The following is a 57,671-nucleotide window of genomic DNA, read 5'->3' as shown; positions in this document are numbered from 1 at the left end:
CAGTCTGCCGCCAGCGCCACCACCGCCAGCACGATCATCGCGGCGAACACGCCGCTGGCGTTGAATGCGCCTTGCGCAGTCGAGATCAGCAGACCGATGCCTTGCTTGGAGCCGAGGAATTCACCCACCACCGCGCCCACCAGCGCGAAACCGAAGCTCACGTGCAGGCTGGCCAGAATCCAGCTCAGCGCCGACGGAATCACCACCGCCATGGTCACCTGGCGACGCGAGGCGCCGAGGATCTGTGCATTGGCAATCATGTAACGGTCGGCTTCACGCACGCCCTGGAAGGCATTGGCGAACACCACGAAGAACACCATCACCACCGCCAGCGCCACCTTGGAGGCCATGCCCAGCCCCAGCGAAATGACGAAGATCGAACCCAGCACCACACGCGGAATCGAGTTGGCGATCTGGATGTAGAGGCTGAACACGTCCGACAGCAGCTTGTTGCGGCCGAGCACGATGCCGGCGATCACGCCTGCCACCGAACCGATCAGGAAGCCCAGCACGGTTTCTTCCAGCGTCACCAGCACCTGGGTCCAGAGCGGACCTTGCGAAGTGCCCTCGACCATCCAGTCGTAGATCTGGATCACGATCAGCGACGGCTGCGAGAAAAAGAAGGGATCAATCCAGCCCATGTTGGCCGAGACTTCCCAGCCGCCGAGGACCACCACCAGAATCGCCAGCCGCAGAAAGATCACCAGCATCCTGCGTTGCTTGATCTTGCGCTGGGCTTCGGCTTCGACTGCCGCGATGTCGGTCATCGGCGCTGCGGTTCTGCTTGCGGCCGTGCTTGCTGTTGCTTGTGTCATCTTGCTCACCTGTAAAGTCGGTTGATGTTGCGGGCGCTGCTGCGCCCTTTACTCATGCTTGCTGCGCGCCCAAGTTCAGACTCGGGCTCAGGCGATATGCACCTCTTCACGCAGATCGGCCCAGATCTTGCGCGAGATGTCGATGAAACGCTGTTCGTAGCGCACCTCTTCCATCACGCGCGGACGCGGCAGGTCGATCGGATAGGTGCTCTTCAAGGTGGCCGGACGCGCGGTCAGCACGTAGACCTTGTCGGCCAGCGCAATCGCTTCTTCCAGATCGTGGGTGACGAACACCACCGAGCCGGCATGCGCCGACCACAGTTGCAGCAGCTCGCCCTGCATCAGCGTGCGGGTCTGCATGTCGAGCGCGCTGAACGGCTCGTCCATCAGCAGGATTTCGGGACTGTTGATGAAGGTCTGCGCCAGCGCCACGCGCTTGCGCATGCCGCCCGAGAGTTGATGCGGATAGTGGTCGCCGAATTTGTCGAGGCCGACCCGGCGTATCCATTCGTTGGCCAGTTCATAGGCCTGATCCTTGGGCTTGCCGCGAAACAGCGGGCCGGCGGCGACGTTGTCGCGCACGCTGCGCCAGGGGAATACCGCGTCGTTCTGGAACACGAAACCGATGCGCGGGTCGATGCCGTCGACCGGCTGCCCCATCACGCGCACCTGCCCCATGGTCGGTTTCAGCAGGCCGGTGATCAGGCTCAGCGTGGTCGACTTGCCGCAACCGGTGGGGCCGACCACGGCCACGAATTCGCCGCGCGCCACGCTCATCGAAAAGTCGCGCAGCGCGACGGTGGCCTTGCCGTCGGCGGTGATGAATCGGCAGGTCACGTTATCCAGCTCGATGGCCGGGCTTTGCTGCGCATTGCCGGCGGGCTTGGCGAAAGCATTTTGATTGATGGCGTTCATCTGGTTCTCTTTCTTGAAGGCAAGCCGATCCCTGTCCGCCGGCGCGATATCGTCACAGGCGAAAACCAAAACCGGAAATGAAGGGTGAAGCGGAAAGCTGCTTACGATTGCACGAGAGCATCCGGCCGCGGCTCGCCCCTGTTCAGGCGAGCCGCAGTCGGCCGGTCTTACTTGATCTGATCCACAAACTCGTTGGTGAAGGTCTTGGACAGATCGATGTGCTTGCCCTTGACGTTAGGATTGAAACCGGACAGCACCGACAGCACGGTTTCAGGACCGCCGGGCGGCATCTTGCCGTCCGCCGTGAACATCGGCAGCGAATTCTGCAGCGCCTGCACGTACAGCTCCTTGTTCTTGCCGTAGTAGTCCTTGGGCATCTTGGCCGCGATCTCTTCTGCGCTGTGGGTCTTGATGAACTTCAGCGTCTTGACGAAGGCGCGCGCCAGCTTGGCGGCATCGTCCTTGTTCTTGTTCAGCCAGCTGCGTTGCACGTACAGGCTGGACGCCGGATACAGGCCTCCCAGCGCCTTGACCGTGCCTTCGACGGTGCGCATGTCGACCAGCACCTGCGCGTCGCCGGTCTTGAGCAGCTGCGATGCGGTCGGCTCGGTGGTCATGCCGGCATCGATGCGGCCCTGCTTCATGGCGGCGATAAAGGTGTTATCGGCGCCGACCGGCAGCAGCGAGTACTCCTTGGAAGTGATGCCGTGGCGCGAGGCCAGATATTGCGTCAGAAAGTTGGTGGAAGAACCGAGGCCGGTCACGCCCAGGGTCTTGCCCTTGGAGTCGGCCATGCTCTTGAAGTTGGCGGCGACCTTGGTCGACACCAGCTCGACTTCGCCCGGCACCTGGCCGAACACCACGATGGCGGTGATTTCCTTGCCCTTGGTCTGCAGATCGATGGAGTGATCGTAGAAGCCGACCACCGCCTGCACCGCACCGGCCAGCAATTCATTCTCGGCATCGACGCCGGCCGGCTGCGATTGCAGCTCGACGTCCAGACCTTCTTCCTTGAAGTAGCCGAGCTGCTCGGTCAGCTTGGCCGGCAGATAAACCATTTTGGTGATGCCGCCCACCATGATGGTGATCTTGCCGGCGGCATAAGCCTGGCCGGACAAGGCCATCACGGCGGTGCCGGCGATGGCCAGCGAAATCAGTGTGCGGCGCATATTTATTTTCATCTTGTCTCCTGTGTAAATTCTTTTGAATTTTGTTGGACGCGTGTGGCGACGGCCTGCTTACTTGATCTGATCCACGAATTCATTGGTGTAGGTCTTGCTCAGGTCGATTTTCTTGCCCTTGATGTTCGGGTTGAAACCGGCCATCACCTTCAGCACCTGCTCGGCGCCGTCCGGCGGCATTTTGCCATCAGTCGAGTACATCGGCAGCGAGGCTTTGAGCGCCTGCACATAGAGCACCTTGTTGCCGCCGTAATAATCGGCCGGCATTTTGGCGGCGATATCTTCCGCGCTATGGGTATGGATGTATTTGAGGGTACGCACGAACGCGCGCGCCAGCTTTTGCGCCTCCGGCTTGTGCGATTGCAGCCACTTGCCCTGCACATACACGCTGGAAGCGGGATACAGGCCGCCCAGCGCGGCCCGTGTGCCGTCGGCGCTGCTCATGTCGACCAGCACCTTGGCCTCGCCGCTGGAGAGCAGCAATGAAGTGGTCGGCTCGGTGGTCCACACCACATCCACCCGCTTCTGCTTGATGGCAGCGATCAGGGTATTGCCGGCGCCGACCGGCAGCATCGAATAGTCACTGACCTTGAGACCGTTGCGACTGGCCAGATACTGCGCCAGGAAGCTGGACGAGGAACCCAGACCGGTCACGCCGACGGTGCGGCCCTTGAGATCGGCCATGCTGCGGATATCGCGCGCCAGATCGGAGCGCACCAGTTCCATGCCGCCCGGCACCACCAGCAACTGGGTGATCGACAGCACTTCCTTGCCCTTGCTCTGCAGATCGATGGAGTGATCGTAGTAGCCGACCACGGCTTGCACCGCGCCGGCCAGCAGTTCATTCTCGGCATCCACGCCGGCCGGCTGCGACTGCAACTCGACCTCCAGACCTTCGTCCTTGAAGTAACCCAGGCTTTCCGCCAGCTTGGGCGGCAGATAGATCAGCTTGTTGATGCCGCCGACCATGATGGTGATCTTGCCCGACTCGGCTGCAGCTGCAAGCGGCGAAGCCAGCGCCAGCAGGGCTGACAGCGTGCCGGCGGCGGCGCAGGAAATCAATGAACCGAACACATGAGTGCCTTGACGCATTATGATGCCTCCTTGATGAAATGAAGGGCGGCGGATTATCCGGCACGCCTTCTATCACTTGTTATTTGTTATTTGTTTGTGGCGCCATTCTAGGCAAGTGAAACCTTCATCCAGCTTTCCAAATATGCGCTTTTTTATTTGCGCTGCAACAATTCCGCGGTGCGCGGCAGCAGCAAAAAGCGCGCTCCTGTAAGCTCTGCCGTTCGCGTCGGCAGCGCAAGACCGGCGCAAGAAAACACTATCAGTACGACCGGCACGACCACCACACCAAGAGACCTCTGCATGAAATTGCTGCTGATCGAAGACAATCCGCAACTGGCGCACTGGCTGACCCAGATCCTCAGGGAACACAAATTCAGCATCGACGTCGCCGCCGACGGCGAAGCCGCCGATCAGGTGCTAATGACCGAGAACTACGACGTGGTGCTGCTCGATCTGATGCTGCCCAAGATGAGCGGCAAGAATGTGCTGCGTCGTCTGCGCGAGCGCCACAACGGGGTGCCCGTGATGATCCTGACGGCCAGCGGCTCCATCGATGAAAAGGTCGAATGCCTGGGCGCCGGCGCCGACGACTATCTGGTCAAGCCCTTCGAAGTACGCGAACTGGTGGCGCGCATCAAAGTGCTGGTGCGCCGCCAGACACCCGACAAGGCGGCCGAAATTCATTGCGGCGACCTGGTCTACGACAGCAACACGCGTCAGTTTGCAGTAGCCGGCGTCACGCTGGCGCTACCGGCGCGCGAGCATGACGTGCTGGAAATCCTGATGCTCAAGCAAGGCAAGACCGTGTCCAAGACCGCGCTGATGAAAGGCGTGTTCAGCCTGTCCGACGAGCCCAGCGCCGACGCCATCGAAATCTATATTTCGCGGCTGCGCAAGAAACTGGAAAACTGCCAGGCCGCGATCATGACGCTGCGCGGCCTCGGCTATCTGCTCAAGCAAAAAGATGATTGACAGCCTGCGCCTGCGGCTGCTGCTGTGGCTGCTGATTCCCATGACCGCCTACGTCGGCATCAGCAGCAGCGACGCCTACGACAATGCGGTGGCGGGCGCCACGCTGATCCAGGATCGCGCCCTGCTGGCCTCGGCCCGCATGATCGCCGGCCAGGTGCAATGGGTGGATGGCGCCCCCGCGGTCAACGTGCCGCCGGCGGCACTGGAAATGTTTGCCTCGCCCAGCCACGACAACGTCTATTACCAAGTGCTGATGGACGACGAGACGCTGCTGGCCGGCCGTCTGGACTTCCCGCTCGACGTCGATTTCGCCGATGCCCAGCCGGTCTACGCCACCCCGATGTACGAAGGCCAGCCGCTGCGCGTGGTCAGCTACATCCGCCAGCTGTATGACAACGGCACCCTGCGGCTGGTCTCGGTATCGGTCGGCCAGACCCTGCACGGCCATCAGCAGATGCTGGACGAACTATGGCAACCGGCGCTGCGACGGCAACTGATACTGCTGCTGCTGGCGATTGCGCTGGTGGTGCTGGGACTGACCATAGAACTGCGCCCCATCCTGCGCATCAAGGATGAACTCGCCACGCGCGAACCCGACTCGCTGACGCCGCTGCGCGCCGGCCGCCTGCAGCTGGAACTGCGCCCCATCGTCGAAGCCATCAACCAATACATTCAGCGCCTGAATGCGCAGATCGTGGTGCAGAAACGTTTCGTCGCCGACGCCGCGCATCAGTTGCGCACACCGCTTACAGTGATCGATTCGCAGATCCAGTTCGCGCGCCAGCTGGATGATCCGGAGCGCATCGCGCAGGTGCTGCAGGCACTGCATGAAGGCAGCCGCAACATGACCGACCTGACCAACAAGCTGCTGCAACTGTCGCAGGCGGAGGCCTCCAACAGCGCCGCCTTTCCGCGCCAACCGCTGGATGTAGTGGAGATCGCCGCCACCGTGCTGGAAGAACTGGCGGGCCTGGCGCAACGCAAGCACATCGACCTCGGCATGGAACCGGACACCGAGCAGGCATGGGTGCTCGGCAACGAAGCGCAGCTGTCGGGCATGCTGATGAATCTGATCGACAATGCGCTGCGCTACACGCCCGCGTATGGCAAGGTCACCCTCGGCATTGCGCTGGCGCCGGCGCCGAAAGAAGGCAGCAAGACACAGACCGGCGATGCAGCCGCCATGCACGTCGTGATCACGGTCACCGACAACGGCCCCGGCATCCCCGCCGAAGTGCGGGAGCGCGTGTTCGAACGTTTCTACCGTAACGCTGCGCCTGATCAGCCGGGCTCAGGCCTGGGCCTGGCCATCGTGCGCGAGATCGTGCATGCCACGCAAGGCAGCATCACGCTCAGCGCGCCGGACGACGGCGGCGGTCTGATCGCCAGCGTGCGCCTGCCGATGACGACGGCGCCTGCCGGCTACGGCTGAACAGCGGGCTGCAACACGCAGTCCCTGCCGACAGCACGGCGTTCGAAAAACCGCCCGATGCTAAACTCTGCCACCCACTTAAAAAACATCAGCCTGCCGCCCCACATCCGGGCGTGCATGAGCAACATGCGGCGGCCAGCCGCGCATCGGGAGGAGACACATTGGACGTCAAACAATTGCGGGCCTTGCTGGCCATCGCCGAAACCGGCAGCGTCACGCGCGCCGCCGAATTGCTGCACATCGTGCAGCCGGCGGTGTCGCGACAACTGCGGCTGCTGGAAGAAGACATAGGCACGCCGCTGTTCGAACGCGGACGACGCGGCATGGATCTGACCGAAGCCGGACACATCCTCGCCAATCGCGCGCGGCGCGCGCTGCATGAACTGGATCAGGCCAAGGCCGATATCGCGCCGGCTCCCGGCATCGTCAGCGGCACCGTTACCATCGGTCTGCTGCCGAGCACCGGCGACCTGCTGGCGGCGGCGCTGGTAAGTCATCTGCGCCAGCAGTATCCGCAATTGACGGTGAACATTTCGGTTGGTTACGCTGGTTATCTGCAGCAATGGCTGGAGGACGGCGCGGTCGATCTGGCGCTGTTGTACGACCCCAAGCCCTCCGCGCTGCTGGAGGTGCAGGCGCTGCTGGACGAGACCCTGTATCTGGTCGGTCTGCCCGAAAAAAATCTCTCGATCACCGGCGACATGGCGCTGCACGATGTCGCCGAATTGCCGCTGGTGCTGCCCAGCCAGCCGCACGGCTTGCGTCTGCTGCTGGATCGCGCCTGTGCCTCGGCCGATATTCATCTCAACGTGGTGGCGGAAACCAATGCCATGAATATCCAGAAGAATCTGGTGTTCGGCGGCGTCGGTTACACCATCCTGCCGGGCGTGGCGGTGTTCGACGACGTCGCCGCCGGCCGCCTGACAGCGACCGCCATTTCGCAGCCGGCGCTGCGCCGCAAGATCGTGCTGGCGCTGCCGCTGACGCGGCGCTCCTCGATTGCGGTGCGCTGCGCGGTGACCGAACTGCGCGCCTTGATCAAGCAGAAACTGCAGCAAGGCGAATGGCCGGGCGCGACCTGGCTGGTGGAGTAAGCTCAGGCCGGCGAGATGCAAATGCGGAAGGCCATCCGCCATGTCGACGTCTCTGCAGCCGCCCTGCTGCTATGCCGAAAACTGATTGCCTGAACAGATTTCGGTATTGGACGCTCGCGCCGACTGCGTTCTACCATCCCTGCTCCAGCTCAATGATCGGGGATCACCATTTATGAACAGCTCTAGCGGCAACGTGAACGACTCGCAGCCGGCATGGCGCGAAGATATCTTTTCCATACTCAAGCACGGCGGCGTCAAACAGGTGGCCTATGTGCCTGACGCCGGCCACTCGCACGTCATCCAGCGCGTGCATGCCGATCCCGACATGCGCGGCGTGGTGCTCACCACCGAGGAAGAAGGCGTGGCCACGGTATGCGGCGCCTGGCTCGGCGGGCAACGCGCCGCGCTGCTGATGCAGAGCAGCGGCGTGGGCAACTGCATCAACATGTTTTCGCTGATTGCCAATTGCGGCTTCCCTTTCTTTTCCATCATCACCATGCGCGGCGAATGGGCCGAGTTCAACCAATGGCAATCGCCCATGGGCAAGGCCACGCAAGCCGCGATCGAACTGATGGGCATCACGGTGCTGCGCGCCGACCGGCCGGAAGACGTCGCCTCCACCGTGGAGGCCGGCTTCGACGCCGCCTTCGAGGGCGGAGAAGCGGTATGCGTGCTGCTCGGCCAGCGGCTGATCGGCAAGAAAAAATGGGAAGCCAAATAAGGAACGCGACATGAGCCAGACAACTACCACACCGCAACGCAAGGGCCAGCATGGCATCGACCGCCGTGCCTTCGTCAAGCAACTGATCGACGCCAGCCCCGGCGCGCTGATCGTGACCGGGCTGGGTTCTGCGTCCTACGACGTCTATGCGGCCGGCGACCGCGACGAAAACTTTTATCTGTGGGGCGCCATGGGCGGCGCTGCCGCCGTCGGTCTCGGCCTGGCCTTGGCGCAACCGGGGCGCAACGTCATCGTCATCACCGGCGATGGCGAGCAACTGATGGGCATGGGTGCGCTTGCCACCATCGGCGCCCAGCAACCGGCCAATCTCAACATCGTGGTGCTGGACAATGGCCACTTCGGCGAGACCGGCATGCAGCGCAGCCACACCAGCCTCGGCACCGATCTGGGCAGCGTGGCGGGCGGCTGCGGCATCCGCAAGGTGAGCAGCATCCGCTCGCTGGAACAGCTGCCGGCCCTGGCGCACGACATTGCCGCCGCCAGCGGGCCGCTGCTGGCGCAAGTCTTTGTGCAGGCCGACGAACTGCCGCGCGCCCTGCCGCCGCGCGATGGAGTGTATGTGAAGAACCGCTTCCGGGCGGCGCTGGGTTTCGCGCCGATGTAGGCAAAGAGGGCCTTCAGTCCGCGGTTCGGAATGTGTGCAGCCCGCCGTTTTACGGCGGGCTTTTTTTTGCTTCATGACTGGCAGCAGATGCAGCTATTCATCGCAGCCAACTTTAGCGATTCAATACCAACGCGTATCTGGCTTTCTGCCAACGGCAAAGAGCCCGACATCAAAAAATGCCGGACTCTTCTGTCAGTGCGGGCGAAGGATGCGAAAGCCTGAATCAGCTCAGGTTTTCACTTCCAATAGGCACAGCGTGATTCGGCCTTGGTGGTGTAAGCCTGATCGCCGGGAATGGTCTGCACGATCTTGGCGTAGTCCCATGGGTATTTCGACTCGGCCGGGGTCTTGACCTGCATCAGATACATGTCATGCACCATGCGGCCGTCGGGGCGGATCACACCGTTGGTGGCGAAGAAGTCATTGATCCTGTTCGCGCGCATGTAATCCATGACCTTGTCGGCATCGGTGCCGACCGCCTTGACCGCCGCCAGATAGGTCGCCGTCACCGAGGCGTCGCCGGCTTGCAGAGAACTTGGCATGCGCTTGGTCCTGGCGAAGAAACGCTTGGACCAGGCGCGCGACTCGTCGCTGCGATCCCAGTAAAACGCGTCGGTGAAATACAGACCCTGGCTCAGTGGCAAACCCAGTGCATGGATGTCGTTGATGAACATCAGGATGCCGGCCAGCTTCATGGTCTTGGTGACGTTGAACTCGGCCGCGCCCTTGATGGCATTGACCAGATCGGTGCCGCCGGTGGACAGGCCCAGCACTTGCGCCTTGGACGATTGGGCCTGCAGCAGGAAGGAAGAAAAATCGGATGCGCCGAGCGGATGCTTGACGGCGCCGACCACATTGCCGCCGTTGGCGCGCACGGTGTCGGCCGTGTCTTTCTCCAGCGAATTGCCGAAGGCGACATCGGCGGTCAGAAAGTACCAGCTCTTGTTGCCCTGCCTGACCATCGCCGCGCCGGTGCCGCGCGCCACCGCCAGCGTGTCGTAGCTGTACTGCACGGTGTAGGGATTGCATTCCTCATTGGTCAGGCGCGTGGTGCCGCTGCCGGGCGAGAGAAAGACGCGCTTCTTTTCCGCGGCGATCTTGGCAATGGCCAGACTGGCCGATGAGTTGGTGCCGCCGATCACGACGTCGTAGCCGGAGTCGTACCATTCACGCGCGCGGCTGGCGGCGATGTCGGCCTTGTTCTGGTGATCCAGCACGGTCAGTTCGATTTTCTTGCCGTTCACCGCGCCGCCGGCGTCGGCAATCGCCATCTTGATCGCCTCGACGCCGCCGGCGCCGTCCAGATCCGCATACACGCCCGACATGTCGGTAATGAAGCCGATCTTGATGGTGTCTCCCGCCGCCACGGCCGGTGCCGCTGCGCCCAATGCAAAGCCGGCCGCGATGGCGCCGGCCAGGATGTTCAGTCTCACATTCATTATTGTCTCCGTTGTTATTCGTGTACTTTTTTACGTACGCGTACCTGGGTTCCAACGGCCCTTGCATCCGGGAATGAAACTGTAGCGATCCCGCACGGGCGTCAGCAACATCATGGCGAGACAGAACTTAGCCCGCCGCAGGCCGCGGCGTCCAATGATCGATTGTGATGGAGGCATACCGGATTGCTATATCCGCTACCGCATTGCAGCAGCCGCAGCGCGCCGAAAACGATGCTGCACCGCGATGAAATGTTGCTGCAGCGAGGCTCTCTGCAAGCGCACCGCACAGGCATGCGGAAACGTGATGAGCTGATCAGAAACCGGTATTGGACTCGCCTGTTCCCGGCATGCAATGCTGTGGTTCGATGCGCAGGCGGCAAGGCGCAACTGCGATGGCTTGCCTGCTCTCTATCGCCACGCCGCCCCCGTGTTCTTCTTCCCACTTCAGCAAGGACTTACCGATGAAGCAATTCAAGAATCTGATCGCCGGCGAATGGGTGACCGGCGCCAGCGAAGTCGAGAACATCAATCCCTCCGACACCAACGATATCGTCGGCACCGCCTCGCACGCCAGCGCGGCACAAGTGGCCGAAGCCATCGCGGCGGCCCGCCAGGCCCTGCCCAAGTGGAATGCCGGCACGGTGCAATTGCGCTCCGACATCCTGAGCACGATTTCCAATGAATTGTTCGCCCGCAAGGAAGAGCTGGGCGAACTGCTGGCGCGCGAAGAAGGCAAGACGCGCGCCGAAGCCATCGGCGAAGTCGGCCGCGCGGCCAACATCTTCCGTTTCTTCGCCAGCGAGGTGGTGCGGATTCGCGGCGAAAAACTGGCCTCGGTGCGGCCCGGCATCGATGTCGAGATCACGCGCGATCCGGTGGGCGTGATCGGCATCATCACGCCCTGGAATTTTCCGATTGCGATCCCGGCGTGGAAGATCGCACCGGCGCTGGCCTTCGGCAACAGCGTAGTGTTCAAGCCTTCAGAACTGACGCCGGGCTCGGCCTGGGCCTTGGCCGACATCATCGCCCGTGCCGGCGTACCGGCGGGCGTGTTCAATCTGGTACACGGCAGCGGCCCGGTGGTGGGCGATGCCCTGCTCAATGGCGTCGATGCCGTCACCTTCACCGGCTCGGTCAAGACCGGCAACCAGATCGTGCGCCGTGCGACCGAACGCCTGATCCGGGTGCAGGCCGAGATGGGCGGCAAGAATCCGCTGCTGGTGCTGGACGACGCCGATCTGGAAACTGCCGTCAGTTGCGCGGTGGACGGTTCTTTCTTCCAGACCGGGCAGCGCTGCACGGCATCCAGCCGTCTGATCGTGACGGCCGGCATCCATGATCGCTTCGTCGACGCGGTCGCCGCGCGGCTCGACAAGATCGTCATCGATCACGCGCTCAAGGCCGGCACCCAGGTCGGCCCGGTAGTGGACAAACGGCAGCTGGAACAGAATCTGCGCTACATCGACATCGGTATCAATGAAGGCGCGCAAGTGCGGGTCAAGGGTGAATTGCTGAAACGTGAAACGCCGGGCCACTATCTGTCGCCGACGCTGTTCACCGGCAGCTCGAACCAGATGCGCATCAACCGCGAAGAAGTGTTCGGCCCGGTGGCGGCGGTGATTCGCGTCAAGGATTACGAAGAAGCGCTGAGCGTGGCCAACGATACCTCCTTCGGGCTGTCGGCCGGCATCTGCACCACGTCGCAAAAATACGCGCGGCATTTTCAGACGCATGCGGAGGCCGGCCTGACCATGCTCAATCTGGCGACCGCCGGGCTCGACTATCACGTGCCGTTCGGCGGCCGCAAGGGATCGAGTTACGGTCCGCGTGAGCAAGGCACCTACGCCATCGACTTCTACACCATCCTCAAGACTTCGTATCTGAGCGTGTAAGCGTGCAAGCGCGTGAATGCTTGAGCGTGCAGAACAAAGCGCGCCGGCACGAGCGGCGAGCTTGTGCCATATTCATGCGGTCGCGAGCGAAGATTCGCGCACCGTTCTTCATCTGTAGGACCACCACACAAGAATATTCAGGAGACAACAATGAGCCAGCAAGCAGCATCCTTGAAAGTGGGTTTCATCGGACTCGGCCGCATGGGCCTGGGCATGGCCTCCAATCTGCAGCGCAAGGGATTCCGACTGACCGTGTATGACGTCAACCGCGACGCCGTCGCTGCGCTGGTCAAGCTCGGCGCGCAGCCCGCCAGCAGCGTGGCCGAGGCCTCGCGCGGCAACGATATCGTGGTCACCATGCTGCCCAATTCTGCCATCGTGCTGGACGTGGTGGGCGGCGCCGACGGCGTACTGGCCAGCATCGCGGCCGGCGCGCTGGTGATGGACATGAGCACGGTGGAACCGGAAGTCACCGACCGGCTGGCCGCCACCGCGCTGGCGCAAGGCAAGTCGCTGGTCGATGCGCCGGTCGGGCGCCTCGCCAGCCATGCCGACCGCGGCGAGTCGCTGTTCATGGTAGGCGGCACCGCAGCCGACTTCCAGCGCGTCAATCCGCTGCTGGAAGCCATGGGCAGCACCATCCATCACTGCGGCGAAGTGGGCAGCGGCACCCGCACCAAACTGGTCAACAATTATCTGGCGGTGGTGTCCTGCCAGCTCAATGCCGAGGCCCTGACGCTGTCGCAGCGCTTCGGTCTGTCGCTGGAAAAGACCCTGGACGTGATCTACGGCACCACCGCCACCAACGGCCAGCTCAAGATCGCGTGGCCGGACAAGGTGCTGAAAGGCGATATCGCGCCCGGCTTCACCATCGACCTGGCGCACAAGGATCTGACCCTGATCGTGAATGCCGCCAACAGCGCGAAGTCGCCGATGCCGATCGGCGCGGCCGCCAAGGAAGCCTTCAGCACCGCGCGTGCGCGCGGTTTCGGCGGCAACGATTTCTCGGCCATGGTCGATGTGCTGTGCGACCTGTCGCATACCGAAAAGCCCAGGCTGAAAAACTGAGGTCGGCATTCTGAGCGCCCGGCAGTCCAGCCCACGCAGACGCCGGCAACCATCCGGATTCAGATCGGATGGCGGCCGGCTTTTTCTTTTTCGGCGCCTGCTTTCTTCGCCACCTTCATCGAGGACATCACATGCAACGCTATCAACTCTTCATCGACGGCCAGTTCAGCGACGCCGCGAGCGGCAACTGGTTCGACTCCTACAACCCCTTTACCGGCGAAGTCTGGGCCCAGATCGCGGCCGGCGGCGCCGAAGACGTGGAGCGCGCGGTACAGGCCGCGCATCGCGCCTTCACCAGCGGCCCCTGGCCGGCCCTCAGCGCCAGTCAGCGCGGCGCGCTGCTGCGCAAGCTGGGCGACCTGATTGCGCGCGATGCCGGCAAGCTGGCCGAATGCGAGGTGCGCGACAACGGCAAGCTGATCGCGGAAATGCGCGGCCAGCTCAATTACATCCCGCAATGGTTCTATTACTTCGGCGGCCTGGCCGACAAGGTTCAGGGCGCGGTGATCCCGCTCGACAAGCAAGACTATTTCAACTTCACGCGGCATGAGCCTGTCGGCGTGGTCGCCGCCATCACCCCATGGAATTCACCGTTGCTGCTGACCGCCTGGAAGATCGCGCCGGCGCTGGCGGCCGGTTGCACCGTGGTGCTGAAACCATCGGAATACACCTCGGCCTCGACACTGGAATTCGTCAGGCTGTTCGAAGAAGCCGGCTTCCCGCCGGGCGTGATCAATGTGGTCAGCGGCTTCGGCAAGGACGTCGGTACACCGCTGGTGGAACATCCGCTGGTGCGCAAGATCAGCTTCACCGGTTCGGACGCCACCGGCCGCGCCATCAATCGCAGCGCCGCCGGCCAGTTCAAGCGCGTCAGTCTGGAGCTGGGCGGCAAGTCGCCCAACATCGTGTTCGCCGACGCCAGGCTGGATGATGCGGTGAACGGCGCGGTGTCGGGCATCTTCGCCGCCACCGGACAGACCTGCATCGCCGGCTCGCGCCTGTTGCTGCAGGAGGACATTCACGACGCCTTTCTGGAAAAGCTGACCGCGCTGGCGCGCACCGCGCGCATGGGCGATCCGCTGGACGGCGGCACTCAGGTCGGCCCCATCACCACGCGCCAGCAATACGAGAAGGTGCTGAGCTACATCGACATCGCGCGTCAGGACGGCGCCCGCCTGGTGCTGGGCGGCGCGCCGGCGACCCGGCCGGAATGCGGCCGGGGATGGTTCATTGAACCGACCATTTTTTCGGAGGTGAAAAACCGCATGCGCATCGCCCAGGAAGAAGTGTTCGGCCCGGTGCTATCGGTGATCCGCTTCAAGGATGAAGAAGAAGCCGCCGCCATCGCCAATGACTCCCCGTATGGATTGGGCGCAGGCGTCTGGACCAGCGACATCGGCCGCGCCTTCCGCATGTCCGCGAAGATCCAGTCGGGTACGGTGTGGGTCAACACTTATCGCGCGGTGAGTTATATGTCGCCCTTCGGCGGCTACAAGGATTCAGGCCTGGGCCGTGAAAACGGCATGGACGCGATCCATGAATATCTGCAGGTGAAAAGCGTGTGGATCAATACCGGCGCAGCGACCGGGAATCCATTCACGATGCGTTGAGTCCGGGTAGGTTTTGGACACAGCGCGGCGCTTGCCCTGGCATGCGCCGCGAGTAAAAACGCCCGGCAAGAACCGAGATGAAAATCGTGGCGCGGAAATGAAAAAAGCCAGCGCGAAGCTGGCTTTTTTGAATTCTGGTGGAAAGTGCAAGTTTCGAACTTGCGACCCCTGCAGTGTGAATGCAGTGCTCTACCCCTGAGCTAACCTTCCGTTTTCGTGCGATTCGCCGGCTGTTTGCCTTCAAATCTCCGAGAGGCGCGATTATGGCACAGAATTATTATCGGAGGCAAGCCCCGCGGCACAGGGCTGGCAAATTATTTACTGCCGATGGTTTGCAGAGGCCCGTGCGCTGAGCCCAGGCCCAGGCAGGCAATCATCAGGCAGCCGGCGCCGGCGCTTCTTCCACCGGCACCACGCGCCACAGGCAGGTGCCTTTGGCGTCCTTGTCGAGGCCGTCAAGCAGGGCTTCGTGCTCGACCAGATCATTGCCTTCCGCCGCCAGCACGATGACCGGCGCCAGCGGCGCCAGCTCCAGCGGCTGGCCGTCGTCGCCGTCCTGATCGCCGCCCAGATCCATGGTCAGCGAATTCTGGCCGCGCGTCAGGGCCAGATAGACTTCGGCCAGCAGCACCGCATCCAGCAAGCCGCCGTGCAAGGTGCGGTGGGCGTTGGAAATGCCGTAACGGTCGCACAGGGCATCCAGCGAATTGCGGCGCCCCGGATGGATTTCCTTGGCCATCTGCAGCGAGTCGATCACTTCATCCACGTGCTCGACGAAAGGCGGCAGGCCCAGGCGATCCAGCTCGGCATCCAGAAAGCCGACGTCAAACGGGGCGTTGTGAATGATGATCTGGGCGCCGCGCACGTAGTCGAGAAACTCGGCCGAGATTTCGGCGAATTTGGGCTTGTCGCTCAGAAACTCGGTGGTCAGTCCGTGCACATTGAGCGCGCCTTCCTCGGAGTCGCGCTCGGGGTTGATGTACATGTGCAGATTGTTGCCGGTGAGCTGGCGATTGAGCATTTCGACGCAACCGATTTCAAGAATGCGGTTGCCGGCGCGCGGGCTCAGGCCGGTGGTTTCGGTATCGAGAATGATTTGCCGCATGAGGTCTGCTCCTTGCTGTGATGCACTTGCTTTGATGGCTGCTGCCGCAATGCAGATCGCCTTGATCTGCCCGGCCTTCTTCAGACCGCTACTTCGACGCCGCGATTGGCCAGCTGGTCGGCGCGCTCGTTGCCGTGGTGGCCGGCATGCCCCTTGACCCAGCGCCATTCGATCTTGTGCTGCGCCTGGGCGGCGTCGAGCGCCTGCCACAGGTCGACGTTCTTGACCGGCTCGCGCGCTGCAGTTTTCCAGCCGCGCGCCTTCCAGCCGTGTATCCATTCGCTGATGCCTTTTTGCACATACTGGCTATCGGTATGCACCACCACTTCGCAGGGTCGCTTGAGCACGCCCAGCGCTTCGATGACCGCCTTCAGTTCCATGCGGTTGTTGGTAGTGTTGAGTTCGCCGCCGAAAATTTCCTTTTCCTTGCCGTCCGCCACCAGCAGCGCGCCCCAGCCGCCTTTGCCGGGATTGCCTTTGCAGGCGCCATCCGAATAAATATCTACTTTGTCCATGCTTGCCTGAATTGTTGCTTGATGAAATTGAAATGCGCGAGGGGCGGCATTGTGCCACGCGCCGCCGCTCGCTGCTCTTTTGCTCTACTGACGGTCGCTCTTGTTGATCTGATTGACGATGTTGTCATGCATGCGATTGGTGGCCGGCACGCCCTTGGGCGCCTTGAGCCTTTGCTTGCTCCAGGCCGGGCCGATCAGACGCATGCCCTGCACCCGCTTGATCGCCTGCACGATATAGACGGCGCCGAAATACGGCCACCAGCGGTCGCCCGCCTTTTCCATGAAATTGAAACGCTGCAGCCATTTGTCCGTCTCGCAGGGCGGCGCATAACAGCCGAAATGGCCGCGATTGACTTCCATGTTGAGCAGCTTGAGCCAGTCCTTGAGCCGCGGCAGGCGGATGAATTCGCCGTCCTGCGGCAGAAAATGGGCGCCGGTCAGACGTCCTGCCGCCTGACGCATGCCCCACAGGCTGCTCGGGTTGAAGCCGCAGATGATGACCTGGCCTTCGGGAATCAGGACCCGCTCCACCTCGCGCAATACCTGATGCGGCTCGGCCGCGAATTCCAGCACATGCGGCAGGATGATCAGATCCAGACTTTGCGAGGCAAACGGCAAATCGCAGAAGTCATGCGCAACGACTTGCGGAATTTCCAGCTCGGACTGGCCTTCTTCCGGCAGCCGGTCGTCGGTCAGCCAGCGATACGGCATGCGATTGGCCTGCAAGGCATGAATCTGCGGCGAGCCGATCTGAACGGCGTTGAAGCCGAAGATATCCGCCGTCAGGGCGTTCAGATGCCGCTGCTCCCAGGCGCGCAGGTATTCGCCGGTCGGCGTACGCAACCAGGAAGCGAGGTCTATAATCGGCTGTTCCGAACTGTCATTCATATTTTCGATTTCACCCTATGACCGAGCAGCCAGCAGCGCCAGCCAATCCGGATCAAAAAAATTCTCTGGAAGTTTTTCCGATTCCCGCCTTCAGCGACAACTATCTCTGGCTGATTCACAACGGGACTTACGCGGCCGTGGTCGATCCGGGTGACGCCGCGCCGGTTCTGGCGGCATTGAAAACGCACGGTCTCACGCTGGCCGCTATTCTACTGACTCATCACCATGCTGACCATGTCGGCGGCGTGGTCGAACTGACAAAACAGGCTGTGTCGGGCGAGTTTCCGGCGATTCCGGTGTATGGGCCGGCGCACGAAAAAATTACCGGCATGACACAAACCCTGCAGGAAGGCGACCGCGTAGAGCTGCCCGCGCTCGGCCTGCAGCTTTCGGTACTCGACGTGCCCGGTCATACCAGCGGCCACATCGCCTACGTCAGCCACCAGCAAGACACATCAGATTGGCTGTTCTGCGGCGATACCCTGTTCGCCGGCGGCTGTGGCCGGCTGTTTGAAGGCACCCCGGCGCAAATGGTGGAGTCGCTTGCCAAACTGGCAAGCTTGCCGGCCGACACCCTGGTGTTTTGCGCGCATGAATACACCTTGTCCAATCTGCGCTTTGCCGTCGCCGTCGACGCCGACAATCCGGCGCTTGTAACTCGGGTAAAAAACGAAACGGCAAAACGCGAACGCGGACAGCCGACCATCCCCTCGACCATGCTGCTGGAACGCCAGACCAATCCGTTCTTGCGCCATACGGAAACAGCTATCGTCAGATCGCTGCAAAATGCCGGACGTTTGGCGACGAACGATCCAATTAAGGCATTCGCAGCGCTGCGCGAGTGGAAAAATACGTACAAATAGACTGCTTTTCCTGTCCGTTCCCGACAAATACCAAGCAAATCAAGGCTTTAGCTTTGTAACAGAGCCTAATTTTTACTTGACTGCGGAAAAGGGTCTTACGTACACTCTGTCAATTCCCCATTTTGGCGCATTCATTCTTTACCTGGCCTTACGTACTTCAGGTACTTTTCCCTGGTAATTTTTCGACAATGAATGCGTGGTGCGAGTCGTGCCGCAGGGGATCTCGCAGCGTCTGCCCGTTGATGCATCTGCAACCGGCGCCTTTTCAGGACGCGTGACTGCAACTTTTTAGCCTTTGGCACAGGATCTCGTCCCCATGCAACGAACATTCAAGAAACTAGCCCTAGCCGCTCTGTTCCTTGCCAGCAGCACCCCGCTTCTCTCCCTCGCCAACGACATCTCGATCTTCCCCGCGCCCTTCAATGCGATCAATCCCGAACTGGCAGCCAATGCCTTGCCCGGAATGAACGACATCGATATCTGGACGCGCATCCGCAAGGGTTTCGGGATTCCCGATCTGGACAATCAACTGGTTGAAAACCAGACCCAGTGGTACAGCTCGCGCCCTGACTATATACAGCGCACCACCGTGCGCGCGTCGCGCTATCTGTTCCACGTCGTCCAGGAGCTGGAAAAGCGCGGCATGCCGACTGAACTGGCGCTGCTGCCTTTCATTGAATCGGCCTTCAACCCGGAAGCGCTGTCGACTGCCAAGGCGGCCGGCATGTGGCAATTCATTCCATCGACCGGGCGCGACTACAACCTCAAGCAAAACATGTTCACCGACGAGCGCCGCGACGTACTGGCCTCGACCGATGCGGCGCTGACCTATCTGCAAAAGCTGTACGGCATGTTCGGCGACTGGCAACTGGCGCTGGCGGCCTACAACTGGGGCGAAGGCTCGGTGCAGCGCGCGGTGAACCGCAATCTGGCGGCCGGCCTGCCGATCGACTTCAATACCCTGTCGGCGCAGATGCCGAACGAGACCCGCAATTACGTACCCAAGCTGCAAGCGGTGAAGAACATCATCGCCAGCCCCAACACCTACAACATCGCCTTGCCCAAGGTCGATAACCAGCCTTACTTCGTGACCATCGGCAAGACCCGCAACATCGACGTCAAGGTGGCGGCACAACTGGCCGAATTGTCGCTGGATGAATTCAAGGCGCTCAATCCGCAGTTCAATCGCCCGGTGATCATCGGCAGCGACGACACCAAGATCCTGCTGCCGGAAAGCAATGCCGAAAAGTTCAAGGCCAATATGTCGCAATGGACACAGGCTTTCTCGAACTGGACTGCACACACCGTCAGCAGCGCGCGCGAACGTATCGAAACCATTGCCAGCAAGTTCGGCACCACGCCTGAAGTCATTCGCAGCGTGAATCAGATCCCGCCACGCATGGTGCTCAAGGCCGGCTCCACCATTCTGGTGCCGAAGAACAGCGAAGAAAGCGCGCTGGAAACCGACATCACGCCTGAACTGGCCGACAGCGCCCGTCTGGCGATTGCCCCCGATGCACCGGAAACCCGCCGCATCTACGTCAAGGCCGGCAAGCGTGACACCCTGGCCGGCATCGCCAGCCGCTATCGCGTCAGCGTGGCCGATCTCAAGCAATGGAACGGTCTGCACCGCGATGTGATCGCCAACGGGCAGCGCCTGCAACTGAACGTGCCGAATCACGCCGCACCTGTAGCCCAGACCCGTGTCGCGCAAGCCCGGCCGCACGTGGTACAGAAAGTCGCCGCACGCAAGGCGGTGGTGGTGGCCAAGAACAATGTGCGCAAGGCGCCGCCGGCCGCACGCAAGGTGGCGCCGGCACGCACCATGTCGCTGGCTTCCAGCAGCGGATCACGCAAACAGTAAATCAGCATGCTGCTCGTGCGCTCAGTTGATGGTGCGCATGGATGTAAAAAAGCCCTTCGAGAAATCGAAGGGCTTTTTTGTTGCTCGCAGCCGGCGGGCGCTACCTCGCTCAAAGCTCACCTCATCGCATTGACCTACACATCCGCAGCATAGGAAGCCGCCGCCAGCAGGCGCTGGGTGTAGGCATGCTGAGGATGCTGCAAGACGGTCTCGGCGGCGCCGCTTTCGACTACCTTGCCGTCTTTCATCACCAAGACCTGATGCGCCATGGCGCGCACCACCGCCAGATCATGGGTGATGAAGAGATAGGCCAGCCCGTGCTTGCGTTGCAGGTCGGCCAGCAACAGCAAGACCTGCTGCTGCACCGTCACGTCCAGCGCCGAGGTGGGCTCGTCCAGCAGCAATAATTCAGGCTGCAGCACCACTGCGCGCGCGATGGCGATGCGTTGACGCTGGCCGCCGGAGAACTCATGCGGATAGCGGCCCAGCATGGCGGCGCTCAGGCCGACTTCCTGCAGGGCGCCGATGACCATTTCGCGCTGCCGTTGCGCACTCAGCTCGGGATGATGCAGCGCCAGGCCCTCGCCCACGATCTGCTCCACCGTGCGCCGTGGCGAGAGTGAAGCATACGGATCCTGAAACACCACTTGCATGCGCGCGCGCAGCGGCCGCAAGGCCTTGCTCGACATCTCGGAAATGCGCGCGCCGTCGAAGTCGATGCGCCCCGCTACCTCGGCCGGCGACAAGCGCAGCAGCGCCATGCCCAGCGTCGACTTGCCCGACCCCGATTCACCGACGATGCCCAGCGTTTCGCCCTTGCGCAATTGCAGATCGACGCCATCGACCGCCGCGAACAAACGCTTGCGGAACCAGCCCTGCTTGATTTTATAGGTGCAGCGCAAGCCCTCGGCACGCAACACCGGCGGCGCATCCGGCACCACGTCTGCCACCGCGCGCTGCGGCTTGCTTGCCAGCAGTTTACGGGTGTAAGGCTGCTGCGGATTGGCGAACAATTCCTGCGTAGCGGCGGTCTCGATCAGCTTGCCTTTTTCCATCACGCCGACGCGATCGGCGAAATGGCGCACCAGATTCAGGTCGTGCGAAATGATCAGCACCGCCATGTTTTCATCACGCTGCAACTGGTTCAGCAATTCCAGGATCTGCACCTGTATCGTGACGTCGAGCGCGGTGGTCGGCTCATCGGCAATCAGCAGCCTGGGCTTGCAGGCCAGCGCCATCGCAATCATGGCGCGCTGCCGCTGGCCGCCCGATAACTGGTGCGGATACGACAAGGCGCGCCGCTCGGGCTCGGGGATGCCGGTCTTGGCCAGCAGCGCGATCGTGCGCTGCGCCGCTTGGCGGGCATTGATGGCTTCATGCTGCATCAGCACTTCCGCAATCTGGTTGCCGATGGTGAACAGCGGATTGAGCGCCGTCATCGGCTCCTGAAAGATCATCGCGACATCCTTGCCGCGCACTTCTTGCATGGCGCGTTCGCTCTTTTGCAGGATGTCGTCGCCCTTGAACAGAATGCTGCCGCCGTACTCGACGTTCTGATTGAGCCGCAACACCGCCAGCGAACTGACTGACTTGCCCGAACCCGATTCGCCGACCAGCGCAAATTTCTCGCCGGGGGCGATGGAGAAACTGATGTCGTCCACCACCGTCGATGCGCCGAAGCGGATAGACAGATTCTTTACTTCCAACAAAGCGCTCATGCCTTCCTCCGCACGTCCAGGGCATTGCGCAAGGCGTCGCCGATATTGGTGAGCAACAACAGCATCACGGTCAAGGTGATGAAGGTTGAGAGCGCAATCCACCATGCGTCGAGATTGTTCTTGCCCTGCGCCAGCAGTTCACCCAGGCTGGGCGTGGACGGGGGCACGCCGAGGCCGAGAAAATCGAGACTGGTCAGCGCCAGAATCGCGGCACTCATGCGGAACGGCAGAAAGGTCACCACCGTGGTCATGCTGTTGGGCAGCACATGACGCCAGATGATCTGACCGCTCGACAGCCCGAGCGCGCGCGCGGCCTGTATGTATTCCAGATTGCGATTGCGCAGAAAGTCGGCGCGCACATAATCCGACAAACCCATCCAGCCGAACAGCGACAACAGGATCAGCAGCATGCCCAGCCCGGGCTCGAAGATGGAAGAAAAAATGATCAGCAGATACAGCTCCGGCATGGCGCCCCAGATTTCCAGAAAACGCTGGAAGTACAGATCGGTACGGCCGGCAAAGTAGCCCTGCAAGGCGCCGGTCGCCACGCCCAGCAACACGCCGATGGCAGTCAGCGCCAGTCCGAACAGAATCGAGACGCGGAAGCCGTACAGCAGACGCGCAAATACATCGCGGCCACGGTCGTCGGTGCCCAGCCAGTTGTCGCTCGTCGGCGGCGCCGGATTGGGTTCCTTGGCGAAGTAATTGAGCGTGTCGTAGCGATAGCGATTGAGCGGATAGACCGCCCAGTTGCCGTCCTTCCTGAACTGGTTCTGAATGAAGGGGTCGAGGTAATCGGCCGGCGAATCGAAGTCGCCGCCGAAGCTCTTGTCCGAATAATCATGCAGCATCGGCAGCATGATCTGGCCGTTGTAACGTGCGATCAGCGGCTTGTCGTTGGACACCAGTTCGGCCACCAGACTGAAGGCGAACAGCGCCAGGAAAATCACCAGGCTCCAGTAGCCGCGCCGGCTCTGACGAAAACGCAGCCAGATGCGACGATTCGGCGAAATCGAAACCGGGATGCCTGCCGGCGTGGAAGAAGATTGCATCGCGCTCATTTGGACAGACTTTCAAACTGGACGCGCGGGTCGGCCCAGACGTAGCAAAGATCACCCAGCAGCTTGACCACCAGACCGATCAGGGTAAACAGATACAGCGTGCCCATCACCACCGGATAATCGCGGCGGATCACCGATTCATACGACAGCAGGCCCAGACCGTCGAGCGAGAACAGGGTTTCGATCAGCAGGCTGCCGGCGAAGAAGGCGCCGATGAAGGCCGCCGGAAAACCGGTGACCAGCGGAATCAGGGCATTGCGGAACACATGCTTGTACAGCACCTTGCGTTCGCTCAGTCCCTTGGCGCGCGCGGTCAGCACGTATTGCTTGCGGATTTCTTCGAGGAAGGTGTTCTTGGTCAGCATGGTCGTCACGGCAAAGGCGCCGGCCACCGAAGCCGTCACCGGCAAGGCGATATGCCACAGGTAATCGGTGATCTTGCCGAACCACGACAAGGTGGCCCAGTTATCGGAGGTGAGACCGCGCAGCGGAAACCATTGCAGGAAACTGCCGCCGCCGAACACCACCAGCAGAAACACGCCGAGCACGAAGCCGGGAATCGAATAGCCGACCAGCACCACCACGCTGGACAGCGAATCGAAACGGCTGCCCTCGCGCACCGCCTTGGCGATGCCCAGCGGCACGGAAATCAGATAGGTCAGGAAAAAAGTCCATAAGCCAATGGTGATCGACACCGGCAGTTTGGATTTGACCAGGGTCCAGACATCGGCATGATGATAAAAGCTCTGGCCCAGATCGAAGGTGGCGAAGCCCTTGAGCATCTGGCCGAAGCGCTCCAGCGGCGGCTTGTCGAAACCGTAGAGCTTCTTGATTTCTTCGATGCGCTGTTCGTCTATGCCCTGGCGTCCGCGATAGCCGCTGGCGCCGCCGCCGGAAGCCTCGCCGCCGCCGGAGCGCCCTTTCATTTCAAGCAGCGCCTGCTCGACCGGGCCGCCCGGCACGAACTGGATCACGGCAAAGGTGATCGCCACCACGCCGAACAAGGTGGGCAGCATCAGCAAGACGCGCTTGAGTATGTAGGACCAGATATTCATGCTCTCAAAATTCCTTGATCGTTGAACTGTGCGGCATCGTCTGCAGACTTAAGGACGCGGCTTTTCTTCCCACCAGGTGCCGATCACATAGGGGTCGGCCTGATAGAACTTCGGCGCGACCGCCGGGATGCCGAAACGGTTCTGATAAGCGATGCGATGCGTGGATGAATACCAGTGCGTCACCACGATGTACTTGTGCAGCAGCACTCTGTCCAGCGCGCGCGCGGCAGCGGTCAGGTCGACCCGCGTTTCGGCCGAGACCAGCGCCTGCACCAGTTGATCGACCACCGGATCCTTCAGGCCCCAGACATTGTTGGAGCCCTTCTGGTCGGCCGCCTTGGAACCGAACATGTCGAACATTTCATTGCCGGGACTGCTGACATCGGGGAAGCGGATACTGGTCATGTCGTAGTCGAAATCTTCCATGCGCTTGGCCACCAGCGCGAAGTCCGCCGTGCGTTGCGTGACCTGTATGCCGAGCGTGCGCAGATTGCGCGCGAACACGCTGATCACGCGCGACAGGGACGACTGATCATCCAGGATTTCAAACTCCAGCGGCTGGCCGGCGGCATTGCGCACGGCGCCGTCGCGGTAGACCCAGCCGGCCTCCTTCAAGAGTTCGCGCGCCTTGAGCAGATTGGCGCGCAGTGAACCGGGCGGATTGGTATTGGGCGGCAGCGGCGCCGGGCCGAATACGGCCGGGTCGATCTTGCCGCCGCGCGCCTGTATCTGCTGCAGCAGCTTCAACTCTTCGCCCTGCGGCGTGCCGGTGGCGGCCAGCTCGCTGTTGTTGAAAAAGGAATAAATGCGGGTGTACTGGTTATAGAAGAGTTGCCGATTCATCCATTCGTAGTCCAGCGCCAGACCGATCGCCTGCCGCACGCGCGGATCCTTGAACTGTTCGCGCCGCAGATTCATGACGAAGCCTTGCATGCCGGCGCCGTTGGAATGCCTGAATTCGCGCTTGATGATGCGGCCGTCGCGGAATTGCGGGCCGGTGTAGCTGCGCACCCAGTTCTTGGCGCTGTACTCGACCACCACGTCGAACTCGCCGGCCTTGAAGGCCTGCAGGCGCGCCACATCATCTGAATAGAAGCGGTAAGCAATGCGATCGAAATTGAACATGCCCTTGCGCGACGGCAGCTCGGCGCCCCAGTAATCGGGATTGCGCTTGTAAGTAATGGCGCGACCGACGTCGTAGCTCTCGATCAGATAGGGGCCGGAGACAATAGGTTTGACCAGCTGGATATTGTCGAAGGAAGTGCCCTGCGCCCACTTGCGCGAAAACACCGGCAGATCGCCGACGATCAGCGGCAACTCGTGGTTGCGGTTCTTGAAATCGAAGCGCACATTGCCGCCATCCAGCACCACCGCCTGTTTGACGTCGGCAAACACCGACTGGAATTGCGGTGCGCCCTTCGCCATCAGGGTGTCGAAGGAATATTTGACGTCGGCGGCCGTCACCGGATCGCCATTATTGAAGCGCGCCTTGGGATTAATGTGAAACGTGACCGAGAGCTTGTCGTCGGCCAGCCGGATGTCGTCGGCCAGCAAGCCATAGACGGTGGCAACTTCGTCGGCCGAAGAGGTGGTCAGGGTTTCGAACATCAGCGCCAGCACCCCGGCGGCGGCCACGCCCTTCATCGACAACGGATTGAATTTGTCAAAGCTGGTGCGGCGATCCGGATTGGCCAGATACAAGGTGCCGCGCTTGGGCGCATCCGGATTGACGTAATCGAAGTGAGTGAAACCGGCGGGGTATTTGGGCGTGTCGTAGAGGGAGAAGGCATGCCCGGCGGCGGCGGGAAGGCTATGCGCGAGCACTGCAGCCAGGAGAGAAGACAATAGAAATTTAATCATGCGTACCGAATATTCCCCGAACGAGTCCGTACAAATTCAAATAATCGAAATCATCAAAAATACGCAAGACGCATGCCTGCGTATGCCGGGCCATTGTACAGAATAGATTTGATACCACCAGAGGGAGAAAGCGGCTCGATCAGCACGAAAAACGCGCAAGCAAATACACAGCCTGATCAGTAAAAATCCAAGCTCCCGCCCTGTCCGCTCAAGCCGGCTTGGCGCCAGAGGTTGCCCCGGCTGGCGCAAGCCCCTACAATCTGGGCCTATTCCGGTGCGGTACGCCGCCCGGAAACCGGAACAACCTTAATTTTGCCGCCTGCGCCTATGCTTCTGAGCTGCCGGCGGCGAATCACACGGAGTCACCATGGCATTTCTGCAAGGCAAAAAAATTCTGATCACCGGTCTGCTGTCGAACCGCTCCATCGCTTACGGCATCGCCCAGGCCTGCAAGCGCGAAGGCGCGGAACTGGCATTCACCTATGTCGGCGAACGCTTCAAGGATCGCATCACCAAGTTCGCGGAAGAATTCGACAGCAAGCTTATTTTCGACTGCGACGTCGGCAGCGACGATCAGATCAATGCGCTGTTTGCCGATCTGGGCAAGTCCTGGAGCCAGCTCGACGGCCTGGTGCACGCCATCGGCTTCGCCCCCAGCGAAGCGATTGCCGGCGACTTCCTGGAAGGCCTGTCGCGCGAAGCCTTCAAGATCGCTCACGATATTTCTTCCTACAGCTTCCCGGCCATGGCCAAAGCGGCCATGCCGCTGCTAAGCCCGAACGCTGCCCTGCTGACGCTGACCTATCTCGGTTCCGAGCGCGTTGTGCCGAACTACAACACTATGGGTCTGGCCAAAGCCTCGCTGGAAGCCAGCGTGCGTTACCTGGCGGAATCCCTCGGCCCCAAGGGCGTGCGCGTCAACGGCATCTCGGCCGGCCCGATCAAGACCCTGGCCGCCAGCGGTATCAAGGGCTTCGGCAAGATCCTCGGCGCTGTGGCCGCTACCGCGCCGCTGCGCCGCAATGTAACGGTGGACGATGTGGGCAATGCTGCAGCTTTCCTGCTGTCCGATCTGGCCGGCGGCATTACCGGTGAAATCACCTACGTTGACGGCGGCTTCTCACGCGTGGTGGGCGGTATCGCAGAATAAGGCGGATGAACAGGCATCAGATTGTCTGATCCAAATGATGCCAAATTCGTTGTTTTACTGTATGATGCGGTTTGTGCGTCGCAATACCCGACGCACAAACAGTTCGAACAACTGTTTTAGCAGCTTCGCAAGCCATATCTGTCTCCAAGACAGTTCGTAGTAAAAGCCCTCCCGCCCTGAGTGTCGCTCAATGACACCGTCCCGGCGCAAAGCTTTTGTGCCGAAATTTCTTTGTATTTTTTCATAGTCATTTCGTCGGTTGGCGTTGCTTTTTTTCGTTCAGGCCATTGATGCCCGGCGCGCTTCCGCTCGCCTGCCGAATTGTGTCTGACGTTCACATTCACGAAAGAGATTATGACTTTTGAAACACTAGGCCTGAACCCATCGATCATCAAAGCACTGACCGAAGCAGGCTATACCGTCCCGACCCCGGTGCAGGAACAGGCAATTCCAGCGGCTATTGAAGGCCGCGATTTGCTGGTTTCGTCGCAGACCGGTTCGGGCAAGACCGCCGCGTTCATGCTGCCTGCGCTGCAAAAGCTGTCGCTGCTGCCGCAAGCTGCCGTGCCGGCCAAGACACCTAACCAGGAAAAGCAAGCGACCCGCGCCCGTGGCGAGCGTCCTCGTTTCCAACCTGCTCAGCCTAAGATGCTGGTGCTGACACCGACCCGCGAACTGGCTCTGCAAGTGACTACTGCAACTGACAAATACGGTTCGTTCATGCGCCGTGTGCGCGCTGTTTCGATTCTGGGCGGCATGCCTTACCCGAAGCAGATGCAATTGCTGTCGAAGAACCCGGAAATCCTGGTGGCGACACCTGGCCGTCTGATCGACCACATGGAATCGGGCAAGATCGATTTCTCGCAACTGCAGATTCTGGTGCTGGACGAAGCCGACCGCATGCTGGACATGGGTTTCATCGACGACATCGAAAAGATCGTTGCTGCCACACCTGACAGCCGTCAGACCATGCTGTTCTCGGCGACGCTGGATGGCGTGGTCGGCAACATGGCCAAGCGCATCACCAACAATCCGCTGGTGATCCAGATTGCAAGCTCGGCCACCCGCCACGAAAACATTCAACAGCGCGTGCACTTCGTGGACGATCTGTCGCACAAGAATCGTCTGCTGGATCATCTGCTGCGCGATGTCACCATGGACCAGGCCGTTGTCTTCACCGCTACCAAGCGTGACGCCGACACGATCGCTGATCGTCTGAACATCGCCGGTTTCTCGGCTGCCGCACTGCATGGCGACATGCATCAGGGCGCCCGTAACCGTACGCTGAACAGCCTGCGCCACGGCCAGGTGCGCGTGCTGGTGGCAACCGACGTCGCGGCTCGCGGCATCGATGTGCCAGGCATCACCCACGTGTTCAACTACGATCTGCCTAAGTTCCCGGAAGACTACGTCCACCGTATCGGCCGTACCGGCCGCGCCGGTCGCAAGGGCACCGCAGTTTCGCTGGTCAACCACGCTGAAGGCATGAACGTGAAGCGTATCGAACGCTTCACCAAGCAAACTATCCCGGTTGATGTCGTCGAAGGTTTCGAACCCAAGAAGACAGCAGCTCCTTCCCGTTCGGCACGCAAGCCAGGCGGCTGGCGTCCAGGCGACAACCGTGGCAACACGGGCGGCAATGGCGGCGGCAGCCGCTACGGCAACGGCAATCGCGAAGGCGGCGGCGGTGGTTATGCAGGCAACGGCAACACTGCCGGTGCAGGTCGCAGCTTCGCCGGCAAGCCGGCTGGTGCTGGCGCCGGTGCAGGCGGCAACGCCGGTCCGCGCAAGGAAGGCGGCTTCAAGAGCGGCGGTTTCCGCTCGGACAACAACAGTGCCCGTCGTTCCTACGGCGATCGCTGATCTGTCGAATACAAGCGCTCGCTGATGCGAGCGCTGCAAAAACAAAAAGCCGCTTCCTTGAAGCGGCTTTTTATTTGTCCAAATTTCCTGCCGTCATTTTTACCGCAGCGCCTGCATGTAAAAACAGCCGACCCCATCATGGGAGCCGGCCTTATTCAATCCACCATTCAGTTCGCGCACTTCACCGTCTGTCCTGCCTGCAAAGCACGCACATTATTCGCAATCGCATCAGCGGCATGACCGACCGCTTTCTGCATCGCCGCCACCACTGCATCAACGCCACTGCCCGGCACCGGCTCGACCACCATCATGCGGCACACGGCGGTTTTTCGGTCGTCGGAACGGGTGATGGTCCAACCGAAAGCGGCTTGCACCTGACCATTACGGGCGGCGTCGAGGTCGCGCAATTCAATTGCGATGCGATAGCTGGGCTGATCGTTGGGACGGCCGCTGCGCGAAACATCGATGGCGCCCAGGCGACTGGATACGCCGGCCGCCAGGGCGTCGCGCAATTCATTGTTGAACGGCGACGACCAGCGCTCCTGCTCCAGCACATCGACCTTGGTGGCGTCGGCGCGCACCACGATCTGCGGCCGCGCCAGACGCTCGGGCACGCTGACCGGCAACACCTCGATAAAGGTCTGGCCACCCGCCGTATTGGCGGCAACATTGCGGGCGGCGTCGGTCTGCACCGCGCCGGCGCTGGCCGGCGTCGCCAGCGTGTAGAAGCGGGTTTCCGGCGAGGTGCCGCAGGCACTCAGCAAAGCTGTAGCCAGCAGCGCCGCAAGCACGGTGTATTTGTTATTGTTGAAACTCATCATTTCTCCTGTTTGCCGCGGATCAGCGATTCCGGATGCTGTTGCAGATAATCGGTCAGCACGCGTATCGATGCCGCCGCCCGCGACAATTCCTGCATGGTGCCGCGAATATCCTGCTGCAGCGGGGCGTCGTCGGACAAGGTACGTTCCGCCGCGTTGAGCGTCTTGCGCGCATCCTTCATCGCCGCCGACACTTCCGGCGCAATGTCGTTGTTCAGACGATTGACCATCTGTTCGGCGCTGCTCAAGGTCTTGTTGAGCGTCTTGATGGTCTGCTGCAAATCGCTGCCGATCTGGTCGAAGGGCACCTTGCTCAGCTTGCTGGCGATGTCTGCGATCTGGGTCTGGATTTCATCCAGGCTGCCCGGAATCGTCGGCAGTTGCAACGGCATCTTATCGACGTCGATCTGCACCGGCGGCGCTTTCGGGAAGAAGTCGATCGCTACATACAATTGGCCGGTCAACAGATTGCCGTTGCGCAGCTGCGCACGCAGCCCGCGCTTGACCAGATATTGCAGGCGCATCTTGTGCGAATATCGTGGATCATTGACGGCGCTGTTGAACTTGCTGCCCAGGCGATCCGGATAGATCACCATCACCACCGGCATGCGGAATTCGCCCTTCTCGCGATCGTACTCGACCCCGATGGAGCGCACCTCGCCCAGCACCACGCCGCGGAAGTCCACTGTGGCACCCGGTTGCAGACCACGCAGCGACTGGTTGAAATACAGCAGCACGGTTTGCGGCTGTCCGTCCGGCTCCTTCATGGCCGTGGATTCGTCGTCGGCCAGAATGAATTCAGCACCTTCCTTGGCCGGCGTGCCGGCCTGATCTTCGTCTTTGTCGCGGAAGGCGATGCCGCCCAGCACCACGGTTGCCAGCGATTGCGTGTGCAGCTTGAAGCCGCTGGCGTTGATCTGCATGTCGAAACCGCTGGCATGCCAGAAGCGTGAATCGATGCTGATGAACTTATCGTAAGGCGCATTCACGAACACGCGCAGAGTCACACCCTTGCCGTCGCTGTCGAGATCGTAGGCCATGACCTGGCCGACTTTGATGCGGCGGTAGAACACCGGCGAACCAATATCGAGCGAACCGAGATCGGTGGTGTGCAGCACGAACTGCTTGCCGGAGGCATCGCGCGTGACAATCGGCGGCGACTCCAGACCGGTGAACTCCTTTTTGCTTTCCTTGGAGTTGCCGGCATCAGCGCCAATGTAGGCGCCCGACAGCAAGGTGCCCAGCCCCGAAATACCGGACGCGGCGACACGCGGGCGCACCACCCAGAAGCGGGTATCTTCGGCATTGAAGCCGGCGGCTTCCTTGGTCAGTTGCACCGTCACCAGCACGTAGGAGCGATCCTCGCTGAGCGAAATGGCCTGCACCTGGCCGATGTCGACATCCTTGAATTTGACCTTGGTCTTGCCGGCTTCCAGGCCTTCCGCCGACCGGAAGCTGATGGTGACCACCGGGCCGCGATCAACCAGAATCTTGGCCACCAGCGTCAGACCAACCACGGCTGCGATGATGGGAATCAGCCATACCAGCGAAGGCAGCCAGTTACGTTGGCGTTCGCGCTTGGGCTGCAACAACGCCGGTGTTTCATTGTGAGGATCGCTCATTCCATTCCTTGATTTCTTTGAATTCTTCCATCGCTATCTGGCTACGCTGCTGCAGCGCCAGGCGCAGTTCAGGATTTAAGTTTCGTGCTCGCCGATTTCTTCATCGTCCCAGATGAGGCGCGGGTCGAAGCTGAGCGACGCCAGCATGGTCAGCACCACCACGGCGCCAAAGGCGGCGATGCCGATGCCGGCGTGAATCGTGGCGAATCCCTTGATCTGCACCAGCCCGGTCATCAATGCCACCACAAAGACGTCCAGCATGGACCAGCGGCCAATGGCTTCGATCACGCGATACAGCTTGGCCCGCTGCAGACGCTGCCAGGTACTGCGACGGCGCGCGCTCAGCACCAGCAGCGTCAGCGCCGCCAGCTTGAACAGCGGCACCAGAAAACTGGCGACAAACACCACCACCGCCAGTTCCCAGGAGCCCGAGACCCAGAAATAAATGATGCCGCTCATGATGGTGTCGCGTTGCTCATCGAACAAGGTGCTGGTGATCATCACCGGCATCAGATTGGCCGGAATGTACATGATGCAGGCGGCGATCAGCAACGCCCAGGTGCGAGTGAGGCTGTCGATCTTGCGTACGTGCAGGCGTGCATGGCAGACGCCGCAGTGTTCGCCGGGCTGCACTTTTTCCCATACCGTACCGCAATCATGGCAGGAGATCAGGCCAGCGTCGCTTGCATTCAGAATTGCAGGCGCGGCGTCAGCATGAAGAGTTTGAGCAGAGTGGTCGGCTGCCGGGGAGGATGAGGAGCGGTTCATGGCGTCTGTTCTCCGCCCTTGCCTGCGGCATCATTTACACCACTCGCCTCATCCGAAGCATGCGCAGCGTGGCCTGCATCCAGCGCCTGTTGTGCCTCGCACATATGCCAGATGTGACGCGGGTCGAAAGAAACCACGACCGTAAGCAACACGGTCAGACCAGCGAATGACCAGAGTGCGGCGCCGGGGATCACTTCCGCCATGTTCGATAATTTGATCAGCGCCACCAGCACGCCCAGCATGAATACCTCAACCATGCCCCAGGGACGCGCCAGTTGCATCAAGCGCATCAGCGGCACAAAACCGGGCGGACGCTTGACGCGCGAAGTCGGCAGCAGCAAATACAGCAGGATGACCATCTGCGCCAGAGGAAACAGAATCGTGGTGGCCAGCACCAGCAGGGCCACTTCAGACATCCCGTCCGAGCTCAGCGCCAACACTGCGCCGAACAAGGTGGTATCGCTGCTCAGGCCTTGCAACTCAATGGTGACGATGGGAAAAGTATTCGCCATCACGAACAGGATCAGCGCTGCCACGGTCAGCGGCAAGAGTCGCTCCAGACGGCTGCCGGTATCGCGGTCCAGTTCGGCGTCGCAACGCAGGCAGCGTGCGATTTCGAGATGCCCGAGCTGCGGCTTGCGATAGACGGCATCGCATTGTTCGCAGACGATCAGATCCGGGCGTTTTTGCATAGGCGGGCAGTTTTAATTGATTTGAGTTATTTAATTGATTGCAGACAAGACAATATAAAAACAAAGTGGTTCGGCTTCATTGCTTTCCGGAACCACTGCTTGCCCCTCTCAAGCGCGACCGCCGCGCTTGCTCGCTCTGAAGCCGAACTGAACAACCCGCTCGGAAGAGTAGCTAAGCAGAATACTCTTAAACGAAATATCGCCACCACGTCAGGAGCAAAATAGTACTGCTCATGAAACGAACCGAGGCGCTTGAAAGCTCACTAGCCGTAGCCTGAGCCGACCACCGAGTTTGGAGCGCTTGCCTCTGAGGGCGTTCAATCCGGCGCGCTCTATTCCGGAAATTGAGCATGAGGACTAAATGACTCTCAGGTAATTAAACCTGTGGACGTCGCGATTCTAACAATAAATACCACCCGGCAAGCTCTTCATTTGCTCATGTAAAGAAGAGCAGACTTGACAAAAGCGGCCGCAATCTTCTAAAGTGGACGGATGAATTCCCCAGCAACATTCTCCCTATCTCTACTGAACAGCGCCAGCGCCCTGCTAGCGTTGCTATCGGTGTCGCTACTACTAGCCACGCGCTAATCCGTTTTTCCTGCAGTTCCCCGCTCGTGCCAGTTCGCAAATTTCGCAGTACTTAGTCGAATCAGGCCGGCAAAATCTAAATACAGCAGTACTCTCGTAAAGCCGATCATGCATTTCAAGCCGATCTCAGCCCGCTCGATCTCAGCCTGTCTGATTCCAGAAGCCGGCGTACGCTGCGCCACGCCCCTCTTCGCGCCTGCTCTGGCGCTGCTATCGCTACCGACCGGTTGTCTGGCCACGCGTTAGTGGCAGCCAGACAGCCCCTCAGCCACATCGAACGTATTCACAAATTCACAAGCTATTAAAGAGGTTCATCATGATGTTAAGCAATCCGGCGGCAAAATACCGCGCATTTCCTCAAGTCCCCTTGGCTGACCGCACCTGGCCAAACCAGATTATCGCCAAGCCGCCGATCTGGATGAGCACCGACCTGCGCGATGGCAACCAGGCTCTGATCGAGCCCATGAATGCAGAACGCAAGCTGCGCTTTTTCGAGATGCTGCTGAAGATAGGCCTGAAGGAAATCGAAGTCGGCTTCCCTTCCGCCTCGCAGACTGACTTCGATTTCGTGCGCAAGCTGATCGAAGAAAACCGTATTCCCGATGACGTCACCATCATCGTGCTGACGCAGTCGCGTGAAGAACTGATCCGCCGCACCATCGATTCGCTGGCTGGCGCCAAGCAAGCCATCGTTCACCTGTACAACTCGGTGGCGCCGGCATTCCGCAAGATCGTGTTCAACATGTCGCGCGACGAAATCAAGAACATCGCCGTCACCGGCACCCAACTGGTCAAGGAACTGACCGACGCCCGTCCGGAAACTCAATGGCGCTATGAATACTCGCCGGAATCCTTCAGCACCACCGAACTCGATTTCTCCAAGGATATCTGCGACGCCGTCTGCGAAACCTGGGGCGCCACGCCGGAACGCAAGGTCATCCTGAACCTGCCGTCCACCGTCGAATGCAGCACGCCCAACGTCTACGCCGACCAGATCGAATGGATGTGCCGCAACCTCAAGCACCGCGCCTCCACCATCATTTCGGTCCACCCGCACAATGACCGCGGTACCGCCGTCGCCTCCGCCGAACTGGCCGTGATGGCAGGCGCCGATCGCGTTGAAGGCTGCCTGTTCGGCAACGGCGAACGCACCGGCAACGTCGACCTGGTGACGCTGGCGCTGAATCTGTACACCCAAGGCGTCAATCCCGGCCTGAATTTCTCCGACATCGACGTCGTGCGTCAGACCGTCGAGGAATGCAATCAGATTCCGGTGCACCCGCGTCATCCCTATGTCGGCGATCTGGTCTTCACCGCCTTCTCCGGTTCGCATCAGGATGCAATCAAGAAGGGCTTCGCCAAGCAACAGGCCGACGCCATCTGGGAAGTGCCTTACCTGCCGATCGACCCGGCCGATCTGGGTCGCAGTTACGATGCGGTGATCCGCGTCAACAGCCAGTCCGGCAAGGGCGGCATGGCGTATTTGCTGGAGCAGGAATACGGTCTGGAATTGCCGCGCCGTCTGCAGATCGAATTCAGCCGCGCAATCCAGCGCGAAGCGGATGCGACCGGCAAGGAAATCGCCGCCGCCGACATTCACGCCATCTTCAAGCGCGAATATCTGGACCGCGTCGAACCTTATGTCTATCGCGCCCACCGCATGACGGAAGATTCCTCGCAGGAACAATCGATCAAGATCGAAATCGACATCGTCCGCGCCGGCAGCCCGATCACCCTGCGCGGCACCGGCAACGGTCCGATCGACGCCTTCGTCAACGCGCTGAATCTGGACATCAAACTGATGGACTTCCATGAACACGCCATCGGCGCCGGCGCCAACGCGCAAGCCGCCAGCTACATCGAGCTGCGTCTGAATGAAGCACCGACCGGCTTCGGTGTCGGCATCGACGCCAACATCGTGACCGCCTCCTTCAAAGCATTGATCAGCGCCATCAATCGCCAGATCGCGATTGCTGAAAGCGCCAACCAGCCTGCATCGTCACAAGCGAAAGCAGCCTGATAAAGAATGCGGCCGGCGATCCCGGCCCATCATGAAAAACGCCGGCGCATCAGCCGGCGTTTTTGTTTTCTGAAACCGCCGAACGCCATCAGATGGGGCCGACGATTGCAATGCATCAAAGCGATTTCGCCAACCGTATGCCGCTGAATTGCCAGCGCGCCGCGGCCGGAAAGAAGTTGCGATAACTCAGCCGCGCATGGTTCAGAGGTGTGGCGATCGACGAGCCGCGCAACACATACTGATTCACCATGAACTTGCCGTTGTATTCGCCGACCGCACCCTGCGGCGCGCTGAAGCCGGGATAAGGCGCGTAGCTGCTGCTGGTCCATTGCCAGGCCACGCCGAAGAACTCAATTCCCTCCACGCGCGGCTCGCAGGCTGCATGCTCCCATTCCGCCTCAGTCAACAATCTGGCGCCGGCCCAGCGCGCGTAGGCGTCGGCTTCGTAATAGGAGAGATGCAGCGCCGCGCGGTGCGACTCCAGCGGCAGCAAACCGTACTCGGTAAATTCCAGCCAGTTGCCGGCTTCGTCCTGCTGCCAGTACAGGGGCTGATACAGATTCAGCTGGCGCCGCCACTCCCAGCCTTCGGACAGCCAGAGCGCCGGATCGTCATAGCCGCCGGCTTCGATGAATTGCAGATATTCCAGATTGCTGACCAGCCGCGAGGCACACGCGAATGCTTCCACGAATTGCCGATGCAGCGGCAATTCATTGTCGAAGCAAAAACCGTCTTCGTCATGCCCGACCTGCACGATGCCGGCCTCGAAGCTGCGCCATTCAAGCGGGGTCGCCAGCGCCGCCGAATCGCGCAAGGCAGGCGTCGGCGCCTGATACGCCGGCTTGAGCGGATTGATCGACAGCAGATGCTTGATATCCGTCAGCATCAATTCCTGATGCTGCTGTTCGTGCTGCAAACCCAGTTCCAGCAAGGTATCGAAACCGCCGACATCCATCTCGCCGTCGCGCCAGCCCTTGGAGGCTTCGATCAAACGCAGCATGCGCTGATCGATATCCTTGCGATAAGCCAGCACCTCATCCAGTGCAGGCCGCGTCAGCAAGCCGCGCTGCGGACGCGGGAATTTTTCGCCTACGCCTTCGTAATAGGAATTGAACAGCACGCGATAAGCAGGATGCCAGGCATGAAAGTTCGGTTCGAAACGCTCCAGAATGAAGGTTTCGAAAAACCAGCTGGTATGCGCCAGATGCCACTTGACCGGGCTGGCGTCGGGCATCGACTGCACGCAGCAATCCTCGGCCGACAGCGGCTCGGCAATCACCAGCGATTGCCGCCGCACGCGGCGGAAGCGCTCGCTCATCTGCAGGCGATTGCGTAATCTGATTTCCTGCATGGCAGCATCTACCGCCTGATCGATCACGATTGCTTCGGATGTTTCATCTTCACTATGCATGTGCGCTCCATCGCTTCATCTTTATCCGGCTCCTGCTTGCCTCAACATTTCCCACCCACGCCCTAGCACTTAGCGCGCACGCGCATGGCAGACCATGAACCAGCGCCGCTCGTCGAACCACATCTGGCAATCGCCGAAGCCGGCTTGCTGCAGCAAGGCCTCAAAACCTTCCGGCGTGAATTTGTAGCTATTTTCGGTATGAATGCGCTCATGCTGACGGAACACGCGGCGGCCGCCGTCGGCCCAGCGCACCTGCAGATCGCGGCGCGCTTCCAGATGCATTTCCACGCGCTGGAGTTCGGCGTTGAAGAAGCCGTGATGCTGCCAGTCGCGCGGATTGAAATCCGCTTCCAGAAGGCGATTCACATGATTCAGCATGTTCAGATTGAACGCGGCGGTCACGCCCAGCTCGTCGTCGTAGGCGGCGTCCAGCACCTTGCTGTCCTTGACCAGATCGATACCGATCAGCAGGCCGCCGGCCTCGCCGACTTCCGATGCGTGACGAATCCGGCGCAGGAACTCCAGCGCCTGTTCCGGCGCGAAATTGCCGAGCGAAGAACCGGGATAAAAGAACAGGCGCCGGTCGCGGCCGACTGCCGCCGGCAGATTCAGCTCGGCAGAAAAATCCATCGCCACGTCATGCATGGGAATGTCAGGAAATTTCTGGCGCAGATCATTGACCGCCTGGCTCAGGAAATCGCCGGAGATATCCACCGGCACATACTGCCGTGGATGCAGCACCGGAAACAGCCGTGCCGCCTTGGCGCAATTGCCGGCGCCGAGATCGATCATGGTGACCCCGAGCCCGATGGCCGTGGCGATATCCTGCTGATGGCGCGCCATGATCTGCGCCTCGGTGCGGGTCGGATAATATTCCGGCAACTCGCAGATCGCTTCGAACAGGCGCGAACCAAGTGCATCGTAGAGGTACTTGGGAGAAATGCCGGCCCGTTCCGCCATCAGACCTTGCTGCAGCTCCTCACGCATTTGCCATTCCTCGGGGGTATGCTGCGTTTTTTGTATCAATCGGGCGAGTTGTGCCAAGCTGGTCTCCTCATGGCTGGATGATGGGACATGCGCGCTCGGACCGGGGAAGACAAGATTGCCGCCGCATTCCCCCTTGGAATGCGCGGCAGATTTCCTTCCCTCGTTTGCCGACGTGTGACGGCTTGCCGCTGTGCCAACATTCATTTCATCCTTGCAGCAGCGCATATCGCTCAAAACTTGCCCGCGCAACAATTGCTCTGGCGACAAGTTTCATGCATCAAGCTCAGCGGCACTGCATGTTTCCGAATATTTGCGGCGGCAGCGCATCATCCCGCGCATGCATATACTTATGCAACTATCGACTAAGCGGCGGAACGGTGGTTCAACATTGCGTCAAAGTTTTTGTGTCGCGACGCATTCCACGTATCATCCCCGCACCGGCCATTGCTTACATTGCCTAATCAACATCGAACAATATGTCATCCAGCGCCAGCCAGACCAGCAACTCCCCCGCCAGCAATCAGACCGCAGCATCATCGCACAACAAGAGCAGCCTCGCCCGCCTGAGCGGCCTGTTCCCCTTCATGCGGCCTTACAAGAAACAATTCCTGCTGGCCGCACTGGCGCTGATCATCGCCGCCGGCGCCACACTCGCGGTGCCATACGCCTTCAAGCAGATGATCGATCTCGGCTTTGGCGCCGCAGGCGACAAGAACACCTCGCACATCGACCTCTATTTCCTGGCACTGTTCGGCGTTGCCTGCGTGCTCGGTGTGGCAACAGCGGCACGCTTTTATACCGTGTCGTGGCTGGGCGAGCGCGTCACCGCCGATCTGCGCAGCGCGGTCTATGCGCACGTGGTGCTGCAAAGCCCGCAGTTCTTTGAAACCACCAAGACCGGCGAAGTGCTGTCGCGCCTGACCGGCGACACCACGCTGATCCAGACGCTGGTCGGCACCAGCATTTCGATGGCGCTGCGCAATCTTCTCCTGTTCGCCGGCGGCCTGGCGATGCTGTTCATCACCAGCGTCAAGCTGACCTCCATCATCATCGTGATGCTGTGCGCGGTGGTCTTGCCCATCGTGTTTTACGGACGCCGCGTGCGCAAGCTGTCGCGCGCATCACAGGATCGGGTGGCCGATGCGTCGGCCATCGCCGGCGAAATTCTGAACGCCATGCCGACGGTGCAGGCCTTCACCCAGGAAGAGGCTGAAGCGCGCCGCTTCGGCGCTTCGGTGGAGCTGGCCTTCCAGACTGCGATGGAACGCATCCGCGCCCGCTCGGTGCTGACCATGGTGGCGATTCTGCTGATCTTCGGCGCCATCGTTTTCGTCCTGTGGCTGGGCGCGCATGCGGTGGTGCAAGGCAGCATGAGCGGCGGCGAATTGGGACAGTTCATTCTCTACGCCTCGCTGGTAGCCGGTTCGCTGGGCGCCTTGTCGGAAGTGCTGGGCGATGCGCAACGCGCCGCCGGCGCCACAGAACGCCTGCTCGATCTGCTGGAAACCCAATCGCCGGTGCAATCCGTGCTGCTGCCCGAACGTCTGCCGCCGCGCACCGCCAACGGCGCCGCCCTGCAACTGGAACACGTCGGCTTTCACTATCCCTCGCGGCCGGACAGCAATTCACTGAACCATTTCTCGCTGGACGTCCGCCCGGGTGAAACCGTGGCCGTGGTCGGTCCTTCCGGCGCCGGCAAGACCACCCTGTTTCAATTGCTGCTGCGCTTCTACGATCCGCAGCAAGGCAGCATCCGGCTCGACGGCGTCGACATCAGGTTTCTGAGTCTGCACGATCTGCGTCAGGCCATCGGCATCGTGCCGCAAGACACCGTCATCTTTTCCGCCAATGCGATGGAAAACATCCGCTTCGGCCGCCCCGATGCCAGCGATGCCGAAGTGATCGCCGCAGCGCAAATGGCGGCGGCGCACGAGTTCATTGAACGCCTGCCGGAAGGCTATCAATCCTTCCTCGGCGAGCGCGGCGTGCGCCTGTCCGGCGGCCAGCGCCAGCGCATCGCCATCGCCCGTGCGCTGCTCAAGAATCCGCCGCTGCTGCTGCTGGATGAAGCCACCAGCGCGCTCGATGCCGAATCCGAACGACTGGTGCAAAGCGCGCTGGAAGCCGCCATGGTGGGTCGCACCACGCTGGTCATCGCGCACCGCCTGGCCACCGTGCAGCGCGCCGACCGCATCATCGTGCTGGAACACGGCCATGTGGTGGAAACCGGCACCCATGCCGGACTGATCGCGCAGAACGGGCTGTACGCCAGCCTGGCGGCCTTGCAGTTCAATGCAGACTGAAACTCCAGACTGCCTCGCTTGAAAAGACCCACCGCCGTACGCGTGCGCCCAAAATAAAATAGACTGCATGCTTTCCAGATTTGCGGGAGCAAACGATGAGCAGCAAACTTTTTTCACCGCTGAGCCTGCGCGGCCTGACCTTGCCCAATCGCATCGTGGTATCGCCGATGTGCCAGTACTCGGCCAAGGACGGCTTCGTCAACGACTGGCATCTGGTGCATCTGGGCAGCCGCGCCGTCGGCGGCGCCGGGCTGGTGATAGTCGAAGCTGCGGCGGTAGTGGCCGAGGGCCGTATCACCCCGCATGACGTCGGCATCTGGAAAGACGAACACATCGCAGCGCTGCGCCGCATCACCCGCTTCATCGAGCAACAAGGTTCCTTCGCCGGCATCCAGCTGGCGCATGCCGGCCGCAAGGCCAGCGTGCATCGTCCCTGGGATGCCGTACAGGGCAGCATCACCGCAGCCGAAGGCGCCTGGCCCACGGTCGGCCCGTCGGAAGTGGCCTTCGACAGCAACTTCGCCGCGCCGCAAGCCATGAGCATTGCGCAGATCAAGGACGTGGTGCAAGCCTTCGCCGATGCCGCGCAACGCGCACACAAGGCCGGCTTCAAGGTGATCGAATTGCACGGCGCGCACGGCTATCTGATGCATCAGTTCCTCTCCCCTTTCAGCAATCAGCGTCAGGATGAATACGGCGGCTCGGCGGAAAATCGCAGCCGCCTGCTGCTGGAAGTGGTTACAGCGGTACGCGCGGTATGGCCGGCGGAACTGCCGCTGTTCGTACGCCTGTCCGCCACCGAGTGGACCGAAGGCGGCTGGAGCCCGGACGACACGGTCGCGGTGTCGCGCAAGCTGCGCGAACTGGGGGTCGATCTGATCGATGCCTCGACCGGCGGCAATCTGCCCAGCGCAGCTATCCCGACCGGCCCCGGCTACCAGACCGAATTCGCCGCCCGCGTGCGGCAAGAGGCCGGTGTTGCGACCGGCACCGTCGGCATGATCACCGATGCGATTCAGGCCGAGCATGTATTGCGTACCGGCCAGGCCGATCTGGTCTTGCTGGCGCGTGAGCTGTTGCGCGATCCTTACTGGCCGCTGCATGCCGCCGCCGAACTGCGCGCGGAAGTGGCCTGGCCGCCGCAATATCTGCGCGCGGCCTCGAGCAAGACGCCGGCGCGGCCCGAGGTTGACTACGGCGCCAACGCAGACTGAGATTCATGCCGGATACCACTGCGCTGACAGCAACGGCATCCGGCAATCCTTTGCACTTTCTTCAGATACATGAATATTTCTTCTTCTCCGAAACCGACCCGGCTGACGGCGGCCCTGATACTGATTCTGATGCTTACGCTGGGCAGCGGCTTGTCGCCATCGGCGGCGCAGGCACAACAAGCAGCGCCGGCCTCCGGGACCATCGGTGCGCGTCCGCAAGTCAGCGGAGAAATCCGCAAGGTCGATAGCGAATCGGGCAAGCTGACCATCCGCCACGCCGAGATCCCCAATCTGGAGATGCCGAAGATGACCATGGTCTTTCACAGCGCCTCACCCGCCCTGCTGAACGGTCTCAAGGCCGGCGATCAGGTGCGCTTCACGGCCGACCGCGTGGATGGCGTGCTGACCGTGATGACACTGGAGCCGGCTGCGACGCAGTAAGCCGGGTAAATTCCAGCCATCCCTCAATTCAGTAATCCGGACGACAATCTGCCGTCCCCAATCGGCGCTATCATTCCTGCTGCAAGCTGAAGGTTCGTCGCCTTCCGGCTATCAAAAAAACAGAAGGAGACTCCATGAGCGCCGCTCAAGCACATCTGATCGAAACCACGCCGCAAGCCTACGGCTACCCCTTGCTGATCAAGCAACTCTTGCACAGCGCGCTGGCCACCGCGCCCGATCAGGAAATCGTCTACGCCGATCAACGGCGCCACAGCTATGCCGAGTTCGACCGCCGCATCCAGCGTCTGGGCAACATGCTGCGCGGGCTGGGCCTGCAGCCCGGCAATACCGTGGCAGTGATGGATTGGGACAGCCATCGCTATCTGGAATGTTTTTTCGCCGTGCCCATGCTGGGCTGCGTGCTGCAAACCGTCAACGTGCGCCTGTCGCCGGAGCAGATCGCCTACACCCTCAATCATGCGCAGGCCGATGTGCTGCTGGTGAATTCCGACTTCATGCCGGTGCTCAAGCAGATCCGCGGCGAACTGAACACCCTGACGCGCTGCGTGCTGATTACCGACGACGGCACACCGGCGCCGCAAGGCCCCGGTTTCGCCGGTGAGTATGAAGCTCTGCTGAGCCAGGCCGAGCCGGTCTGCAGCTTTCCCGACTTCGATGAAAATGCGCGCGCCACCACTTTCTATACCACCGGCACCACCGGCCTGCCCAAGGGCGTGTATTTCAGCCACCGGCAACTGGTGCTGCACACGCTGTCGGTGACGGCGGGTCTGGCGCTAGCACCCCAGCAGGGCCGCCTGCATCGCGACGATGTCTACATGCCGCTGACGCCGATGTTCCATGTGCACGCCTGGGGCTTGCCCTATGTGGCGACCATGGCCGGGCTGAAACAGGTTTATCCGGGCCGTTATGTGCCGGACACCATCGTCAGGCTGATCGAAACTGAAAAGGTCACCTTCTCGCACTGCGTGCCGACCATACTGCAAATGGTGCTGGGTTGCGAAGCAGCCAAAAGCGCCGATCTGTCAGGCTGGAAGATGATCATCGGCGGCTCCGCCATGACCAGCAGCCTGGCCCAGACCGCACGCGAACGCGGCATCGACGTCTTCACCGGTTACGGCATGTCGGAGACTTGCCCGATTCTCTCGCTGGGACAGGTTCCGACCGCCGATCTCGGCACCGGGCGCGATGTCGCCACCCGCGTCAAGACCGGGCGTCCGCTGCCGCTGGTGGCCTTGCGCACGGTCGACGGCGAGATGCAGGATTGTCCGCGCGACGGCAGCAGCACCGGCGAAGTGGTAGTGCGCGCGCCCTGGCTGACGCAAGGCTATCTGCATCAGCCGCAGGCCTCCGTCGATCTGTGGCAAGGCGGCTGGCTGCACACCCAGGACATCGGCCATATCGACCAGCGCGGTTACCTGCAGGTAACCGACCGCATCAAGGATGTGATCAAGACCGGCGGCGAATGGGTCTCGTCGCTGCAGATCGAAGAGATCATCGCGCGCCATCCGGCGGTGGCGGAAACTGCCGTGATCGGTCTGCAGGACGGCAAATGGGGCGAGCGGCCGCTGGCGCTGGTGGTGCTGAAGGCCGGGCAGGATGGCAAGGTGGACAGCGAAGCGATTCGCCGGCACGTCATGGCAGCGGTGGACAGCGGCCAGATCTCGCGCTACGGCGTGCCCGACAAGGTGGAGTTCGTCAGTGAACTGGCGCGCACCAGCGTCGGCAAGCTCAACAAGAAAGCCATGCGCGAGAGCCGGCAAAGCCGGAGCTGAATGCAGCGCCCGCGCTGAACGTAAAAAAGCCCGCAAACTTCGCGGGCTTTTTTATTCAGATGCGGCGGCAGCTTAGTTGAACACCACCGTCTTATGGCCGTTCAGCAAAATCCTATGCTCGGTGAACCACTTCACCGCACGCGCCAGCACCACCGATTCAATGTCGCGGCCGATGGCGGTCAGCGTTTCCGGGCCCATGGAATGATCCACGCGCTCCACGCCCTGTTCAATGATCGGACCTTCATCCAGATCGCTGGTGACGAAGTGTGCCGTGGCGCCGATCAGCTTCACGCCGCGATCATGGGCCTGGTAATACGGCTTGGCGCCCTTGAAGCTGGGCAGGAAGGAATGATGAATATTGATCGCGCGACCGCGCAGCGCTTCGCACAGCTCCGGCGACAGAATCTGCATGTAACGCGCCAGCACCACCAGATCGATATCGTTGGTGTTGATGATTTCCAGAATCCGCTGCTCCTGCGCGCGCTTGGCGTCAGGCGAAGCGCCGGCAGCCAGCGGCAGGTGATGGAAAGGAATGTTGTAGCTTGCCGCCAGTTGATAGAAGTCTGTGTGATTCGACACGATCGCAGGAATCTCCACCGGCAGCAGACCGCTCTTGTAACGGAACAGCAGATCATTCAGACAGTGACCGATCTTGGACACCATCAGCAACAGGCGCGGCTTCTTGCCCGCATCGTTCAGTTGCCAGTTCATCTGCAGGGAGCCGCCGAGTTCGGCGAAATCGCTGCGCAGCTGTTCATCGCCGACTGCCGTATCTTCCGCCGAGAAATGCACGCGCATGAAAAACAGCTTGGACTGGGCGTCGCCGAACTGCGCCGAGTCGATGATGTTGCAGCCGTGGTCGGCCAAAAAGCCCGACACGCGATGCACGATGCCGCGCTGGTCGAGACAGGACAGAGTAAGAATGTATTCCGGGTGCGTCATATGATTGAACTGAAGATACCTGTCTTGCGCATGGGCCTTGCTCGCGCTTTTCTGTTTCCCCAGCGCTGCCGATGACGACAAGGCCGGCCGGCACGCCGCTGAAGCAGCATGCCAGGCATCACAGATGCAAAGGGAGAAGCGGGGCCCAGGCGCGCAGCGCAACCGGCGGAGTGCCGGAATGCCGACGCAAGACGAAAGGCGCTATTGTCGCATGCCGTGGGCGTGCGCACCAAATCGGGCTACGGCTGAACGGAAGGAAGAAGAAATATTTCCCAATTGAAACATCGAAAGGCGTGCAGACTCAGTTGCTCAGCGATGGCGTCAAATGCATCGCAGTGCGCCATAGTGCGCAGTCGGCATGTCAGCAGCTCAACAGAAACGCTCAACAGCGGCACAGCCGGCTCAGCCATGAGGCCGAACCTGCTCTGCGCAGAACAGAAATTGTCAGCGCTACCCCGCGCCAGGCATCAACCAAGCGCCGCGATAAATCGCGCGCCATATCTACAGAGAATTTCTACTGGCAATTCAAAGCTGTCATCCAGAGAAATCCGCCCGAGCTTCGTACCTGATCATTCAGATGTCCGTCAGGCCGATTTCTGAAACGACTCTTTACTCAGGCTGTCTTCGCGTGCAGCAGTTCTTTCTGCTCCGGCGTACCGCCGACCTGCACATCGCCGGCCAGTTGGCCGCCTTCTTCGATCACCAGTTTGCCGTAGCGGATCTTGCCGGTGACTTTGCCGCTGGAATAGATCACCAGTTTCTGGCGCACGGTCAGATCGCCGTCAAAGTCGCCGCGAATTTCAGCCAGATCGATTTCTGCCGAGCCTTTGAATGCGCCCTTTTCGGCAATCTGAATCACGCGCGAATCCATGGTCGCTTCGACCCGGCCTTCAACGACCAGGGTGTCGCAATCGTTGATCTCCACGCCCTTGAGTTTGATGTTGGGGCCGACGATCAGTTTGCTGCCGGCTTCGGTGGCGCCGGTGTTGACCGACTGCGAGGAAACCGGTGTCGGCTTCTGTACGCTCGATACACCGCCGCTGCCCGGTTGCGTCAAATTACTGCTGGCGCTGAAAGGTGAATTTGGCGAATTGGATTCTCGTTTGCCAAAGAGGGATTCTGAGCGAAGCATGTGATCTCCTGAAAATAAAAGAGCGTGCAAGGGGGAAGGCACGTATAAAACATGGTCATGCGCATTTGAATCAGTTGAACACTTTTTCGTGAGGACGAAAATTCAGATGCACATCACCTCGGTGAGAGGTCTGCGTAAAAGTCTGCATCGGGGTAATGCAGGCCAGGCAAGAACCTCAGCGATTCGGCAGGTCGTGATTTAGAAAGTTCACGAGAATTTTGTAACAGCGAAGGCCTATTATTTTTCTGTTGCGACGGCTTCGCCACGCGTCTTCCACGAGAATTTTTTATATCAAAATTCTGCATCGGAAAACTTCTTCATCACCACCAGAAAATCACACTCATCGCAGGGGCGATGCTGATTCTCGGCGGTATTTTTCACACGGCATTCATGCTGCGCAAAAATCAAAAACTGCAGTCAAGAATATAGAAGTCGATTCAATTTTCGTACTGAAAAAATGTAACAGTAAGCGGCGACCTGCACTCTTATTTGATACCGAAAAACCGAGCGGCCGCGCCTGCCGGCAGCATGCAGATTTCAAGCGATGCTCATGAGCGCTATAAGGCATGGCGTCATCGGATTTCATCGCAGCGCGATGCGATGAAAGAAAAAATCGCCGGCCCTGCATCTGCTCACAAGCGCACGCCGACATCGCTTGACTAGTGCCGAGTTGGCGCCGACGTATTCAGCACTCAATCTGCGGCGCGCGCGACATGTGACCGCGTGTAAGCGTTGAAAATGAATGTCAGCAGCGCTGCATGAAAATCCGTTCTATGATTCACTTCAGATCAGACCTGCATTCGTCCCTCATCCGTTTTGCTATCCCTTACGACCATGAGCGCTTTTCAAGAACCGCACACACCTCAGCCACAGCAAGAATTGTCGAACACCGATCCGCTGGACTCGTTCGGCACCAATATCTTTCCGGCAGAAGACACGCCCAAGGCGGCCCGCCTGCTGGCGACACTGCTGGCGGTGATCGGCTGGTTCGCTTTTGCGGCGCAGACCGACATCACGGTCAATCGATTGCTGGTCAACGGTCACGGCATACTCGACGGCCTGGAACGGCTGAGCAGCTATCTGACCAATCTCACCATGCTGATGGGCGCACTGTGCTTCACCTCGCTGGCACTGCGGCTGGATACGCCGATCAGCCGCTTCTTTCGCCAGGCCTCGGTGGTATCGGCGGTAGTTGCCTATCTGGCCTTCGTCGGCATCGCCTACAACCTGCTGTTGCGTCAGTTGTGGCAACCGACCGGTTTTCGCGCACTGGTCAATGAAAGCCTGCACACCATCATTCCCTTGCTGGCGATGGTGTACTGGATCTTCTTCGTGCCGGTGTTCAAGACCTCGCTGAAGAAATCGATGCTGTGGCTGATCTATCCGCTGGGCTATCTGTTCATCACACTATGGCGCGGCTCCATGTCCGGCTTTTATCCCTACCCGTTCATCAACGTCAACACGCTGGGCTACCCGCGCGTGCTGCTGAATTCTAGTCTCTTGTTTGCCGGTTTCATAGGACTGATGGCCCTTTTCATCACGATAAATCATGCCGGCAAGCCGGCATTTTTACGCCGCTGATTTTTTGTCGCCGCAGGGCGACAGAGCGGCGTCGCCGGACGACGACAACCCGCTCCCCAACCCGAAATCAGGATAGTGCACACGCATCGTGAAAAATTTTCCGATGCGTTTTTTCATGCGCGCGAACATCGACAATGAGAAGAGCAGAAAAGCAGCGACCGTCGATCAAAGGCTGAGGCCAGAATCGGCAATGCGCATAGACAGGATGATCCGCCTGCAAAAACTGAGGGCGAAAAGGAAAAGAAAAAAGAGAGTGACGGCAATTTCAGGACGAGAAAATCCTCTACCGCCAGGCGTCTGGCTTGCAGTAGTGGTTTTGTAGTGGTCAGACTGCTCAGCTTGATGCTGAGCATATGGCGATATCAAACGATAGGTTCGCTGATCGCCAGCAAAAAGACGAAGGCCATGTAGACGGTCACGGCGCCGGCAACGATGGTGTACTGCAAAGTCCTGATAAGCACGATATCCCCTTGGTGCGAAAAGAACTTGCCTTCAGTGAAAAATGCCTATGCAAGTAAGGCCTCATTTTAGCGCAATAGCAGTACGGGCGGGGCTTTCCGGGGACTTATAAAACAGTAAATATATGCAAATCATCTATATCCCTCATGTAATGGCATGTATCACTCTGCATCAAATACCAGGGAGATGATCAGAAGAAATTGCTGCGCACCGCTTCTGAGAAATCCTGCCTGCATACTTTGCCGTCGCGCTTCCGGGCATCTGCGCAAATAATGATCTGAGACAAAGCCGCATCAAATTGCAGCGCAATTGAGCGCGCCATGCTTTTCTTTACGTCGTGGCCTGGCCTATACTTGGCAAGCAATTTTCCTTCGAGCAACAAGACTTAATTCAAACCCAAGGCTCTCGCTTCGGCGATCCCAGGCTGCAGGCACAGAGACAGTGCTGTTGGCGCCGGGAAAAAACCATCGCTGCAAACAGATTTCGGCATCCCTTATCCGCCTCATTGCATCGTCTCATTACATCGTCTGATCGCATCGCTTGATTGACATAGGCAGCATGCCGCATCGCTCTACCAACAGCGGCAAACATCATTTGCACGCGTCCGCAATTGAAACAGATTCAATCTACTCAGCAGAAAGGTGGCCCTCATGGATTGGTTGCATGAGCTGTTCAAGAAGTCTCCCGAAATCGCATTATTCGCCTCCCTCGCCCTCGGCTATTACGTCGGCAAGATCAAGTTCGGCAAATTCCAGCTTGGCGGCGTTGCCGGCTCACTCTTGGTGGCGGTGGCGGTCAGCCAGGTCGGCGTCAGTATCGATCCAGGTGTGAAGTCGATTCTGTTTGCGCTCTTCATCTATGCCGTCGGCTATGAAAGCGGGCCGCAGTTCTTCAACTCGCTGGGCCGGCAGTCGCTCAAGGAAATTGCGCTGGCGGCGATTCTTGCCCTTTCCGGTCTGGCCACGGTGGTGCTGATGGCCAAGCTGTTTGCACTCGACAAGGGGCTGGCAGCGGGCGTGGCGGCCGGCGGCCTGACGCAGTCGGCCATCATCGGCACCGCCAGCGACGCCATCGCCAAGCTCGGCCTTTCGGCGCAAGAGGTGGCGCGGCTACAGGGCAATGTCACGGTGGGCTATGCGGTGACCTACGTGTTCGGCTCGTTCGGCGCCATCATCGTGTGCGTCAACATCCTGCCGAAACTGATGGGCCGCGGTATCCGTGAAGATGCCGTGCGCGCCGAAACCGCCTTGCAGGCCGGCGTGCAAGTGCTGCGTCCGGGCGAGCAACTGGCGGCGCCCGATCTGGTCGGACGCATCCATCGCATCTCCGAGGGCCGGGCGCAAAGCGTGGCCGCGATCGAGAATGCGGATCCCGCCGTCACGATCACGGTGGAGCGCGTCAAGCGCGACCACAAGCTGATCGAAGTCACGCCGGAACTGCAGCTGGAAGCCGGCGACGTCGTTCTGCTGGTCGGCCGCCGCGCCGCCATGATCAGCGCCAGCGCGTCGCTGGGGCCGGAACTGTACGGCGTGGAAGGCATGGAACTGACCATGCAATACCGCGACGTGGTGCTGAACGCCAAACAATTCAACAACAAGACGGTTGCCGTGATTCGCGACGAAACCGCCGGCGGCGTGCGGCACGGCATTTACGTGGTGCAGATCACGCGCATGGGCAATGCCCTGGCCATGCAGCCTGAGACGGTGGTGCAGATCGGCGATGTCATCACCATGTACGGCTCGGAGCAGGATCTGAAACGCGTGTCGGCCATCGTGGGCCAGACCATCTTGCCGGGCACCAAGACCGATTTCGTCTATCTCGGCGCCGGTCTGGTGGTGGGGCTGGTGGTCGGCCTCGGCGTGCTCAGGCTCGGTTCGATTCCCCTGACGCTGGGCAGCGGCGGCGGCGCACTGCTGTCCGGGCTGCTGTTCGGCTGGCTGCGTGCACGCCGGCAATCTTTCGGCGAGATGCCGCCGGCGGCAGTGCAGGTTCTCAAGGATCTCGGTCTGGCCGGCTTTGTGGTGGTGGTCGGTCTGTCGTCCGGACTGCAGGCGGTGCAAACCGTGCGTGAGCATGGTCTGACCCTGTTTGGCGTAGGCGTGGTGGTGACCATCCTGCCGCTGCTGCTGACCATGCTGATCGGCCGCTACGTGCTGCGTTATGAGAACACGGCGGTGTTTGCCGGCGCGCTGAGCGGCTCGCGCAGCGCCAACCCGGCCTTCGGCGAAGTGCTCGACAAGGCCGAAAATTCGATTCCGACCGTGCCGTTTGCGATCACCTATGCGCTGGCCAATGTGTTTCTGACGCTGCTGGGCCCCTTGATCGTGGCGCTGGTCTAGCCGGCGCCACGAATAAGCGAAGGATAAGCACGGCACAAGCAAGGTACACGCGCAGCCCGCATTCAGCGCTGCGCCAGGTTTTCCCTTAAGGGTTTCCCGACTGATGCACCCACTACAAAATCAACAGTCGTTTTCGACAAGGAGCAATACATGGACTTCAGCAATCCCGACAAAATGGCTCTCCTGAGCCCCTTCGAATTGAAGGATGCACTGATCAAGACGGCCATCGACAGCAATCGCATGATGCTCAATGCCGGCCGCGGCAATCCGAATTTTCTGGCGACGGTACCGCGCCACGGCTTCTTCCAGTTTGGTCTGTTCGCCATGAGCGAAGCCGAACGCTCCTACGTCTACATGGATGGCGTGGGCGGCATTCCCAAGCGCGAAGGCATTGAGGCGCGCTTTGAGATTTTCGTCAGGAACCATGCCGGCGTCGCCGGCGTGCGCTTCATCGAAGCGGCCGTATCCTACGTGCGCGATCAGCTCGGTTATTCGGCCGGCGACTTCATCTTTGAAATGTGTGAAGCGATTCTGGGCTGCAACTATCCGGTGCCAGACCGCATGCTCAGCCTGAGCGAAAAGATCGTCGGCCAGTATATCCACCGCGAGATGATAGGCACCCATCCCTTCGTCGGCAAATTCGACATGTACGCAGTCGAAGGCGGTACTGCCGCCATGACTTATCTGTTCTCCAGCCTGAAATCGAATCATCTGATCAAGGACGGCGATACGATCGCGCTGGGCATGCCGATCTTCACGCCTTATATAGAGATCCCGCTGCTGAGCGACTACAACCTGGTCGAGCTGATGATCGATGCGCCGCCGGAAAACAACTGGCAGTTCACCAGGAAGGAGCTGGACAAGCTGCTCGACCCCAAGGTCAAGGCCTTCTTCCTGGTCAACCCGAGCAACCCGCCCTCAGTCAAGATCAACGACGAGACGCTGGCCTACATCGCCGAAATCGTCAAGCAGCGGCCGGACCTGATCATCCTGACCGACGACGTCTACGCCACCTTCGCCGACAACTTCGTCTCGCTGTTCGCGCTCTGCCCGTACAACACTATCCTGGTGTATTCCTTCTCCAAGTATTTCGGCGCCACCGGCTGGCGCATGGGCGTGGTCGCCACGCACGAAAACAATATCCTCGACGACAAGATCGCCAACTTGCCGGAGCCGCTGCGCAAACAGCTGGATGCGCGCTATCACTCGATCACCACCGAACCGCGCCAGCTGAAGTTCATCGACCGCCTGGTGGCCGACAGCCGCACCGTGGCGCTCAATCACACCGCCGGGCTGTCGACGCCGGTGCAGGCGCAGATGACGCTGTTCTCGCTGTTCGCGCTGCTGGACGAGCATGATTCCTACAAGGCGTCGATGAAGCGCATCGTTCTGCGCCGCAAGGAAGCGCTGTACCGAGAACTAGGCGTGCCGATGCCCTACGATCCGAACTCGGTGCGCTATTACCATCTGCTCGATCTGGAAACCCTGTCGGCACAGATGCACGGCAAGGACTTCTCGCAATGGCTGCTCAAGCGGCTCAAGCCGAATGAAGCGCTGTTCCGGCTGGCGCAGGACACCGGCATCATCCTGCTGCCGGGCAAGGGTTTCGGCACGGCGCATCCTTCCGGCCGCGTCTCGCTCGCCAATCTGAACGAATACGACTATGCCAATATCGGCCGCTCGATCCGCACCATGGCGTCGGAGTTCTATGAAATCTATGTGCAGGAAAAGGGCGGCAAGAAAAAATCCGAAAAGACCGAGAAAATCGCCAAGCTGAGCGCGCCCAAGCCCAAGGCTGCGGGCAAGAAGAAAGCCAAATAATCTGATCTCATCAGAGTCCGTCTCGCACTTCGACGGCCATTAACACTGCCTCTCCTCATCTTCAGCATGAGGCGAGGCAGTTCTTCTTCAGCGCCGGCTTACGCCAACATCCTCAGGAACGCGCCACCGTCCCGCCGCGCAAGAACCAGAACACGGCAAGTGCCGAGGCGATGGTCAGCAGTGCCAGACCTTCGCTCAGGCTACGAAAGGCGCCCTGGTACACCTGCTGCAATTGAAGCGCCGACCATCCCTGCGACAGCGCATTACTCATGTCGCCTATCGCCAGACCTTGCGCCGCCGGCGCCATGCCGGAAGCGGTCTGAAGATGCAATGCGGCCGGCGGCAAGCTCGCCGCGATCAGATAAGACAGCGCCGCGCTGACCAGCGCCAGCGACACGCCCTCGCCCGCCACGCGGATGGTGCTGAAGATGCCGCTGGCCATGCCGGCCTGCTCGCGCGGCACTACGCTGACCGACAAACCATCCATCAGGCCCCAGGGCAAACCGGCGCCGATCCCGGTCAGCAGCATGGGCGGCAGAATGGCTGCGGCAGAAGCGCCCACCTCCACCTGCCCCAGCCACAACAGACCGACCCCGGCGACCAGCAAGCCGACACCGGAAATCAGGCCCGCCGGCAAACGCCCGCTGAGCCAGACCGCGACCGCCGGCATCACCAGAATCGGCGCCGACAAGGCGATCATCAGCACGCCGGCCGCCATCGGTGAACGCCCTTCTATGCCGATGAAACGGATCGGCAGCAAGACCAGCAGCACCACGAAACAGAAACAGGTTGCCACCGGCAGCAACTGCACGCCGACGAAAGCGGGGAAGCGAAACAGGCGCAAATCCAGCATGGGCTCGGCTATCCTGCGTTCGATGGCGATGAACAGAGACAGACTCAGCAAGGCCGCCGCCAGCAAAGCCAAAGTGACGGGAGCAGACCAGCCGCGCGCGGGCGCTTCCAGCAAACCGGTGGTGAGCAAGGCCAGCATCGCAGTGAAGCTGAGGATGCCGCCCCAGTCCACGCGCGAGGCTTGCGGATTGACGGTTTCGCGCAGGTAGCGCAAGCCCAGCAGCAGCGAGGCAAGACCGAACAGCAGCGGCACGCAGAACACCGCGCGCCAGCCGAAGCGGTCGATCAATACACCAGAACTCAAGGGACCGAACGCCAGACCGATGCCGAACACCGTACCCATCAGGCTGAACACGCGGGTGCGTGCATGGCCTTCGAATTCCTGCGCCAGCGCGGCCGAGCCGCCGGCCAACGCGGCAGCAGCGGCCAGCCCTTGCACCGCGCGCAAGACATTCAGTGCAATCAGGCCCGGCGCCAGCGCAATCAGCAGCGTGAGCAAGGTGAAACCGGCGATGCCGCAAATGAAGATGCGCTTGCGGCCATAGCGGTCGGCCAGCGTACCGGCCGCCATCAGACAGCTGCCGAAGGTGAGCATGAAGGCATTGGTGATCCAGTTGAGCGCCAGCGGGCTGCCATTAAAGTAGGCGCCGATGGCCGGCGTGGCGAGTGCGCCGCCGGAAAAGCTGAGCGGCAACACCAGCGCGGCGAGGCAGACCGCGGCAACGATGGCGGCAGGCGAACGGCGCACGCTCGCTGAAGGTGGCGACGACGGTATTTCGGAACAGGGCAAAGCGGGTGATTCGGTCGTCATGAAGGCATCCTGAGCTAATGGGGATGGCCGATTATAATTAGAGCGAAATTTTCAATAAATGCTGATCAATTCCGCAGATTACGGATTATTTCACCGCAATCTATCGTCCGACTTCCCCCCCCCCGACCCAAGCCTTCCATGGAAAATCTGAGCGGCATTCTGTCCTTCGTCCACACCGCCGAGGCCCTGAGCTTCGTCGGCGCCTCGCGTCGTTTGGGGCTGACCGCCTCGGCAGTCGGCAAGAACGTGGCCGGGCTGGAGCAGCAACTGGGCGTGCGTCTGCTCAACCGCAGCACGCGGCGCGTCAGCCTGACCGACGACGGCGAGATTTTCTACGAGCGTTGCCGCCGGATTCTGGACGATCTGCGCGAGGCGGAGGAATTGATGTCGCGCGCCCATGCCGCGCCACGCGGCAAGCTGCTGATCAGTCTGCCCATCATCGGCTATCGCTTTCTGCTGCCCTGCCTGTCGGCGTTTACCGAGCGCTATCCCGAAGTCGAGCTCGATCTGGATTTCAACGATCGCATCGTTGACGTGATCGCCGACGGTTACGACGCCGTGATCCGCAGCGGCAAGTTGCCCGATTCGGAGCTGACCGGCAAGCTGCTCGGCCCTTTCCGCTTTGTGCTGGCGGCATCGCCGGCCTATCTTCAACGACGCGGCATACCGCTGCAGCCGGCCGATCTGGCGCAGCATGCCTGTCTGCGTTTCCGCTTTCCCGGCACGCGCAAATTCCAGCAATGGATATTCAAGGATCTGCCCGAGGATTTCTTCGTGCGGCTGCCGGTCGCGCTCACCTGCAACAACATGGAAGCCCTGCGCGGCGCCGCCATCAACGGACTCGGGCTGGCCTACATGCCCGACTTTCTGGTGCACGAAGATTTGCGCAGCGGCGCACTGCACAGCGTGCTGGCCGGGCACCTCGATGCGGAAGGACAATTCTCCGTGCTATGGCCGTCGAAGAAACACATGTCGCCCAAGCTGCGCGCCTTCATCGAATTCATCTCGGCGCATTTGTTCAGCGGCTATCTGCCAGCTTCTGAGGGCGCCCCACCGCGCAGTGCCGCCGTACCTGCATCAGGAAAGAAAGCCGCGAGAGTGCGTCAGAAGCGATAACGCATGGACAGATTGACCTGAGTCTTGGCCACCGGATCGATCAGCAAACCGGCCGTGCTGCCCACCGCCACTTCGCTGCTGTACTGATGCGGTTGCAGCACCAGCGCAGCGGTCCAGTCGAACTTACCGGTGCTGTAAGTGGTGCGCAGGTCGTAGCGCGAATACGGCCGCGAATAATTCTTCACCAGCGGCGTGCCCGAAAAGTAAGGTACGCCGGAGATGAAGAAAGCATCGGCATTGAACAGCAGCTTGCCGGCCGCGAACGGCGTGGCATAGGCGGCGCCGGCTTTCCAGGTATCGCGCGGCACCGACAATTCGCTGGCGGTGCCGGCTGCCGCGCTATTGATTCTGGCGCGGATGATGCGGCCAAAGCTGCCATAGATGCTGAAGTCGGGCGTGAAGTCGTAACTGCTTTCCAGCTCCCAGCCATCGCGTGTGGTGTTGCCGACCGGCCCGAAGACATTGGGCGCGATCTGCGCGATTTCGTTGTCGTTGACGGTGTGGTAGCTGGCCGCCGACATGCGCCATTTTTGCGTCGCCCGCAGATTGAAACCAAAGTCGTAGGACGTGACCTTGGATGGCTTCAGATCGGGAAAAGAGGTGCCGCCGCTCACACCCAGTGGCCCCAGCGATCCGCTCGGGCTGAGTTCGCTCTGTGCCGGCGAGCGAAAACCGCTGCCGCTGTTGGCAAACAGATCGAGCGCATTCAGCGGCGACCACACCACGCCGAATTTGGGCGTCGCCACCGACTGCTTGTAGCTCAGCGAAGCGCCCGTCAACTTGCGGTTGTCGATGTCGTAATCAAAACTGTCGAGCCGTAGTCCGGCCAGCAATTTGAGGCTGGAAAATGGTTTGTACTGGCCTTGCGCAAACAGGCCGTAGGTCAGCAGATCGAGATCCTGATACAGGCTGTAGTTATTGCCGGGCACGCCATTCGGCCAGTTCTGGTTGATCGCGGTGCCGACGTCGCGCCGGATGTCGGCACCGAAGGAGAGCGCCGCCTGCTCGCCGAACAGCATGTCGTAGACGCCGCGTGCGCCCATGATGCGGCGATCATCCTGCAGCAGGTTGATGGCCGTGGCGCCGGCGCCCAGCGCACGACGGCGCTGATAGTCTTCAAAATAGGCCGAGGCGTGCAAGCCTTCGGCGCCGCTGGCCGGGCCGCGCGTGAGCACCAGACTGCTGCGTTCGGCGTCGCCCCACAAGGCCGGTGCAGAAGTATCGCGCTGGGTGTCGCTGACCTTGCCGCTGCGCAGATCGTTGAAATTGAGGAAGCCCGGCGCGTTCCAGTCCGCCTTCTGATGCGCCAGACGCAGGCTCCACAAGGCGTCGCCATAGATCATCGATTCCTTGATGAAGATGCTGCCGCGACGGCCGTTGTTGTTGTCGCGAAAGCCGCTGGTCTCGTACCAGTCAGCCACTACCAGCGATTGCAAGGGGCCGGACTTGCCCGAGATGACGGCGTTGAGACGGCGCGTACCCTGGCTGCCGATGCTGACGCCCACGCTGTTCTCGGCAGCGTTGCGCGTCACGATATTGACCGCGCCGGATCGGTTCTGGTCGCCATACAAAGCGGAGAACGGCCCCTTGATGACTTCGATGCTGTCTATCATGTCCGGCGTCAGCCAGGACATGTCGTTCATGCCGTGATTGATGGCAGAGGAAGGAATATTCTGCGGCACGCCATCGATGTACACCGCGGTATCGGCGCCGTGCGACGCGGTCAGAAAACCGCGCATCTTGATGGCGTTGCCGATGTCGCCCTGATCAATGGTATGCGCCATGATCCCCGGCACGCGCCGCAGCAGATCGCTGATGTCGCGGCCGACGTTGGTGCGCTCTATTTCACTGCGCTCGATCACGGTGACGCTGGTCGGCAGGCCGCTGCTGTCCAGACTGACATCCGACTTCGGAATGTTTTTGGCGGTGTTTTTTTCCGGTGAGACCGAGATGGTCGGCAAGGCATTTTCAGCCGTCTGCTGTGCGCTTGCATCGACGCCTGGCGCCAACGCCAGAATACCGAGCGCGCAGCGCCAATCCACACGCCATCCCCGGCGCTTCAATGTCTTGCCCATGACTACCCCTGTATTAACGATTGATTATTTTTTGTGACGCGCGTCTTGTGCTCGTGCGAACCGACGCTGCATGCGGACTCCGGACTTCGGAGACCGGAGTCCGCATTGTCGAATATCTGATTGACTGAATTGCTGCGCTTAATCCGCGTGTTCGTGCTCGTGGTAATCCGGCACAAAGGTGGCCGGCCCTTTCGGCTGCACCACGGTCAGTCCAAGGCGATGGCGGATGCGCTCAAAATGCTGGCCCTGAAATTCACCGCTGGCATTTTCGAAATAGGTGGCCTCGATCACATAGTTGCCGCGCCACGGCGTGCTGAGCTGCACCAGTCCGGCGGCATCGGTCTTGAGTTCGGAAGTCCAGCCGTTGGGCGCAATCAGTTTGGCCTTGAAGGCAGGCAAAGGCTGGCCATTGAAACTCACGCGCAGCTGCCCGGGAACACCGGTAGGCACGGCGTCCAGCGCCAGCACTGCTGGAAAGACCTTGTCGATCTGCACATGCCGCACATAGAAATTCAGTTTCAGAATACCCAGTTTGTAGGCCGACAAATCCTTGACCGGCACCGCCAGATCCGATCCGATCAGACTGGCCGTCGCCGGAATCGGCTTGCCGGCGGCGAACGCCAGCGTGCCTTTGCGTGCAACGCGCTCCTCGCTTGTCACCTGCCCCTTTTCCATGCGCTGCACCTGCAGCGTCAGGCTGGTGAAATCATCCAGTTTGCCCGGCGACTTTTCACGAATGTTCTCGTCAACGCCGCCAAAGTAAATTGCATTCCCCTGCCGGGTATTTTCAGACCAGAGATAGTGCGCGCTGGCCGGCAAGGAAACTGCAGCCGCCACGGCAGCAAGGGTGAAGGCAAAGACGGAAGGAATAATTTTCATGGGCAAAGCCGGAAGGAAACAATGGATGGCGCTGCAAGCCGGCGACAGAATCGCACGCACAATTGCAACCTAGTTGCGAATTATGATTTAAACGCAACTAAGTTGCAACTAAAATAAAAAGAGGAATCCAATCCGGCCTGAGCCGCTCATGCAAGCAGGTCTCTCAGAAGGAAGGAAGGAAGGAAGGAAGGAAGGAAGGAAGGAAGGAAGGAAGGAAGGAAGGAAGG

At 60.6% G+C, this 57,671-nt stretch carries 45 protein-coding genes and 1 tRNA gene (1 of these 46 running past the window's edge); 21 read left to right on the top strand and 25 right to left on the bottom strand.

All coding sequences use genetic code 11. From position 1 onward, the window contains the following. From PQR62_RS03330 to PQR62_RS03315, 4 genes are all read right to left on the bottom strand, one after another. Window positions 1–815 carry the 5' portion of an ABC transporter permease gene (locus PQR62_RS03330; protein ID WP_408154800.1) on the bottom strand. Its footprint begins 55 nt before the window's first position, so the window shows 815 of its 870 coding nt (coding positions 1–815); the start codon lies at window positions 813–815; its stop codon lies beyond the left edge, outside the window. An 87-nt stretch (window positions 816–902) separates the two neighbouring features. Further along, a complete protein-coding gene (locus tag PQR62_RS03325; protein ID WP_408154798.1) occupies window positions 903–1,730 on the bottom strand; it encodes an ABC transporter ATP-binding protein in 828 nt (275 codons plus the stop codon). 167 nt (window positions 1,731–1,897) lie between these two features. Then, the gene (locus PQR62_RS03320; protein ID WP_408154796.1) at window positions 1,898–2,911 is read right to left on the bottom strand and encodes an ABC transporter substrate-binding protein; all 1,014 of its coding nucleotides are present in this window, start codon (window positions 2,909–2,911) and stop codon (window positions 1,898–1,900) included. A 57-nt stretch (window positions 2,912–2,968) separates the two neighbouring features. Continuing rightward, window positions 2,969–4,003, bottom strand: a complete 1,035-nt coding sequence (locus PQR62_RS03315; RefSeq protein WP_408154795.1) for an ABC transporter substrate-binding protein — start codon at window positions 4,001–4,003, stop codon at window positions 2,969–2,971. A 282-nt stretch (window positions 4,004–4,285) separates the two neighbouring features. On the opposite strand from PQR62_RS03315, the gene PQR62_RS03310 reads away from it, so the two are divergent. From PQR62_RS03310 to PQR62_RS03290, 5 genes are all read left to right on the top strand, one after another. Beyond that, window positions 4,286–4,957: a response regulator gene (locus PQR62_RS03310; protein WP_408154794.1), complete on the top strand. Its 672-nt coding sequence runs from the start codon at window positions 4,286–4,288 to the stop codon at window positions 4,955–4,957. After that, on the top strand, window positions 4,950–6,389 hold the full coding sequence (locus PQR62_RS03305) for a sensor histidine kinase N-terminal domain-containing protein (RefSeq protein WP_408154792.1): 1,440 nt from the start codon (window positions 4,950–4,952) through the stop codon (window positions 6,387–6,389). The genes PQR62_RS03310 and PQR62_RS03305 overlap by 8 nt, the downstream gene beginning before the upstream one ends. Before the next feature lie 161 nt (window positions 6,390–6,550). Then, entirely contained in the window at window positions 6,551–7,483 is a 933-nt protein-coding gene (locus tag PQR62_RS03300) for a LysR family transcriptional regulator (RefSeq protein ID WP_408154790.1), read from the top strand. A 172-nt stretch (window positions 7,484–7,655) separates the two neighbouring features. Further along, a complete protein-coding gene (locus tag PQR62_RS03295; protein ID WP_408154788.1) occupies window positions 7,656–8,204 on the top strand; it encodes a phosphonopyruvate decarboxylase in 549 nt (182 codons plus the stop codon). 10 nt (window positions 8,205–8,214) lie between these two features. Continuing rightward, on the top strand, window positions 8,215–8,829 hold the full coding sequence (locus PQR62_RS03290) for a thiamine pyrophosphate-dependent enzyme (protein ID WP_408154786.1): 615 nt from the start codon (window positions 8,215–8,217) through the stop codon (window positions 8,827–8,829). Between the two features lie 236 nt (window positions 8,830–9,065). Here PQR62_RS03290 and PQR62_RS03285 read toward each other — a convergent pair whose 3' ends face one another. After that, window positions 9,066–10,268, bottom strand: a complete 1,203-nt coding sequence (locus PQR62_RS03285) for an ABC transporter substrate-binding protein (protein ID WP_408154784.1) — start codon at window positions 10,266–10,268, stop codon at window positions 9,066–9,068. Window positions 10,269–10,729: 461 nt separating this feature from the next. Between PQR62_RS03285 and PQR62_RS03280 the strand changes: the two genes are divergently transcribed. From PQR62_RS03280 to PQR62_RS03270, 3 genes are all read left to right on the top strand, one after another. Further along, the gene (locus PQR62_RS03280) at window positions 10,730–12,160 is read left to right on the top strand and encodes an aldehyde dehydrogenase family protein (RefSeq protein ID WP_408154782.1); all 1,431 of its coding nucleotides are present in this window, start codon (window positions 10,730–10,732) and stop codon (window positions 12,158–12,160) included. A gap of 150 nt (window positions 12,161–12,310) precedes the next feature. Continuing rightward, complete coding sequence (locus tag PQR62_RS03275; protein ID WP_408154780.1) at window positions 12,311–13,228, top strand: NAD(P)-dependent oxidoreductase; 918 nt, start codon at window positions 12,311–12,313, stop codon at window positions 13,226–13,228. Window positions 13,229–13,359: 131 nt separating this feature from the next. Then, complete coding sequence (locus tag PQR62_RS03270; RefSeq protein WP_408154778.1) at window positions 13,360–14,838, top strand: aldehyde dehydrogenase; 1,479 nt, start codon at window positions 13,360–13,362, stop codon at window positions 14,836–14,838. A gap of 135 nt (window positions 14,839–14,973) precedes the next feature. Here the strand turns inward: PQR62_RS03270 and PQR62_RS03265 are convergent. The 4 genes from PQR62_RS03265 to PQR62_RS03250 all read right to left on the bottom strand — a co-directional run bounded on the left by PQR62_RS03265 (window position 14,974) and on the right by PQR62_RS03250 (window position 17,346). Next, window positions 14,974–15,048: transfer RNA gene (locus PQR62_RS03265), tRNA-Val, on the bottom strand. Window positions 15,049–15,214: 166 nt separating this feature from the next. Beyond that, window positions 15,215–15,943 (bottom strand): DNA polymerase III subunit epsilon, encoded by a 729-nt coding sequence (dnaQ, locus tag PQR62_RS03260; RefSeq protein ID WP_408154776.1) that lies wholly within the window; start codon window positions 15,941–15,943, stop codon window positions 15,215–15,217. Between the two features lie 80 nt (window positions 15,944–16,023). Beyond that, the gene (gene rnhA / locus PQR62_RS03255) at window positions 16,024–16,458 is read right to left on the bottom strand and encodes a ribonuclease HI (protein ID WP_408154774.1); all 435 of its coding nucleotides are present in this window, start codon (window positions 16,456–16,458) and stop codon (window positions 16,024–16,026) included. 84 nt (window positions 16,459–16,542) lie between these two features. Then, window positions 16,543–17,346, bottom strand: a complete 804-nt coding sequence (locus PQR62_RS03250; protein ID WP_408154772.1) for a class I SAM-dependent methyltransferase — start codon at window positions 17,344–17,346, stop codon at window positions 16,543–16,545. A 17-nt stretch (window positions 17,347–17,363) separates the two neighbouring features. Between PQR62_RS03250 and gloB the strand changes: the two genes are divergently transcribed. Both gloB and PQR62_RS03240 read left to right on the top strand, forming a co-directional pair. Next, window positions 17,364–18,209, top strand: a complete 846-nt coding sequence (gloB, locus tag PQR62_RS03245) for a hydroxyacylglutathione hydrolase (RefSeq protein WP_408154770.1) — start codon at window positions 17,364–17,366, stop codon at window positions 18,207–18,209. Between the two features lie 316 nt (window positions 18,210–18,525). After that, complete coding sequence (locus tag PQR62_RS03240) at window positions 18,526–20,073, top strand: transglycosylase SLT domain-containing protein (RefSeq protein WP_408154768.1); 1,548 nt, start codon at window positions 18,526–18,528, stop codon at window positions 20,071–20,073. Window positions 20,074–20,207: 134 nt separating this feature from the next. Here the strand turns inward: PQR62_RS03240 and PQR62_RS03235 are convergent, their stop codons facing one another. From PQR62_RS03235 to PQR62_RS03220, 4 genes are read right to left on the bottom strand one after another with little or no spacing between them, the layout of a single operon-like run. Then, window positions 20,208–21,791: an ABC transporter ATP-binding protein gene (locus PQR62_RS03235; RefSeq protein ID WP_408154766.1), complete on the bottom strand. Its 1,584-nt coding sequence runs from the start codon at window positions 21,789–21,791 to the stop codon at window positions 20,208–20,210. Further along, a complete protein-coding gene (locus PQR62_RS03230; protein ID WP_408154764.1) occupies window positions 21,788–22,852 on the bottom strand; it encodes an ABC transporter permease in 1,065 nt (354 codons plus the stop codon). Before PQR62_RS03230 ends, PQR62_RS03235 begins: the two co-directional genes overlap by 4 nt. Continuing rightward, window positions 22,849–23,907, bottom strand: coding sequence for a microcin C ABC transporter permease YejB (locus tag PQR62_RS03225; RefSeq protein ID WP_408154762.1), 1,059 nt, complete (start codon window positions 23,905–23,907; stop codon window positions 22,849–22,851). The genes PQR62_RS03230 and PQR62_RS03225 overlap by 4 nt, the downstream gene beginning before the upstream one ends. A gap of 48 nt (window positions 23,908–23,955) precedes the next feature. Further along, window positions 23,956–25,767, bottom strand: coding sequence for an extracellular solute-binding protein (locus tag PQR62_RS03220; protein ID WP_408154760.1), 1,812 nt, complete (start codon window positions 25,765–25,767; stop codon window positions 23,956–23,958). A 367-nt stretch (window positions 25,768–26,134) separates the two neighbouring features. Here PQR62_RS03220 and fabI point away from each other — a divergent pair, with 367 nt between their 5' ends. Both fabI and PQR62_RS03210 read left to right on the top strand, forming a co-directional pair. Beyond that, entirely contained in the window at window positions 26,135–26,917 is a 783-nt protein-coding gene (gene fabI, locus PQR62_RS03215) for an enoyl-ACP reductase FabI (RefSeq protein WP_408154758.1), read from the top strand. A 354-nt stretch (window positions 26,918–27,271) separates the two neighbouring features. Beyond that, window positions 27,272–28,780, top strand: coding sequence for a DEAD/DEAH box helicase (locus PQR62_RS03210; protein ID WP_408154757.1), 1,509 nt, complete (start codon window positions 27,272–27,274; stop codon window positions 28,778–28,780). Window positions 28,781–28,947: 167 nt separating this feature from the next. Here the strand turns inward: PQR62_RS03210 and PQR62_RS03205 are convergent, their stop codons facing one another. From PQR62_RS03205 to PQR62_RS03190, 4 genes are all read right to left on the bottom strand, one after another. After that, complete coding sequence (locus PQR62_RS03205) at window positions 28,948–29,601, bottom strand: PqiC family protein (RefSeq protein WP_408154755.1); 654 nt, start codon at window positions 29,599–29,601, stop codon at window positions 28,948–28,950. Beyond that, window positions 29,598–31,220 carry a PqiB family protein gene (locus PQR62_RS03200; protein WP_408154753.1) on the bottom strand — a complete coding sequence of 541 codons (1,623 nt, stop codon included), beginning with the start codon at window positions 31,218–31,220 and terminating at the stop codon, window positions 29,598–29,600. The genes PQR62_RS03205 and PQR62_RS03200 overlap by 4 nt, the downstream gene beginning before the upstream one ends. Window positions 31,221–31,295: 75 nt before the next feature. Further along, window positions 31,296–31,988: a paraquat-inducible protein A gene (locus PQR62_RS03195; RefSeq protein WP_408154751.1), complete on the bottom strand. Its 693-nt coding sequence runs from the start codon at window positions 31,986–31,988 to the stop codon at window positions 31,296–31,298. After that, window positions 31,985–32,680: a paraquat-inducible protein A gene (locus PQR62_RS03190; protein WP_408154749.1), complete on the bottom strand. Its 696-nt coding sequence runs from the start codon at window positions 32,678–32,680 to the stop codon at window positions 31,985–31,987. Before PQR62_RS03190 ends, PQR62_RS03195 begins: the two co-directional genes overlap by 4 nt. Before the next feature lie 904 nt (window positions 32,681–33,584). On the opposite strand from PQR62_RS03190, the gene leuA reads away from it, so the two are divergent. Continuing rightward, entirely contained in the window at window positions 33,585–35,288 is a 1,704-nt protein-coding gene (gene leuA, locus PQR62_RS03185; RefSeq protein ID WP_408154747.1) for a 2-isopropylmalate synthase, read from the top strand. 115 nt (window positions 35,289–35,403) lie between these two features. On the opposite strand, the gene egtB is transcribed toward leuA, so the two are convergent. Beyond that, window positions 35,404–36,699 (bottom strand): ergothioneine biosynthesis protein EgtB, encoded by a 1,296-nt coding sequence (gene egtB, locus PQR62_RS03180; RefSeq protein ID WP_408154745.1) that lies wholly within the window; start codon window positions 36,697–36,699, stop codon window positions 35,404–35,406. Window positions 36,700–36,768: 69 nt separating this feature from the next. After that, window positions 36,769–37,686 (bottom strand): L-histidine N(alpha)-methyltransferase, encoded by a 918-nt coding sequence (gene egtD / locus PQR62_RS03175; RefSeq protein ID WP_408154743.1) that lies wholly within the window; start codon window positions 37,684–37,686, stop codon window positions 36,769–36,771. Window positions 37,687–38,162: 476 nt separating this feature from the next. On the opposite strand from egtD, the gene PQR62_RS03170 reads away from it, so the two are divergent. The 4 genes from PQR62_RS03170 to PQR62_RS03155 all read left to right on the top strand — a co-directional run bounded on the left by PQR62_RS03170 (window position 38,163) and on the right by PQR62_RS03155 (window position 43,437). Next, window positions 38,163–39,989 (top strand): ABC transporter transmembrane domain-containing protein, encoded by a 1,827-nt coding sequence (locus PQR62_RS03170; RefSeq protein WP_408154741.1) that lies wholly within the window; start codon window positions 38,163–38,165, stop codon window positions 39,987–39,989. A 95-nt stretch (window positions 39,990–40,084) separates the two neighbouring features. Next, complete coding sequence (locus PQR62_RS03165) at window positions 40,085–41,203, top strand: NADH:flavin oxidoreductase/NADH oxidase (RefSeq protein ID WP_408154739.1); 1,119 nt, start codon at window positions 40,085–40,087, stop codon at window positions 41,201–41,203. Between the two features lie 69 nt (window positions 41,204–41,272). Next, window positions 41,273–41,644: a copper-binding protein gene (locus tag PQR62_RS03160; RefSeq protein ID WP_408154737.1), complete on the top strand. Its 372-nt coding sequence runs from the start codon at window positions 41,273–41,275 to the stop codon at window positions 41,642–41,644. 134 nt (window positions 41,645–41,778) lie between these two features. Continuing rightward, a complete protein-coding gene (locus PQR62_RS03155) occupies window positions 41,779–43,437 on the top strand; it encodes a fatty acid--CoA ligase (RefSeq protein WP_408154735.1) in 1,659 nt (552 codons plus the stop codon). 72 nt (window positions 43,438–43,509) lie between these two features. Here the strand turns inward: PQR62_RS03155 and purU are convergent, their stop codons facing one another. Both purU and PQR62_RS03145 read right to left on the bottom strand, forming a co-directional pair. Beyond that, window positions 43,510–44,379, bottom strand: coding sequence for a formyltetrahydrofolate deformylase (gene purU / locus PQR62_RS03150; protein ID WP_408154733.1), 870 nt, complete (start codon window positions 44,377–44,379; stop codon window positions 43,510–43,512). A gap of 613 nt (window positions 44,380–44,992) precedes the next feature. Continuing rightward, on the bottom strand, window positions 44,993–45,511 hold the full coding sequence (locus tag PQR62_RS03145) for a bactofilin family protein (RefSeq protein ID WP_408154731.1): 519 nt from the start codon (window positions 45,509–45,511) through the stop codon (window positions 44,993–44,995). Window positions 45,512–46,345: 834 nt separating this feature from the next. Here PQR62_RS03145 and PQR62_RS03140 point away from each other — a divergent pair. After that, the gene (locus PQR62_RS03140; protein ID WP_408154729.1) at window positions 46,346–47,092 is read left to right on the top strand and encodes a Pr6Pr family membrane protein; all 747 of its coding nucleotides are present in this window, start codon (window positions 46,346–46,348) and stop codon (window positions 47,090–47,092) included. A 649-nt stretch (window positions 47,093–47,741) separates the two neighbouring features. On the opposite strand, the gene PQR62_RS03135 is transcribed toward PQR62_RS03140, so the two are convergent. Then, window positions 47,742–47,933 (bottom strand): hypothetical protein, encoded by a 192-nt coding sequence (locus PQR62_RS03135; protein WP_408154727.1) that lies wholly within the window; start codon window positions 47,931–47,933, stop codon window positions 47,742–47,744. 268 nt (window positions 47,934–48,201) lie between these two features. Between PQR62_RS03135 and aspT the strand changes: the two genes are divergently transcribed. Together aspT and PQR62_RS03125 are read left to right on the top strand one after the other, a co-directional pair. Beyond that, entirely contained in the window at window positions 48,202–49,890 is a 1,689-nt protein-coding gene (aspT, locus tag PQR62_RS03130) for an aspartate-alanine antiporter (protein ID WP_408154725.1), read from the top strand. A gap of 150 nt (window positions 49,891–50,040) precedes the next feature. Then, the gene (locus PQR62_RS03125; RefSeq protein ID WP_408154723.1) at window positions 50,041–51,711 is read left to right on the top strand and encodes a bifunctional aspartate transaminase/aspartate 4-decarboxylase; all 1,671 of its coding nucleotides are present in this window, start codon (window positions 50,041–50,043) and stop codon (window positions 51,709–51,711) included. A 112-nt stretch (window positions 51,712–51,823) separates the two neighbouring features. Here PQR62_RS03125 and PQR62_RS03120 read toward each other — a convergent pair whose 3' ends face one another. After that, complete coding sequence (locus PQR62_RS03120; protein ID WP_408154721.1) at window positions 51,824–53,374, bottom strand: MFS transporter; 1,551 nt, start codon at window positions 53,372–53,374, stop codon at window positions 51,824–51,826. A 138-nt stretch (window positions 53,375–53,512) separates the two neighbouring features. Between PQR62_RS03120 and PQR62_RS03115 the strand changes: the two genes are divergently transcribed. Continuing rightward, window positions 53,513–54,490 (top strand): LysR family transcriptional regulator, encoded by a 978-nt coding sequence (locus PQR62_RS03115; protein ID WP_408154719.1) that lies wholly within the window; start codon window positions 53,513–53,515, stop codon window positions 54,488–54,490. On the opposite strand, the gene PQR62_RS03110 is transcribed toward PQR62_RS03115, so the two are convergent. Continuing rightward, on the bottom strand, window positions 54,478–56,565 hold the full coding sequence (locus PQR62_RS03110) for a TonB-dependent receptor (RefSeq protein WP_408154717.1): 2,088 nt from the start codon (window positions 56,563–56,565) through the stop codon (window positions 54,478–54,480). The two genes, PQR62_RS03115 and PQR62_RS03110, sit on opposite strands and share 13 nt — an antisense overlap. Window positions 56,566–56,703: 138 nt before the next feature. Then, window positions 56,704–57,444 carry a hypothetical protein gene (locus PQR62_RS03105; RefSeq protein ID WP_408154715.1) on the bottom strand — a complete coding sequence of 247 codons (741 nt, stop codon included), beginning with the start codon at window positions 57,442–57,444 and terminating at the stop codon, window positions 56,704–56,706. Window positions 57,445–57,671: the final 227 nt, after the last annotated feature.

It is taken from the genome of Herbaspirillum lusitanum (assembly GCF_046025995.1).
GTDB classification, from domain to species: Bacteria; Pseudomonadota; Gammaproteobacteria; order Burkholderiales; family Burkholderiaceae_D; genus Herbaspirillum; species Herbaspirillum lusitanum_A.
Note: the sequence above shows the minus strand (reverse complement) of the source record. Positions and strands in the feature narration are given on the sequence as shown.

What these genes read in the sequence shown, in the direction of transcription:
- PQR62_RS03280 (WP_408154782.1), top strand. Translation starts at nt 10,730, where the DNA reads ATGAAGCAATTCAAGAATCTGATCGCCGGCGAATGGGTGACCGGCGCC.
- PQR62_RS03210 (WP_408154757.1), top strand. Translation starts at nt 27,272, where the DNA reads ATGACTTTTGAAACACTAGGCCTGAACCCATCGATCATCAAAGCACTG.
- PQR62_RS03160 (WP_408154737.1), top strand. Translation starts at nt 41,273, where the DNA reads ATGAATATTTCTTCTTCTCCGAAACCGACCCGGCTGACGGCGGCCCTG.
- dnaQ (WP_408154776.1), bottom strand. Translation starts at nt 15,943, where the DNA reads ATGCGGCAAATCATTCTCGATACCGAAACCACCGGCCTGAGCCCGCGC.
- PQR62_RS03270 (WP_408154778.1), top strand. Translation starts at nt 13,360, where the DNA reads ATGCAACGCTATCAACTCTTCATCGACGGCCAGTTCAGCGACGCCGCG.
- PQR62_RS03110 (WP_408154717.1), bottom strand. Translation starts at nt 56,565, where the DNA reads ATGGGCAAGACATTGAAGCGCCGGGGATGGCGTGTGGATTGGCGCTGC.
- PQR62_RS03305 (WP_408154792.1), top strand. Translation starts at nt 4,950, where the DNA reads ATGATTGACAGCCTGCGCCTGCGGCTGCTGCTGTGGCTGCTGATTCCC.
- PQR62_RS03230 (WP_408154764.1), bottom strand. Translation starts at nt 22,852, where the DNA reads ATGAGCGCGATGCAATCTTCTTCCACGCCGGCAGGCATCCCGGTTTCG.
- PQR62_RS03195 (WP_408154751.1), bottom strand. Translation starts at nt 31,988, where the DNA reads ATGAACCGCTCCTCATCCTCCCCGGCAGCCGACCACTCTGCTCAAACT.
- PQR62_RS03200 (WP_408154753.1), bottom strand. Translation starts at nt 31,220, where the DNA reads ATGAGCGATCCTCACAATGAAACACCGGCGTTGTTGCAGCCCAAGCGC.
- PQR62_RS03290 (WP_408154786.1), top strand. Translation starts at nt 8,215, where the DNA reads ATGAGCCAGACAACTACCACACCGCAACGCAAGGGCCAGCATGGCATC.
- PQR62_RS03170 (WP_408154741.1), top strand. Translation starts at nt 38,163, where the DNA reads ATGTCATCCAGCGCCAGCCAGACCAGCAACTCCCCCGCCAGCAATCAG.
- PQR62_RS03205 (WP_408154755.1), bottom strand. Translation starts at nt 29,601, where the DNA reads ATGATGAGTTTCAACAATAACAAATACACCGTGCTTGCGGCGCTGCTG.
- PQR62_RS03275 (WP_408154780.1), top strand. Translation starts at nt 12,311, where the DNA reads ATGAGCCAGCAAGCAGCATCCTTGAAAGTGGGTTTCATCGGACTCGGC.
- aspT (WP_408154725.1), top strand. Translation starts at nt 48,202, where the DNA reads ATGGATTGGTTGCATGAGCTGTTCAAGAAGTCTCCCGAAATCGCATTA.
- PQR62_RS03250 (WP_408154772.1), bottom strand. Translation starts at nt 17,346, where the DNA reads ATGAATGACAGTTCGGAACAGCCGATTATAGACCTCGCTTCCTGGTTG.
- fabI (WP_408154758.1), top strand. Translation starts at nt 26,135, where the DNA reads ATGGCATTTCTGCAAGGCAAAAAAATTCTGATCACCGGTCTGCTGTCG.
- egtB (WP_408154745.1), bottom strand. Translation starts at nt 36,699, where the DNA reads ATGCATAGTGAAGATGAAACATCCGAAGCAATCGTGATCGATCAGGCG.
- PQR62_RS03310 (WP_408154794.1), top strand. Translation starts at nt 4,286, where the DNA reads ATGAAATTGCTGCTGATCGAAGACAATCCGCAACTGGCGCACTGGCTG.
- PQR62_RS03320 (WP_408154796.1), bottom strand. Translation starts at nt 2,911, where the DNA reads ATGAAAATAAATATGCGCCGCACACTGATTTCGCTGGCCATCGCCGGC.
- PQR62_RS03125 (WP_408154723.1), top strand. Translation starts at nt 50,041, where the DNA reads ATGGACTTCAGCAATCCCGACAAAATGGCTCTCCTGAGCCCCTTCGAA.
- PQR62_RS03145 (WP_408154731.1), bottom strand. Translation starts at nt 45,511, where the DNA reads ATGCTTCGCTCAGAATCCCTCTTTGGCAAACGAGAATCCAATTCGCCA.
- PQR62_RS03155 (WP_408154735.1), top strand. Translation starts at nt 41,779, where the DNA reads ATGAGCGCCGCTCAAGCACATCTGATCGAAACCACGCCGCAAGCCTAC.
- PQR62_RS03315 (WP_408154795.1), bottom strand. Translation starts at nt 4,003, where the DNA reads ATGCGTCAAGGCACTCATGTGTTCGGTTCATTGATTTCCTGCGCCGCC.
- PQR62_RS03105 (WP_408154715.1), bottom strand. Translation starts at nt 57,444, where the DNA reads ATGAAAATTATTCCTTCCGTCTTTGCCTTCACCCTTGCTGCCGTGGCG.
- PQR62_RS03235 (WP_408154766.1), bottom strand. Translation starts at nt 21,791, where the DNA reads ATGAGCGCTTTGTTGGAAGTAAAGAATCTGTCTATCCGCTTCGGCGCA.
- PQR62_RS03190 (WP_408154749.1), bottom strand. Translation starts at nt 32,680, where the DNA reads ATGCAAAAACGCCCGGATCTGATCGTCTGCGAACAATGCGATGCCGTC.
- PQR62_RS03140 (WP_408154729.1), top strand. Translation starts at nt 46,346, where the DNA reads ATGAGCGCTTTTCAAGAACCGCACACACCTCAGCCACAGCAAGAATTG.
- PQR62_RS03220 (WP_408154760.1), bottom strand. Translation starts at nt 25,767, where the DNA reads ATGATTAAATTTCTATTGTCTTCTCTCCTGGCTGCAGTGCTCGCGCAT.
- PQR62_RS03225 (WP_408154762.1), bottom strand. Translation starts at nt 23,907, where the DNA reads ATGAATATCTGGTCCTACATACTCAAGCGCGTCTTGCTGATGCTGCCC.
- PQR62_RS03165 (WP_408154739.1), top strand. Translation starts at nt 40,085, where the DNA reads ATGAGCAGCAAACTTTTTTCACCGCTGAGCCTGCGCGGCCTGACCTTG.
- PQR62_RS03115 (WP_408154719.1), top strand. Translation starts at nt 53,513, where the DNA reads ATGGAAAATCTGAGCGGCATTCTGTCCTTCGTCCACACCGCCGAGGCC.
- leuA (WP_408154747.1), top strand. Translation starts at nt 33,585, where the DNA reads ATGATGTTAAGCAATCCGGCGGCAAAATACCGCGCATTTCCTCAAGTC.
- purU (WP_408154733.1), bottom strand. Translation starts at nt 44,379, where the DNA reads ATGACGCACCCGGAATACATTCTTACTCTGTCCTGTCTCGACCAGCGC.
- PQR62_RS03295 (WP_408154788.1), top strand. Translation starts at nt 7,656, where the DNA reads ATGAACAGCTCTAGCGGCAACGTGAACGACTCGCAGCCGGCATGGCGC.
- PQR62_RS03285 (WP_408154784.1), bottom strand. Translation starts at nt 10,268, where the DNA reads ATGAATGTGAGACTGAACATCCTGGCCGGCGCCATCGCGGCCGGCTTT.
- gloB (WP_408154770.1), top strand. Translation starts at nt 17,364, where the DNA reads ATGACCGAGCAGCCAGCAGCGCCAGCCAATCCGGATCAAAAAAATTCT.
- egtD (WP_408154743.1), bottom strand. Translation starts at nt 37,686, where the DNA reads ATGCGTGAGGAGCTGCAGCAAGGTCTGATGGCGGAACGGGCCGGCATT.
- PQR62_RS03120 (WP_408154721.1), bottom strand. Translation starts at nt 53,374, where the DNA reads ATGACGACCGAATCACCCGCTTTGCCCTGTTCCGAAATACCGTCGTCG.
- PQR62_RS03240 (WP_408154768.1), top strand. Translation starts at nt 18,526, where the DNA reads ATGCAACGAACATTCAAGAAACTAGCCCTAGCCGCTCTGTTCCTTGCC.
- rnhA (WP_408154774.1), bottom strand. Translation starts at nt 16,458, where the DNA reads ATGGACAAAGTAGATATTTATTCGGATGGCGCCTGCAAAGGCAATCCC.
- PQR62_RS03325 (WP_408154798.1), bottom strand. Translation starts at nt 1,730, where the DNA reads ATGAACGCCATCAATCAAAATGCTTTCGCCAAGCCCGCCGGCAATGCG.